This is a genomic window from Comamonas fluminis (assembly GCF_019186805.1).
GTDB lineage: Bacteria > Pseudomonadota > Gammaproteobacteria > Burkholderiales > Burkholderiaceae_C > Comamonas > Comamonas fluminis.
Map to the genome: position 1 here is coordinate 3,157,942 of NZ_CP066783.1, position 57,671 is coordinate 3,215,612.

45 protein-coding genes, 1 pseudogene and 1 CRISPR repeat array (2 of these 47 only partly in view) are annotated in these 57,671 nt (G+C 59.2%); of the genes and pseudogenes, 8 read left to right on the plus strand and 38 right to left on the minus strand.

Translation table 11 applies throughout. The features are described from left to right. Positions 1–1,365, minus strand: partial view of an AMP-dependent synthetase/ligase gene (locus JDW18_RS14745; protein ID WP_218240160.1) — the 5' portion only. The gene continues 474 nt to the left of window position 1, outside the view; only the first 1,365 of its 1,839 coding nucleotides appear in the window; the start codon lies at positions 1,363–1,365; its stop codon lies off the left edge, out of view. A gap of 226 nt (positions 1,366–1,591) precedes the next feature. After that, on the minus strand, positions 1,592–2,812 hold the full coding sequence (locus tag JDW18_RS14750) for a YihY family inner membrane protein (RefSeq protein ID WP_246610556.1): 1,221 nt from the start codon (positions 2,810–2,812) through the stop codon (positions 1,592–1,594). A gap of 683 nt (positions 2,813–3,495) precedes the next feature. On the opposite strand from JDW18_RS14750, the gene JDW18_RS14755 reads away from it, so the two are divergent. Continuing rightward, positions 3,496–3,960, plus strand: coding sequence for a DUF2069 domain-containing protein (locus tag JDW18_RS14755; RefSeq protein WP_246609946.1), 465 nt, complete (start codon positions 3,496–3,498; stop codon positions 3,958–3,960). Here the strand turns inward: JDW18_RS14755 and JDW18_RS14760 are convergent. After that, complete coding sequence (locus JDW18_RS14760) at positions 3,957–4,916, minus strand: LysR family transcriptional regulator (RefSeq protein ID WP_218240163.1); 960 nt, start codon at positions 4,914–4,916, stop codon at positions 3,957–3,959. The genes JDW18_RS14755 and JDW18_RS14760 overlap by 4 nt on opposite strands. Before the next feature lie 143 nt (positions 4,917–5,059). Here JDW18_RS14760 and JDW18_RS14765 point away from each other — a divergent pair, with 143 nt between their 5' ends. After that, positions 5,060–6,493, plus strand: coding sequence for an FAD-binding oxidoreductase (locus JDW18_RS14765; RefSeq protein ID WP_218240164.1), 1,434 nt, complete (start codon positions 5,060–5,062; stop codon positions 6,491–6,493). A gap of 114 nt (positions 6,494–6,607) precedes the next feature. Here the strand turns inward: JDW18_RS14765 and JDW18_RS14770 are convergent, their stop codons facing one another. The 3 genes from JDW18_RS14770 to JDW18_RS14780 form a co-directional block, all read right to left on the minus strand. Further along, positions 6,608–6,955, minus strand: a complete 348-nt coding sequence (locus JDW18_RS14770) for a hypothetical protein (protein WP_218240165.1) — start codon at positions 6,953–6,955, stop codon at positions 6,608–6,610. A gap of 23 nt (positions 6,956–6,978) precedes the next feature. Next, positions 6,979–7,653, minus strand: coding sequence for a hypothetical protein (locus tag JDW18_RS14775; RefSeq protein ID WP_218240166.1), 675 nt, complete (start codon positions 7,651–7,653; stop codon positions 6,979–6,981). Between the two features lie 70 nt (positions 7,654–7,723). After that, a complete protein-coding gene (locus tag JDW18_RS14780; protein ID WP_218240167.1) occupies positions 7,724–8,422 on the minus strand; it encodes a hypothetical protein in 699 nt (232 codons plus the stop codon). 527 nt (positions 8,423–8,949) lie between these two features. Between JDW18_RS14780 and JDW18_RS14785 the strand changes: the two genes are divergently transcribed. After that, the gene (locus tag JDW18_RS14785; protein WP_246609948.1) at positions 8,950–9,714 is read left to right on the plus strand and encodes a response regulator transcription factor; all 765 of its coding nucleotides are present in this window, start codon (positions 8,950–8,952) and stop codon (positions 9,712–9,714) included. 32 nt (positions 9,715–9,746) lie between these two features. Beyond that, positions 9,747–10,613 (plus strand): sensor histidine kinase, encoded by an 867-nt coding sequence (locus JDW18_RS14790; protein WP_218240168.1) that lies wholly within the window; start codon positions 9,747–9,749, stop codon positions 10,611–10,613. Positions 10,614–10,731: 118 nt separating this feature from the next. On the opposite strand, the gene JDW18_RS14795 is transcribed toward JDW18_RS14790, so the two are convergent. Beyond that, on the minus strand, positions 10,732–11,418 hold the full coding sequence (locus tag JDW18_RS14795) for a hypothetical protein (RefSeq protein ID WP_218240169.1): 687 nt from the start codon (positions 11,416–11,418) through the stop codon (positions 10,732–10,734). Between the two features lie 221 nt (positions 11,419–11,639). Here JDW18_RS14795 and JDW18_RS14800 point away from each other — a divergent pair, with 221 nt between their 5' ends. The 3 genes from JDW18_RS14800 to JDW18_RS14810 all read left to right on the plus strand — a co-directional run bounded on the left by JDW18_RS14800 (position 11,640) and on the right by JDW18_RS14810 (position 14,417). After that, the gene (locus tag JDW18_RS14800; RefSeq protein ID WP_218240170.1) at positions 11,640–12,470 is read left to right on the plus strand and encodes a thymidylate synthase; all 831 of its coding nucleotides are present in this window, start codon (positions 11,640–11,642) and stop codon (positions 12,468–12,470) included. A 117-nt stretch (positions 12,471–12,587) separates the two neighbouring features. Beyond that, positions 12,588–13,088, plus strand: a complete 501-nt coding sequence (locus tag JDW18_RS14805; RefSeq protein ID WP_218240171.1) for a dihydrofolate reductase — start codon at positions 12,588–12,590, stop codon at positions 13,086–13,088. 246 nt (positions 13,089–13,334) lie between these two features. Then, entirely contained in the window at positions 13,335–14,417 is a 1,083-nt protein-coding gene (locus tag JDW18_RS14810) for a metallophosphoesterase (protein ID WP_218240172.1), read from the plus strand. A 44-nt stretch (positions 14,418–14,461) separates the two neighbouring features. Here JDW18_RS14810 and JDW18_RS22630 read toward each other — a convergent pair whose 3' ends face one another. From JDW18_RS22630 to cas1f, 10 genes and pseudogenes are all read right to left on the minus strand, one after another. Continuing rightward, positions 14,462–14,881, minus strand: coding sequence for a transposase (locus JDW18_RS22630; protein ID WP_246610558.1), 420 nt, complete (start codon positions 14,879–14,881; stop codon positions 14,462–14,464). Continuing rightward, positions 14,781–15,083, minus strand: coding sequence for a hypothetical protein (locus JDW18_RS22850; protein ID WP_246610560.1), 303 nt, complete (start codon positions 15,081–15,083; stop codon positions 14,781–14,783). Before JDW18_RS22850 ends, JDW18_RS22630 begins: the two co-directional genes overlap by 101 nt. A 580-nt stretch (positions 15,084–15,663) precedes the next feature. Next, a pseudogene (locus tag JDW18_RS14820) lies at positions 15,664–16,569 on the minus strand (IS481 family transposase); the annotation flags it as partial. 29 nt (positions 16,570–16,598) lie between these two features. Next, positions 16,599–17,749 (minus strand): IS3 family transposase gene (locus JDW18_RS14825; protein WP_218239616.1). Its coding sequence is split into 2 segments (ribosomal slippage): positions 16,599–17,503 and positions 17,503–17,749, totalling 1,152 coding nucleotides; the frame shifts between segments, so codons are not numbered across the junction. Between the two features lie 103 nt (positions 17,750–17,852). Then, positions 17,853–26,166: direct repeats of the CRISPR family, unit length 28 nt; unit sequence TTTCTGAGCTGCCTGTGCGGCAGCGAAC. 130 nt (positions 26,167–26,296) lie between these two features. Beyond that, positions 26,297–26,872 (minus strand): type I-F CRISPR-associated endoribonuclease Cas6/Csy4, encoded by a 576-nt coding sequence (cas6f, locus tag JDW18_RS14830; protein WP_218240173.1) that lies wholly within the window; start codon positions 26,870–26,872, stop codon positions 26,297–26,299. Between the two features lie 13 nt (positions 26,873–26,885). Further along, positions 26,886–27,902 (minus strand): type I-F CRISPR-associated protein Csy3, encoded by a 1,017-nt coding sequence (csy3, locus tag JDW18_RS14835; protein WP_218240174.1) that lies wholly within the window; start codon positions 27,900–27,902, stop codon positions 26,886–26,888. Between the two features lie 62 nt (positions 27,903–27,964). Continuing rightward, on the minus strand, positions 27,965–29,038 hold the full coding sequence (gene csy2, locus JDW18_RS14840) for a type I-F CRISPR-associated protein Csy2 (protein ID WP_218240175.1): 1,074 nt from the start codon (positions 29,036–29,038) through the stop codon (positions 27,965–27,967). After that, a complete protein-coding gene (gene csy1 / locus JDW18_RS14845) occupies positions 29,035–30,390 on the minus strand; it encodes a type I-F CRISPR-associated protein Csy1 (RefSeq protein ID WP_218240176.1) in 1,356 nt (451 codons plus the stop codon). Before csy1 ends, csy2 begins: the two co-directional genes overlap by 4 nt. A 38-nt stretch (positions 30,391–30,428) precedes the next feature. Continuing rightward, entirely contained in the window at positions 30,429–34,010 is a 3,582-nt protein-coding gene (gene cas3f, locus JDW18_RS14850) for a type I-F CRISPR-associated helicase Cas3f (protein WP_218240177.1), read from the minus strand. Further along, a complete protein-coding gene (gene cas1f, locus JDW18_RS14855) occupies positions 34,007–35,011 on the minus strand; it encodes a type I-F CRISPR-associated endonuclease Cas1f (protein ID WP_218240178.1) in 1,005 nt (334 codons plus the stop codon). The genes cas3f and cas1f overlap by 4 nt, the downstream gene beginning before the upstream one ends. Positions 35,012–35,181: 170 nt before the next feature. On the opposite strand from cas1f, the gene xth reads away from it, so the two are divergent. Further along, positions 35,182–35,958: an exodeoxyribonuclease III gene (gene xth, locus JDW18_RS14860; RefSeq protein ID WP_218240179.1), complete on the plus strand. Its 777-nt coding sequence runs from the start codon at positions 35,182–35,184 to the stop codon at positions 35,956–35,958. Between the two features lie 8 nt (positions 35,959–35,966). On the opposite strand, the gene JDW18_RS14865 is transcribed toward xth, so the two are convergent. The 21 genes from JDW18_RS14865 to hisS all read right to left on the minus strand — a co-directional run. After that, positions 35,967–36,683 carry a hypothetical protein gene (locus tag JDW18_RS14865; protein WP_218240180.1) on the minus strand — a complete coding sequence of 239 codons (717 nt, stop codon included), beginning with the start codon at positions 36,681–36,683 and terminating at the stop codon, positions 35,967–35,969. A gap of 228 nt (positions 36,684–36,911) precedes the next feature. Continuing rightward, positions 36,912–38,444, minus strand: coding sequence for a nitrogen regulation protein NR(I) (gene ntrC / locus JDW18_RS14870; protein WP_218240181.1), 1,533 nt, complete (start codon positions 38,442–38,444; stop codon positions 36,912–36,914). A gap of 48 nt (positions 38,445–38,492) precedes the next feature. Next, entirely contained in the window at positions 38,493–39,602 is a 1,110-nt protein-coding gene (gene glnL, locus JDW18_RS14875; protein WP_246609951.1) for a nitrogen regulation protein NR(II), read from the minus strand. A 39-nt stretch (positions 39,603–39,641) separates the two neighbouring features. Further along, positions 39,642–40,163 carry a hypothetical protein gene (locus JDW18_RS14880; RefSeq protein ID WP_218240182.1) on the minus strand — a complete coding sequence of 174 codons (522 nt, stop codon included), beginning with the start codon at positions 40,161–40,163 and terminating at the stop codon, positions 39,642–39,644. Positions 40,164–40,341: 178 nt separating this feature from the next. Beyond that, on the minus strand, positions 40,342–41,757 hold the full coding sequence (gene glnA, locus JDW18_RS14885) for a type I glutamate--ammonia ligase (protein WP_218240183.1): 1,416 nt from the start codon (positions 41,755–41,757) through the stop codon (positions 40,342–40,344). A 299-nt stretch (positions 41,758–42,056) separates the two neighbouring features. Beyond that, positions 42,057–42,935 (minus strand): EI24 domain-containing protein, encoded by an 879-nt coding sequence (locus JDW18_RS14890; protein ID WP_218243924.1) that lies wholly within the window; start codon positions 42,933–42,935, stop codon positions 42,057–42,059. Positions 42,936–42,949: 14 nt separating this feature from the next. Next, positions 42,950–43,930, minus strand: coding sequence for a sterol desaturase family protein (locus tag JDW18_RS14895; RefSeq protein WP_218240184.1), 981 nt, complete (start codon positions 43,928–43,930; stop codon positions 42,950–42,952). Positions 43,931–43,951: 21 nt separating this feature from the next. After that, positions 43,952–44,779, minus strand: coding sequence for a polysaccharide deacetylase family protein (locus tag JDW18_RS14900; RefSeq protein ID WP_218240185.1), 828 nt, complete (start codon positions 44,777–44,779; stop codon positions 43,952–43,954). Between the two features lie 74 nt (positions 44,780–44,853). Continuing rightward, positions 44,854–46,047 (minus strand): YncE family protein, encoded by a 1,194-nt coding sequence (locus JDW18_RS14905; protein ID WP_218240186.1) that lies wholly within the window; start codon positions 46,045–46,047, stop codon positions 44,854–44,856. Between the two features lie 292 nt (positions 46,048–46,339). Then, positions 46,340–46,864, minus strand: a complete 525-nt coding sequence (locus tag JDW18_RS14910; RefSeq protein WP_218240187.1) for a phosphoribosyltransferase — start codon at positions 46,862–46,864, stop codon at positions 46,340–46,342. A gap of 40 nt (positions 46,865–46,904) precedes the next feature. After that, entirely contained in the window at positions 46,905–48,281 is a 1,377-nt protein-coding gene (locus tag JDW18_RS14915) for an adenylosuccinate synthase (RefSeq protein WP_218240188.1), read from the minus strand. A gap of 37 nt (positions 48,282–48,318) precedes the next feature. Then, the gene (locus JDW18_RS14920) at positions 48,319–49,467 is read right to left on the minus strand and encodes an ATP phosphoribosyltransferase regulatory subunit (protein ID WP_218240189.1); all 1,149 of its coding nucleotides are present in this window, start codon (positions 49,465–49,467) and stop codon (positions 48,319–48,321) included. 93 nt (positions 49,468–49,560) lie between these two features. Beyond that, positions 49,561–49,749: a DUF2065 domain-containing protein gene (locus tag JDW18_RS14925; protein ID WP_218240190.1), complete on the minus strand. Its 189-nt coding sequence runs from the start codon at positions 49,747–49,749 to the stop codon at positions 49,561–49,563. Between the two features lie 59 nt (positions 49,750–49,808). Further along, the gene (gene hflC / locus JDW18_RS14930) at positions 49,809–50,699 is read right to left on the minus strand and encodes a protease modulator HflC (RefSeq protein ID WP_218240191.1); all 891 of its coding nucleotides are present in this window, start codon (positions 50,697–50,699) and stop codon (positions 49,809–49,811) included. A gap of 11 nt (positions 50,700–50,710) precedes the next feature. After that, positions 50,711–52,114 (minus strand): FtsH protease activity modulator HflK, encoded by a 1,404-nt coding sequence (hflK, locus tag JDW18_RS14935; protein WP_218240192.1) that lies wholly within the window; start codon positions 52,112–52,114, stop codon positions 50,711–50,713. 71 nt (positions 52,115–52,185) lie between these two features. Then, positions 52,186–53,349 carry a GTPase HflX gene (gene hflX, locus JDW18_RS14940; RefSeq protein ID WP_425514806.1) on the minus strand — a complete coding sequence of 388 codons (1,164 nt, stop codon included), beginning with the start codon at positions 53,347–53,349 and terminating at the stop codon, positions 52,186–52,188. A 100-nt stretch (positions 53,350–53,449) separates the two neighbouring features. Beyond that, complete coding sequence (hfq, locus tag JDW18_RS14945) at positions 53,450–53,704, minus strand: RNA chaperone Hfq (RefSeq protein WP_218240194.1); 255 nt, start codon at positions 53,702–53,704, stop codon at positions 53,450–53,452. A 100-nt stretch (positions 53,705–53,804) separates the two neighbouring features. After that, positions 53,805–55,145 (minus strand): ribosome biogenesis GTPase Der, encoded by a 1,341-nt coding sequence (gene der / locus JDW18_RS14950; RefSeq protein WP_218240195.1) that lies wholly within the window; start codon positions 55,143–55,145, stop codon positions 53,805–53,807. Between the two features lie 15 nt (positions 55,146–55,160). Then, positions 55,161–56,318 (minus strand): outer membrane protein assembly factor BamB, encoded by a 1,158-nt coding sequence (bamB, locus tag JDW18_RS14955; protein ID WP_218240196.1) that lies wholly within the window; start codon positions 56,316–56,318, stop codon positions 55,161–55,163. A 2-nt stretch (positions 56,319–56,320) separates the two neighbouring features. Then, positions 56,321–56,998 carry a YfgM family protein gene (locus tag JDW18_RS14960; RefSeq protein WP_218240197.1) on the minus strand — a complete coding sequence of 226 codons (678 nt, stop codon included), beginning with the start codon at positions 56,996–56,998 and terminating at the stop codon, positions 56,321–56,323. A gap of 50 nt (positions 56,999–57,048) precedes the next feature. After that, positions 57,049–57,671, minus strand: the 3' portion of a protein-coding gene (gene hisS / locus JDW18_RS14965; RefSeq protein ID WP_218243925.1) for a histidine--tRNA ligase. 646 nt of this gene lie beyond the right edge of the window; only the last 623 of its 1,269 coding nucleotides appear in the window; its start codon lies off the right edge, out of view; its stop codon occupies positions 57,049–57,051.

Here is a 57,671-nt window from a genome sequence, read left to right on the forward strand (position 1 = left end):
CGTGCGCAACCAGCCATCGGCCGTAAAGGCAGCCGCAGTTTCTTCGGGGCGCTTCCAGTAGCCTTTCATCACAATGGGGCCACGCACCTGCAACTCGTGCTGTTCGCCAATGCGAATCTCCACATCCTGCAAAGGCGCACCCACCGTGGCGGGGTCGTTGCAGTCCAGTGTGACGACCGAAATCACCGGTGTGGTTTCCGTCATGCCATAGCCTTGCAGCAGGGGCACATCCAGCGCCAGAAAATCCTTGGCCGTGCTTTGCGGAATAGCCGCACCACCCGTGATGGCCATGCGCACGCAGCCACCAAAAATATCGGCAATCTGCTGGCTCAGCTGGGCATGGGCCGCAGGCGCGGGCGTGCCAATCAGCGATGCATCGTGCTTGTGCAGATCGGTGATGTCCTGGCGCGCACAGAAATTGGCCCAGCCCCATGCAATGGCTGCGTAGTAAGCCTCGCGCTCGGGCTGCGGGCCAGCCAGAATTTTTTCCAGCATCCTGGCATGCACTCGCTCATAGATGCGGGGCACGCAGACCAAAATGGTGGGCTTTTCGGTCAGCATGTCCTGCATCAGCAGCGCGGCAGATCTTGCATACGAGGTGCAGGCGCCGCTGGCAATGGCCAGGTAGTAGCCCACGGTGCGCTCAAAGGTGTGCGAGAGCGGCAAAAAGGACAGAAAGCGGTCGTCCTCGCGGGGCTGCACACGCTGCGCAAACGCCGAGACATCGGCCATCACATTGGCGTGGGTCAGCATCACGCCCTTGGGGCGGCCCGTGGTGCCCGAGGTGTAGACGATGGCAGCCACATCTTCAGGCTCTGGCAAGGCGGGCGCAGGCTTGCCCGCCATGGCTTGGCCTTCCTTGAGCCAGTCGGCCAGCGCCAGCACACGTGGCTGGCTGGCATCGGCCTGCACAGGCTGCGCCAGATCGGCCACCACCACGGTTTTCAGATGGCTCATCGCGTAGCCGGTGGCACGCAGGCGTTCCCACTGGCCGAGACTAGCCAGCACCAGCAGGCTGATTTCAGCGTTATCAAAAATATAGGCAATGCTGGCCGGGTTGTCAGTGGTGTGCACCGGCACAGAAACCACGCCCATCTGCAGCGCGGCCTGATCGGTGCACATGGCGTTGACGCTGTTGGGCAGCCAGATGCCGATATGGTCGCCGTGCTGCAGCCCGCTTTGCTGCATGGCGGCGCGAAAGCGCATGACGGCAGCGCCAGCCTCGCCCCAGCTCAGCGAACGCCAGGGCTGGTCTTTGTCAACAAATTCACGGTAGGCGGGCAAGTCTGGCGTGGCCACCATGCGTGCCTGAAACATGTGGGCCAGGCTGCGCTGCTGCCGGGGTTGGGAGACAGATTGGCTCATGAGCAATCAAAAAATCAATGCCACAAAGCACAGCCCGGAGCGAGGCTCTGGCTGCACCAGCAGGCATGGGTGAAATCTGGCCGCAGGCAAGCCCTGCGGGGCGGCGAGTATCCAGCGTCTGGATACCTGAATGCCTTTATTGTGCGCTGCCTTACCCAGCAGCGCTTATCTGCTATCAATTATCTAGCTTGAAACCACTGTGTATTCATAGAATTCGGGTGTTTTCTCAAACTCTATGAATATCCGCTGCAGGCGCGGCAATCAGCTCGGCCAGGCTCATGGAATCAATCTGGGCGCGCTGCCACAGCGGCTCTGTGGCGGGCGTAGGGGCTAGCAGCAAGGCCTGAACCAGCGGCTCCACCAACGTTCTGTGCGGGTCCACCAGCAGCACATAGCGCGGCTCGGTGCTCTCCAGCGAGACATAGGCATCCGGCGGCTGCACCGCGCCCACCCAGTCCAGCTTGGCCAGCGCCTGCAGCACGGGCTGAATTTGCGCCGCCTCAATGCGCAGGCGCCGCGATAGCTGGCGCACAAACAGGCCTTTATGTGGCAGCTCACGCTCAGCCGCCAGGCATTGCAGCACTTCCACAGCCAGCTCAAACTGCCAGCCACGATGGCCCGTGAGCCGCTCTACCCCGCTGAGCACGGTGGGCAGATAAGCCGTCACCAACGCACCCAGCAGCACAATGCTCCAGGCCACATACATCCAGATCAGCAAGATGGGCAGCGTGGCAAATGCGCCGTAAATCACCGAGTAGGTGGGCACTGATGACAGGTAAATACCCAGCACCTTCTTAGCCACTTCCATGAACACTGCGACAAAAACGCCACCCACCCAGGCATGGCGCCAGCGCACCGGCGTATTGGGCACATAGTGATAAAGCCCCGCCATGCCAGCGGCCAACACCATGAACTCAATGGAGTCAAAGACAAAGCGCAGGCTCTCCGGCAAGGCATTGACCAGGCCCTTGGATGCAGACATCACATAGGACGACAGCACCAGACTCAAACCCAGCACCAGCGGCCCCAGCGTGATGGCGGCCCAGTAAATCAGCACGCGCTGGCCCAGCGGCCTGAGCTGGCGCACGCGCCAGATGTTGTTGAGCGTGCGGTCAATCGTCAGGATCAAGGCAATGGCCGTGACCATCAGAATCGAAAAACCCACCAGCCCCAGCTGGCTGGCCTTGGACGCAAACTGCGTGAGATAGCCCAGCACCTGGCGCGCAATGGTTTCGGGAATCAGGCTGTCCATCAGCCAGCGCTCCAGCACCTGCTGCACCTTGCCAAAAATCGGGAAGGCCGTGAACAAGGCCAGCGCCACGGTAAAAAACGGCACCAGCGCCAGCAGCGATGTGAAAGTGAGACTGCTGGCTGTCACGCCCAGCCGGTCTTCCTTGAACCGCTCGCGCAGCACCTGTGCGGTATTGCGCCAGGGAAAGGTCTGCATGCGCTGCTGCACGCGCCGGCTCTTGCGATGCAGCTGGTATTTCAGCTCCTCACGGCTGGGCAGCTTGGATTGGGGGACTCGTGCCACCCAGTCCTTGCAGGCGGCGGCCAGATTCTGGGTTTTTCGCAGAGAATTCCGCTTGCGCTTTGCTCCTGAAACAGAAGCTGCCTGCGCTTGTGAATCAATCGCTTGCGGCTGATTTGACTCTGATTCTCTGCCCCAGCCCTGCTCTGGCGCGCTGAAATCGGCATGCGACGCTGCCTCGGCAGCAGGTGCAACAGTCTCCAGCACCGGTTCCTGTCGCGCGTCCAGGTTGTTCAGATGCGGCTCCTGGCGCTGCACAGACTCTTGCAGATGCTCTTGCTGCTGCTCTTGCGGTTGCTCTTGCGGTTGCTCTGGCTGCAGCAGTGATTGCTGCACGGCAGGCTGAATGGAAGATGGTTGCCCCCACCCTGCCGGCTGTGCCGCTGCAGGAGTTGATGCAGGTGCCGGTACTGATACAGGGCGCTGACCTTCCAGCGCTGCCCAGAACCCGGCTCTATCGTTCTTTTTCATGACAGCCTCCCCAGAGGTGCCACACCAGCGAACGCGGGGCGACCAGAGCTGCGCCATATCAAACGCAGAATCGAAAAGAAATGTCCAGATTCAAAGGGAGCTGCCATGGCCGATATGATGCCATTGCTATGACCGACGCCCTCTCGCCCCAAGCCGCCGAAAACACTTCCTCACCAATCCAGCAGCCTGGCTCTGACGTGGCCGCCACCCGCTGGCTGGCCGTGGGAAGCCTGCTGGGGCTGATTGCGCTGTGCGTGGCCTGGGAGCTGTGGCTGGCCCCCGTGCGCAGCGGCGGCACGCTGCTGTATTTGAAAGCCTTGCCACTGGCCTTTGGTGTGATTGGCCTGCTCAAGCGCCGCATGTACACCTACCGCTGGCTAAGCCTGCTGGTGTGGCTGTATTTCACCGAAGGCGTGGTGCGTGCCTGGGGCGACCCGGCCCCCAGCCGCTGGCTGGCGCTGGGCGAAGTGCTGCTGTGCATCGTGCTCTTTGTTGCCTGCACGGCCCATGTGCGCCTGCGCCAGCGCGCCGTCAAAGCCGCAGCAACTACGGCAGCGGCAGCGGCTGCCGCAACGGCTACAACAGCGGCCTAAATTCCGGCATCCATATCCAGAACAATTCCCGGCTGCTGCGCCAGTGCGCGCAACTGCCCGGCCAGTGCATTGAACAGCAACTGCGCCGCTGGCGACATGGCCCTGCGCGGGCGCTGAATCAGCAGCGTGCGGCGCAGAATGCGCGGCTCATCCAGCAGGCGAAAGCGTAAATCGCCCTGCAAACCCAGCGATGGGTGCCGCGCCGTCAGCGCCGGAACAATGCTCACGCCCAGACCCAGACTCACGGCCTCGAACAGCAACTGCGGGTTGGACATGCGCAGCGGCGTCTGCAGCACATTGGGGGGCATGCCCGGTGCACTGGCCAGCAACTGGCTGATGGCGGTATCAGAAGTCAGCCCCACAAAGGGCAGATGCGCCAGATCGGCAACCGCCAGACGCGGTGCGCTCAATAGCGGCTCGCTGGCCAGGGCCACCAGCCCCATGCCGTCGCTGACCAGCGGCTGCATCTGCAAATCACCCGCCGCAGGGTACGCCGCGCCTACGCCAAAGTCCACACTGCCAGCCTGCACCCGCTGGGCAATGCCTTCCGCACTGTCTTCCAGCAAATCCACTTCAATGCCCGGGTACTGCACCCGCAGCGCAGGCAGCACCGGCAGCAGCAACACCGCCAGCACCGATGGCGCAGCAGCAATACGCACCTTGCCCCGGCGCAGCGCCGCCAGGTCGCCCAGGTTTTGAAAGCCCTGCTCCAGCGTTTCAAACGCCTGGCGCACATCCTGCAAAAAGGCCTGCCCGGCAGCCGTCAGCCCCACAGTGCGCGTGGTGCGGTCAAACAGGCGCAGGCCCAGCGCCTCTTCCAGCTGGCGTATGGATTCAGACAGGGCCGACTGCGTCAGGCACAGCTCCCGCGCAGCGGGGGCAAAAGCTCCCTGGCGCGCCACCTCATCAAAGGCGCGTAGCTGGCGCAGGCTGACATTATTCGGAAAAACCGGCATAACCAAGCAATTTATTTCGATTGTTTGCCAGTCTGCCATGTTCTACGCTTGGGGCTTCGCGGTTTTCCATGCCAGCAGCGTGTTTGCGGGCTTAGGATGCCCTCTGCTTTCTCTTTGCGCCGCCTGCGGGCGGCCTGCCAGCCATGACTTCCACCCCTGCTTTGCTTGATTCCCTGCGCCAGATTGTTGGTGCCACCCATGTCCTCGCTGATGGCGACCTGACAGCCTATGAGCAAGACTGGCGCAAGCGCGTACACGGCAAGGCGCTGGCCGTGGTGCGCCCCGGCAACACGGCAGAAGTCGCCGCCGTGGTCAAGGCCTGCGCAGCAGCCCATGTGCAAATCGTTCCCCAGGGCGGCAACACTGGCTTGTCGGTGGGCTCGACCCCCGACAACAGCGGCCAGCAGATCGTGCTGAACCTGACGCGCCTGAATGCCGTGCGTCATATCGACAAGGACAACCTGACCTTCACCGTGGAAGCCGGTTGCATCTTGCAAAACCTGCAGGACGTGGCCGAGAAAGAAGGCCTGCTGTTCCCTCTGTCCCTGGCCGCTGAAGGCAGTTGCACCATTGGCGGCAATCTGGGCACGAACGCAGGCGGGACGCAGGTGGTGCGCTATGGAAATACGCGTGAGCTGTGCCTGGGTCTGGAAGTAGTCACGCCCCAGGGCGAGATCTGGGATGGCCTCAAAGGTCTGCGCAAAGACAACACCGGCTACGACCTGCGCGATCTGTTCATTGGCAGCGAAGGCACGCTGGGCATCATCACCGCTGCCACCATGAAGCTGTTCCCCCAGCCTGCGGCGCAGCTCACCGCCTTTGCCGCCGTGCCCAGCATGGAGGCAGCCGTGCGCCTGCTGGGCCTGGCGCACCAGCATCTGGGTGCGGGCCTGACGGGTTTTGAGGTGATGGGCCAGTTTGCACTGTCTCTGGTCGTCAAGCACATGCCGCAGCTGCGCGTACCGTTTGCCGACATGGGCGACGAGGCGCCCTACTGCGTGCTGCTGGAAAACAGCGACAGCGAATCCGAGCAGCACGCCCGCCTGCGCTTTGAGCATCTGCTGGAGCTGGCGTTTGAAGACGGCTGCGTGGTCAACGCCGTGGTAGCCGAAAGCCTGACACAAGCCCATGAGCTGTGGCATATCCGCGAGAGCATTCCGCTGGCGCAGGCAGAGGAAGGGCTGAACATCAAGCACGATATCTCTGTCGCTGCCTCGCGCATTCCCGCTTTTGTCGAGCATGCAGACGCCGTGCTCAAGCGCGAAATTCCCGGTGTGCGCCTGGTCAACTTCGGCCACCTGGGCGACGGCAATCTGCACTACAACGTGCAAGTGCCCGAAGGCGAAGACGGCAAGCAGTTTCTGCGCGAGAAGGAAGCGCTGGTCAACCACCTCGTCTATGAAGCGGTGGACCAGTTTGGCGGCTCGTTCTCTGCCGAGCATGGCGTGGGTGCGCTCAAGGTCGATAAGCTGGAAAAATACCAGTCACCCGTTGCCATGCATATGATGCGCGCTATCAAAAATGCACTGGATCCGCAGGGCATCATGAACCCCGGCGTGGTTCTGGCGCGCAGCTGATACGCAAGCAGCGAACCGCACAGCAAAACCCTGCAGACTTTCGTTTGCAGGGTTTTGTTTTTGATGCGGCAACTGCATGCAGCTGTTCAAGCTTGCACCCGGGTGGTCTGCCCGCTAATCCTGCGCAGGCACAAAGAACAAATACTCGCCCGGCCCCATTTCAGGGGTGATGAAATAGCCTTCGCACTGCCGGTTTTTGCACTTGACCGTGATGACCCGGGGCCAGATCGTGGCCGCGCTGGGGTAACCAGGCAAGTACTGCGGCACATGCCAAACGCCAAAGTCTCCCACCATCTGTGCCAGCTCCTGCCCCGCCTGGCTTTGCTCGCCACTGCCCAGCAGTTTGCGCTCAATGCTCAGCGGGGCATTGGTCACCACGGGCGCAGCGCCCGCCACAGTGCTGGCCCCGCTCACCGCCATTGCTGCGATTGCTGCAGCCAGGAAAAAGAGTCGCTTATCCATGACAGCCTCCTCGTTGTCTGGCCTCAGTTCGGGTACAGCGCTGCAGGCAGGTTGTTGCTCGCGGCAGAGACCTCAGCCACGGCAGGCTTTGGCGGCGGCGGAATATAAGCGGCCTGCGGTGATGCATCCGGCCCATAGTTGTTTCGGCGCTCATCCGCCGTCATGGACTGCGGGCATTTGGTGCCCGTAATCTCCAGCGCCACCCGTGCGGCAGGGTCCATGCAATCCATGGCCAAAGACGCGGCCTTCATGCCCTTGTTCCACAGCTCACGGCTCATTTTCAGCCGCTGGCAGTGATCGTCGCTCCAGGTGGAGCCTATGCTGATACCAAAGCCCGGCCCGTTGGCACTGCCGCTGGTGCTGCCCATGCAAGTGTCATTGCTGGTGGTCAGATTCGGGCCATTCACGCTGGGCACGTTCTTCATCGTGTACGTGCCTGTGTACTCCACCACGCTCTTGGACGTGCCACTGGTCACGTAATTGATGTTCTGCGTGCTGTTGCCATTGGTCGTGATGGTCTGGTCCGAGCGACTGTCAATGGTCTGGGCAGAGCGGGTTTCAGGGGGCGAGACAAAAGTGATCGATTGCTGATTACCGACCGCAGAAGTGCTGGACGTGCTCTGGGAACTATTGTCGGCAGACTGCGCCATGCTGCTCACGGCGACCACAGCCCCCAGCAAACCGAGTAAGGCTTTCATGATGACCTCCTAGACGCCCGGACTTCACCGCAATGAAGCCCGGGTGGACACTGCTGCGCGGAAATCAGACTCAGTGGGCGTCGGCGCCCGAGCCTGCAATGGCGGAACCCGATGTTCCACCGCCATTACCCCAGCCCGCTGCATTGCCGTACACGATGGCGTTCTGATAGACGCTGCTGCCTGCAGAGCCTGCGCTGGAGCTGGTGCCGGTTGCGGTACCGCCCGGATACGAAACCGCACCCGAAGCAGCGTTGTAGCCAGACTGCGTGCCCGAGGTATTCGTCACCAGCGCGCCGCCACCGCCAGGGCCTGCCGCTGTTGCCGCTGCGTTATTGGTGGACGACTGGGCCTGACCGTAAGACACGCCGCTGACAGAAGCGCCTGGGGCGCTGGCGCCGTAGCCCGAAATGGCGCCGGAGCTTGCGCTGGCACTGGTGCCTGCGCCGCCCACCGCATTACCGTTGCCCGATGTCACCGCCAGGCTCTGCACCGTGCCAGTCGTATTGGCGCTGCCGCTGACCGACGAGCCCCCCGCAGCCAGGCCAGGCACGGCACCTGCAGTACCGCTTCCTGCGGCAGAAGCCGTGGCACCAGCCACCGCACTGTTCATGCTGAGCGCACTGCCGTTGCCCGAGCTGGAAGCTGCGGACAGCGTGCCAGAGGATGAGTTCGTCGACGTTGACGTTGCAGCGATGCTGGAGCCACTCACCGCAGCCGAAGCCACGCCCGCCAAAGCAATCACAGCCATACCAATCAGAGATTTTTTCATGATCGTCCCTTTGAAAGCCAGCTCTCAGACTTCTGAGAAAGTTAAGGCAACAGGCGGTCTGCACGAAGGGTGCAGGCCATCCCATCCGTAACCGTCAGCAGCTTTGGCGCTGATGTAACGCTGCGGCTGCTTTTCGGTCAGCGCCAGTTTCATCAGGGGACTCAAAATCAGAAATACCGCAGCCATCTTGGCGTCGGACTGATTTTCAAACACCTTGAAAAATTACGAAACCTCTTTCCAGCGCTCTGTTTTGCGCTATGAATTTTGCAATTTTTAACAATTAAATGCGTAATGTTTTTAAATGTAAATTTATTTACTTAAAGAAATATAAACAAAAAAATCAAGCACCAGAGAAAGGCTATCAGACTCTTTTTATTCATAGAATTTTTTAACTTTCAAATCCATGAATTTATGTTTAATTTTTAAAAAAGACATTTCTTGACAATTGGAATGGATTTTTTACTACAAGTGGTTCTAAACGATAAACATCAACATTCTCAAAAAACAAATTCCAATGGAGCGTTAGCATGTTTTCCAGCACAGCACCCATCAAATCTGGCAGTCCTTGGGACCATCATGAAATGCCATCATCGGCCCATATGCAAATGTGGCCCGAAAACATGGCTGGTCAAAAAGATAATCCCGTTAAAGCATTTATTGTGGATGACGATATTCATGTGCGCCGCGTCATTGCACAAGACATCATGGGTGACCCAAGAACCTTGCTGGTAGGCCAGTCAGGATGCCTGCGAGAAGCTCTGAAAAACATAGCAAATCAAGCATTCGATGTTTTGCTTCTGGACCTCAATCTGGGTGATGGAGATGGCATTGACCTGCTGGATTTCGTGAATGAAAAGCTTCCGCATGTTTTAACCATTGTCGTTTCATGCACAGAAAGAGAAGACCGTGTTCTTCAGGCTTTCTCACATGGCGCACAAGGTTTTCTATTAAAAGACTCATGGTTTGGCGGTTATGCGCAGGCTGTGCTTCAGGTGGCCAATGGCGGTGCTTCCATTACCCCATCCTTGGCCAAAAAAATACTTCTAAAGATATATAACAAATATTCTCCACATGAGAAATCGCAAAAAATCAATCAAGAAGAAAAATTATCTTACCGTGAAATAGAGATACTTCAATTAATTGCATGCGGTTACAGCAATCCGGAAATTTCTACATCCCTAAAAATAAGTATCTGCACTGTTTCAACACATATCAAGAATATCTATCAGAAACTACAGGTTCATTCCAAAGCGCACGCAGTCAGAGCCGCATCTCTGAAAGGAATACTTTAATGCCCAGCCAATGATTGAATGCAGAGGCCCATATGTACGCGCTACGCGGTATGAAATGGCTGCTGGTTCTGATTTTCATGCAGTCATCAGTGCTGCTGTATGACAGCGTTTCTGACGACAGTCACCTCCAGCCAGCGCTTTTCGCACTCAGTCTGCTGCTGGCCATCACGGGTCTGGTTGTCTCTTTGCATCTGCTGCTGTCGGCCGTGCCGTGGGGCAAGCCGCTGCAGGCGCCTCTGTCCGACGAGATTCAGAACGAGCGCCACCGCATCGCATCCGAGTTGCATGACACCCTGGGCTTTCAGCTGCTGCAGGCGCTGGCCCTGCTGGAAGCCAAGCCACCACAAGAGCGCCACCCCGCGCAGGAGCTGCTGGAGCAATCGCTTTTTGACCTGCGGCTGATTGTGGACACCATCGACGCCCCGGATGACAACCTGGCCATGCAGATGGCCCGCCTCAGGCACCGCCTCGCCCCGGCTCTGGAGCGCAAAGGGCTGATCCTGCACTGGTCGCTGCGCGACCCGGAACTGGAAGCAGCCCCCCTCAGCGCCCCCCCATTGCCCAGAGGCAAAGTGGCCCACCAGATATTGAAGGTATTTCAGGAAAGCATCAGCAATGCCGTGCGGCATTCTGGCACCAGCGAAATATGGGTCACGCTGGAGCCATATGTTTCAGAAAATCCGCTGCAGCGGGTTTGGGACTGGTCTTTGCGCATTGAAGACAATGGCTTCGGCTTCGATCTTCAATCCGTTTTTCAGAGCGAATCATCTTCAGGCCAGGGTATCAAGAATATGTTCTGGCGCATGCGCAATATCGGCGCCGATCTGCGCATACAGCCTCGCCCGCAAGGCGGCACACAGATATGGGTGCGCTGGCGCTCTCAGGGACGCGAAGAATAAAGGCCGCGCCATTTCAGGCGGCAAAATTATCCCGCTTATGAGTGGCCGATTTATTTCAAATAAAAGCTTTACACCAAAGGCCGGCAGAGAAAATTCGCCAGCCGTTGAATCAGTCTGCTCAGGATGCTGGCTGGGCTGCCACGTTCTGGATCAGGCTCTGCACCGATTCCGGCCAGGGAATGTCATCCCCTTGCACATCGGTAAACACGGTCTGCCGCCCAGCGCTCAGCAGCCAGACGCGCAAACCATTGCGCGCCGGGTCGATCACGATGGCCGCCGACTCTTCCCCACCCATGCGCTGGCGGTTGCCAAACACGGCCATTGCACTGCCCTGCGTCTCCAGAGGGCCCACGGCATCCAGATTTTTCAGCACGGTTTCGTACTGAGCTCCGGTCAGCGCCTTCAGGCGCTGCGCCAGCACGCCGGTTTTCAGGTAATCCACCCCATCCCAGCGGTACTTGCCTTCCATGGCTTTCAGGCTGCTCAAGCCCTCCTCGCCATCTTTTGCCACATGGGGAACGCGTACCTGCACGATGGAAGAGGTGGAAACAATCTGAGCCGTGGCTGCAGGCGCTGACTCTGCCGGGGCAGCGGATGCCGTCGTTGCAGAAGGTGCAGCCGGTGGCGCAACAGGGGCGGGATCAGGAGTCGTGGCAGGAACAGCGGCAGGAGCTACGGGAGCCACCGAGGCACTTGGCGCATCTGTCGCTGCAGGCGCAGCCGCAGACTTACTCTGGTCGCAGCCAGCCAGCAAAGCCACACAGGCCAGCGCACCAGCGGCAGCCGTCATCAAAATTCGCGTCATCCAACACCTCCTTGTATCTCAAGGGGGCGATTGTGCAGGCGCAATAAGTCAGCCGCCTGCTTAATGCTCCACATTGGCTAAGCTTTTTGACATGGCGCACGCAGCCCGTCAGGTGCCCGTGGCAAACTCCAACCATTGCTGGCCCAAGCCTGAGTGCCAGCCCCCATTCAAGAGTCGGCCCGCCTCCTGTACGCTGAGCCGTCCCGTCCATCGATAGCACCATGAACGCCACCACATCCCACCTGCGCCCCGTGCGCTGCCAGTACGAAACCTTTATGCGCCATGTGTTCGAGCATGGTGCATCCAAGACCGACCGAACAGGAACGGGTACGCGCAGCGTGTTTGGCTACCAGATGCGCTTTGACCTCAATGAAGGCTTCCCGCTGGTCACCACCAAGAAGGTGCACCTGAAGTCCATCATCAACGAGCTGCTGTGGTTTCTGCGCGGTGACAGCAATGTGAAATGGCTGCAGGAGCGCGGTTGCACCATCTGGGACGAATGGGCCGACAAGGAAACTGGCGACCTGGGCCCCGTGTACGGCGTGCAGTGGCGCAGCTGGCCCAAGGCGGGCGGCGGCCATATCGATCAGATCGCCGAAGTCGTCAAACAGCTCAAGACCAGCCCTGACAGCCGCCGCATCATCGTCAGCGCCTGGAATGTGGCCGATCTGGACCAGATGGCGCTGATGCCCTGCCACGCCTTTTTCCAGTTCTATGTGGCAGACGGGAAATTGAGCTGCCAGCTCTACCAGCGCAGCGCCGACATCTTCCTGGGCGTGCCCTTCAACATCGCCAGCTACGCACTGCTGACCCATATGCTGGCCCAGCAATGCGATCTGGAAGTGGGCGACTTCATCTGGACGGGTGGCGACTGCCACATCTACAACAATCACTTTGAGCAGGTACAAACCCAGCTGGCACGCCAGCCCTTTGCCTACCCGACGCTGAATATCAAGCGCAAGCCTGATTCCATCTTCGACTACGAGTACGAAGACTTCGAGGTTCTGGACTATCAGCACCATGCAGCCATCAAAGCGCCCGTCGCGGTTTAAGCATTACTGCTCACTATAAAAATCAAAGCTGCCTGCGCTTTATTTCATTGGATTTCAATCAGTTTTATTCTTGAAACCAATATTTAACTTGCGCTAGCAGCTTCCACATTGATAGCAATGGCCATTCAACTGATTTACGCCCGTGCCGCCAATGGCGTCATCGGCAAAGACAACACCATGCCCTGGCACCTGCCGGAAGACATGGCCCACTTCAAAGAGCGGACCAAAGGCTGCGCTGTCATCATGGGTCGCAAGACCTGGGACTCGCTGCCCCCACGCTTTCGCCCCCTGCCCGGTCGCACCAATATCGTGGTCACCCGACAGACCGACTGGCAGCCTGAGCCTGCCTCCGACCAGGTCGTTCGCGCCGCCAGCCTGCCCGAAGCACTGAAGCGCGGCCAGCAACTATCGCAAGACATCTGGGTCATCGGCGGTGCACAGATCTACGCCCAGGCCCTGCCACTGGCAGACGCTGTGGAAGTCACCGAAATCGGCCAGGACTTTGAAGGCGATGCCCACGCCCCGAAACTTGGCGCCGAATGGAAGCCCGTACGCAGCAGCGACCATGTCTCTGTCAACGGACTGCCCTACCGCTTTGTGCGCTACGAACGCGGCTGACGACATTCCAGCCGCAGACTTTGTGATCTGCGACCACCGAAAAGCGGCCGAAGCAGAAGATGTCTGTCGCGCCACATGTTGTTCAGGCTGACGTGCATTCAGTCCAGCGGGGGACAGTTTCCCTATTGCACAATGAATGCTGCATTGCAACAATTCACTGAGACTGCGGTATCTGGATTGCTCCACCACCCCAGTCTTTCACTTCTTTCACACTGACGGGCGCCCCCGAAGCCCTTGCCTGCCTATATGAGCCTAGTCCAGCCCCTTCCCCCCGGCGCCCTTGACATCGTGGGAGACATCCACGGCGAATACGACGCGCTGGTGCAGTTGCTGGCGCACCTGGGCTACGACCACGAAGGCAACCACGCCGAAGGGCGGCGCCTGGTGTTTGTGGGCGACTTCTGCGATCGCGGCCCGGACAGCCCCTCCGTGCTGGGGCTGGTGGGCGGCATGCTGCAGTCGGGCAAAGCCCATGGCGTGCTGGGCAATCACGAAATCAATCTGCTGCGCCAGGATGCCAAAGACGGCTCCGGCTGGTTCTTCGACAGCCGCATTGCCTCAGACCAGCCCAAATACGCCCCCTTTGCCCGCATGCCCAAGGCCGATACGCCCCGCATGCTGGAAACGCTCAATCAACTGCCCATCGCACTGGAGCGCGAAGACCTGCGTATCGTTCACGCCGCATGGATTCCCGAATCCATCGCCCAGGCCCGCGAACTGGAAATCGGCAGCGCCTGCACGGCCTACGACGATTTCGAGCATGTTGCGGCAGAACGCTCTGTCATCAACCGCATTGCCCAGCGCATGCGCGAAGAAGACCGCAGCTGGCCGCACAGCCTGGAAGACCACCTGCACGAGCCACCATTCCTGCCCGCACACAGCGAAAACGAACTGGCCAAAGCCATGGTCAACCCGCTGAAAGTCATCACCACCGGCGTAGAACGCGAATGCCGCACCCCTTTCTATGCAGGCGGCAAGTGGCGCTTTGTCGAGCGCGTGGGCTGGTGGAACGAATACACGGAAAAGCCTGCCGTCATCGTCGGCCACTACTGGCGCCGCCTGCGCGCCAGCGATGCGCCAGCACATGGCTCTCAGTTTGAAAACCTGTTCGGCAACACCCCCTCACTGTCGTGGCACGGCCTGCTGGGCAACGTATTCTGCGTTGACTATTCCGTAGGCGCCCGCTGGCTGAACCGCCTGCGCGGAGAAAACCCCAACGAACGCAGCAAACTCGCCGCCATGCGCTGGCCAGAGCGTGTACTGGTGTTTGATGATGGGGTGCAGGCAGTGTCTGAAAATTTTGGCGAAATCAACCATCCGAAAAATTGATGTGCGCCACATGGCGCTTGTGCAGCGCCTAGGGCGTGTTCACATTACCTCAGGTGTTCGCAAATCAAAGCCATTGAGATAAAGGTCGCGTACACAACATCGAGCTTGTCATAGCGCGTGAAGACGCGCCGGTAAGCCTTGATCCGCCGGAACAAGCGCTCGATCTCATTGCGCTGGCGGTATCGTCGTTTGTCCAATTGCCAAGGGTGTTTGCGCAGTGGGTGCGCAGGGACGACAGGTATCAAGTTGCGCTCCAGTGCCTCAGCTCGCAAGTCACCGCCGCCGTAGGCGCTGTCCATCAGCAGATACACAGGTGCGTCTTGGACGCCAATGACTTCAATGAGGTGACGGCCTTCGGGGCCATCACCGGCTTGGCCTGCTGTCAGGCTCCATACCAAAGCATCTCGACAGCTGGCGGCCACCATGTGAATCTTGCTGCTCCAGCCACCCCGGCTCCTGCCTATGGCTTGTGGACCGTTTTTTGCGAGCCCCGCAGCCATCAGGGTGGACTTTGACGATGGTTGAATCCAGACTCAACGCTTGGACACACCACTGGCTAAGTCGGTCCTGCTGTAAATGTGAAAGTACTTCCACCAGGACGCCGCTGTGCGCCCATCGGTACAGACGCATGTAAATCGTATGCCGTGGGCCAAATCGAGTTGGCAGTGCGCGCCATTTACAGCCGTTACGGCCATGTAAGCCAGCGCATTGAGCAAGCGATAGTGGCTGATACGACGACTGCCACGGGGCTTAGGTAACAGATGGCGGATGCGCTTGAATTGAGAGCGAGAGATGTACATGCAGGCGCTGGATTGTCAGCGCCTGCATGAGCAGTCAACTATTAATGTGAACACGCCCTAGGTGTTTAGCCACAAAGCGGTGAGTGATGTGCTGATTTTTCATTCCGTGGGCAGCCTGTTCCATAGCGAGTGCAGGGTCTTTGAGCTGTTTGTGCGGCAGCGAACAAATTCCGCAACAAGCGCGTGGCTCCTGTGCATTTCTGATGCTGCCTGTCCGGCAGCGAACTTGATAGGGTCGGCGGTGATTTCCGCGCAGCTTTTCTGAGCTGCCTGTGCGGAAGCGAACCTGGCCAGAGTTGCTTGAAGTTTCGTGCTCACTTTCTGAGCTGCCTGTGCGGCAGCGAACGGCACAAACTTGGCAGGGTCAGGTGCCTTGGTTTTCTGAGCTGTAGAAGTTCCGATCTGATCTGACAGTTGCTCCCGTTTCGGGCGGTACGGCTGTCAGATTAATTGAGCGCTTTTACCTTCTCATCCCAGACCTCCTTTGCATCAATCAACGTTTGCATCGGCGTCCTGCCACAGCACATCTTGCCTTGATGTGTTCGCTGCCCGTTGTAGTAATTGATCCAATCGTCCAGATCCGTTTGCAGCTCGTCGATGGAGCGGTAGATCTTGCGCCTGAATGCCACTTGGTAAAACTCCTGCAGGATCGTTTTGTGGAACCGCTCACAGATGCCATTGGTTTGCGGGTGACGCACCTTGGTCTTGGTGTGCTCAATGTCGTTGATTGCCAGATATAACTGGTAGTCGTGCGTCTCGGCCTTGCCGCAATACTCCGTGCCTCGATCCGTCAGGATTCGCAGCAGTCCCATGCCTTGCTCCGTCAGGAAAGGCAGGACTCGGTCATTGAGCAAATCAGCTCCCGTGATTGGTGTCTTGGTGGTGTACAACTTGGCGGCAGCCCACTTGGAATAGGTGTCCACGAAGGTTTGCTGGTAGATGCGCCCGACGCCCTTGATCGTGCCCACATAGAAGGTGTCTTGGCTACCAAGATAACCGGGATGAGTGGTTTCGATTTCTCCGCAGGCCAGGTCATCTTCCCGCTTTCTTTCCAAGGCTGTCACCTGGGATTCAGTGAGAACGGCGCCAGTCTTGGCGACCTCGGCTTCCAGGTTGGACAGACGCTGTTTGAAGCTGGCCAGTTGATGACGCATCCAGATGGAGCGCACACCGGAGGGAGACACAAAGATGCCCCGCTGGCGTAGTTCATTACTTGCACGTAACTGTCCATGCGCTGGCTGCTCCAGGGCATAGGCAATGACGGCCGTTTCGACGGCGTCATCAACCCGGTTCTTGGGATTGGGCTTGCGCCGAGATATCTGGATCAGGGCCTCTACGCCACCTTCTTCGTGGGCATGCTGATTGAATCGCCCCGGATTCCCTAGACACTTTTAAGCCGTTGGGAATGGCGTTTCTCGAACTCTATCGGAGAAATATCTCCTGCAGTGCCGTGACGCCTTTTTGGGTTGTAGAACATCTCGATGTAGTTGAAGATATCTGCCCTTGCGTCCTCGCGCGACGTGTAGATCTGGCGACGAATTCGCTCGCGCTTGAGCAACTGGAAGAAGCTCTCGGCCACTGCGTTGTCATGACAGTTACCGCGGCGACTCATGCTGGAGACTAGGTTGTGATCTCGTAGGAAGTCCTGCCAGTCATGCCCGGTGAACTGACTTCCCTGATCCGAATGCACCATGACCGCCTGATCAGGTCGACGACGCCACAGAGCCATCAGTAGTGCATCGAGTACCAAGTCGGTATCGATGCGGCTGCCCATGGACCAGCCCACGACCAGACGGGAGAACAGATCAACCACCACTGCCAGGTACAGCCATCCCTCGTGAGTGCGGATGTACGTGATGTCGGTCACCCACGATTGATTGGGCTCATCCACAGCGAAGCGGCGCTGCAGGTGGTTAGGGGCAACTATGGCGGGCTTGCCTCCGCGCATCCCAGGGCGGCGCCGGTATCCCGTTTGCGAACGCAGCCCTTGGAGCTTGAGCAAACGGGCCACGCGGTGTTTACCGCAGCGCTCTCCCAGATCCCGCATGTCCAGTGTGAGCTTGCGGTAGCCGTACACACCACCACTTTCAAGCCAGGCTTGTTTGAGCAAACCTTGCAGTCGCAGATCATCCCGAGCCCGTGGGCTGACGGGTTCAGCTTTCCAAGCGTAATACCCGCTGGGATGTACCACCATGACTTTGCACATGCTACGAATGCTGTATTCGTGCTCATGTTTCTGAATAAATGCGTACTTCACCCGAGCTGCTTGGCAAAGTACGCTGCGGCCTTTTTTAGGATGTCACGCTCCTCGGTCACACGCTTGAGCTCGGACTTTAGTCTGCGCAACTCTTCTGTCTGCGTAAGTTGAGCTTGTCGCTCTGCGGGAGGCCCTGAATGCGTCTTCAGCCACTGATACAGGCTATGTTGACTAACGCCAAGGCGCTGTGACACGTCAGCGACCTTGTGGCCTCGTTGTGTGATCTGCTTGATGGCTTCGATCTTGAATTCGTCTGGATATTTAGGCTTACTCATGGCACCTCCTATTGGGCCTCGGGATTGAGGCTCAGAAGTGTCTAGAAAACCCGGGGCGATTCACAGCGAACGGCTATTTCCACTGGTTGCATTGGCGGCTTGTTTTCTGAGCTGCCTGTGCGGCAGCGAACTCGCTCCTGAAATGTTCTGTGCGATCGACTTTTTTCTGAGCTGCCTGTGCGGCAGCGAACGGCTTGATATCATCACCCATTTTTTGGCAATATTTCTGAGCTGCCTGTGCGGCAGCGAACCAGCCCCTGCAACTAAACAGCCCGTTATGGCATTTCTGAGCTGCCTGTGCGGCAGCGAACCAGCCCCTGCAACTAAACAGCCCGTTATGGCATTTCTGAGCTGCCTGTGCGGCAGCGAACGTCGCGCTCGGCTTTGGCCTGGTGTTCTTCCTTTTCTGAGCTGCCTGTGCGGCAGCGAACTTGGGCCTTCTGGCCTGATGGCGAGCGCGATGTTTTCTGAGCTGCCTGTGCGGCAGCGAACCAGCAATGGGTGGATCTGGCCTCGGTGCTCTTTTTCTGAGCTGCCTGTGCGGCAGCGAACCTGCACATACGCAGGCCACAGAACCCAGCGACTTTCTGAGCTGCCTGTGCGGCAGCGAACTCAGAGCCCTTTGGAGCGTCTGCATAGTCCTTTTTCTGAGCTGCCTGTGCGGCAGCGAACAATAGATGGCCTGCCTAGTACTGAGTGGCGGATTTCTGAGCTGCCTGTGCGGCAGCGAACGCCAGGCGCAAATCTCTTCAGAATCACTTGCATTTCTGAGCTGCCTGTGCGGCAGCGAACACATCGTTACCCGTTGCGACGAATTTTTTGCTTTTCTGAGCTGCCTGTGCGGCAGCGAACTGGCTCGTGTGCCTGGGGGCGGGGTGGCGGAATTTCTGAGCTGCCTGTGCGGCAACGAACGACTCTGGCTTTGTGCGCGTGCCGCGCTCTTCTTTCTGAGCTGCCTGTGCGGCAGCGAACTTGAACAGGCGTGCGGAACTGCTTTCTATAATTTTCTGAGCTGCCTGTGCGGCAGCGAACGGCGAGAGTGCACAGGCTCTGCTGAAACGATTTTTCTGAGCTGCCTGTGCGGCAGCGAACACGATGACCACGGCCAGGGCGGTGACCTTGGTTTTCTGAGCTGCCTGTGCGGCAGCGAACTTTGAAGCCGCCGTATCAGTTCCCGAAGCCTTTTTCTGAGCTGCCTGTGCGGCAGCGAACGCAGCATGAAAGCAGGGCGATCAGCAAAAACATTTCTGAGCTGCCTGTGCGGCAGCGAACACTACAGATGAATGCTGCATATGGCCTCCTATTTTCTGAGCTGCCTGTGCGGCAGCGAACTGTGCTCCTTCAGAGGATTCCCGGTTCTGCCGTTTCTGAGCTGCCTGTGCGGCAGCGAACTTGAAGCCGGGGTGCGCGCATGAAGCCCGTTTTTTTCTGAGCTGCCTGTGCGGCAGCGAACCTTTCTCCGACACTCGCCCCGGCACCGTAACTTTTCTGAGCTGCCTGTGCGGCAGCGAACCCATGCGCCTTTCAGCTCAGCAGGCACAGGCATTTCTGAGCTGCCTGTGCGGCAGCGAACATGTGGCTGCCGCACTCTTGGCACACATACCAGTTTCTGAGCTGCCTGTGCGGCAGCGAACTTCTGCAACGGGCAGTCAAAGTCGCTGATGACTTTCTGAGCTGCCTGTGCGGCAGCGAACGGTCTGCCGGTTCTGTTGAACCATCAATGCCATTTCTGAGCTGCCTGTGCGGCAGCGAACGCTGCGCTTCATGGCCTACCGCTTCAAGTTCTTTTCTGAGCTGCCTGTGCGGCAGCGAACTTACCACGCTGTAGCCCTGAAACTTCCCGAAATTTCTGAGCTGCCTGTGCGGCAGCGAACATTGAGGTGATCGGCGAAGCTTTCTTCGAGCATTTCTGAGCTGCCTGTGCGGCAGCGAACCTGATTAGTTCTGAGACTTCAGAGAAAACAGATTTCTGAGCTGCCTGTGCGGCAGCGAACTTGGAAAACGGCACTGGCTACGACTCCACCAATTTCTGAGCTGCCTGTGCGGCAGCGAACTTGCTGCGATTGCCATGATGAGCTGCCTTTCTTTTCTGAGCTGCCTGTGCGGCAGCGAACCTGTTAAAGCAAATTGTGTTGTATTTTGTACATTTCTGAGCTGCCTGTGCGGCAGCGAACAATGGGTCGAAGACCTGCCAGATGCAACCGAATTTCTGAGCTGCCTGTGCGGCAGCGAACGGCTGTGGGTCCATCAACATCGGTTTCAGCATTTTCTGAGCTGCCTGTGCGGCAGCGAACAGGCGTGATGCCCAGCGCGGCAAAGTCCTGAACTTTCTGAGCTGCCTGTGCGGCAGCGAACAAGGCCTTGCTGCACACCTATCTCATGTGGAATTTCTGAGCTGCCTGTGCGGCAGCGAACCGCATACGCGGCAACCGGGCTTTGGCCCTGCGTTTCTGAGCTGCCTGTGCGGCAGCGAACGTCGCGCAAGATGCGGAGCACCTTTGTGCGACTTTCTGAGCTGCCTGTGCGGCAGCGAACTTCGTTTGCAGGCAGAACGTGTCAAGTCCGGTTTTCTGAGCTGCCTGTGCGGCAGCGAACTGTCGGCCATGGTGGCCTGCTGCTGAAACTGCTTTCTGAGCTGCCTGTGCGGCAGCGAACGGTGAGCTGTCATCGTGGAAAGCGATTGATTTTTTCTGAGCTGCCTGTGCGGCAGCGAACTGGCATCGTCACCTCAAGCGCATCTGGGGGCATTTCTGAGCTGCCTGTGCGGCAGCGAACCAAAAAAGGACGTGAGGTCGTCGCGTACATTGTTTCTGAGCTGCCTGTGCGGCAGCGAACTTTGTCTCAGGAGGAGTTTGCTGAGCATCTGATTTCTGAGCTGCCTGTGCGGCAGCGAACCCGCTAAAGGCACGGCGAAGAACTCAGGGGAACTTTCTGAGCTGCCTGTGCGGCAGCGAACATCAAGCGTGTTGTGCCAATCTCTGATGCTTTTTTCTGAGCTGCCTGTGCGGCAGCGAACCAGCAGCATGCGACCATGGCCGATATCTCCAATTTCTGAGCTGCCTGTGCGGCAGCGAACCGGTTACTTGCGATGCACCGAACGCACCAGCATTTCTGAGCTGCCTGTGCGGCAGCGAACGCAACCGGGACAGGAGCATTCTTCAGCTCACAGTTTCTGAGCTGCCTGTGCGGCAGCGAACGGGCGCGTGACCACGCCAAGGGTTTTGCCGTTTTTCTGAGCTGCCTGTGCGGCAGCGAACCCTGAGAAACAACGGCAGTACCGCCCCCCAGATTTCTGAGCTGCCTGTGCGGCAGCGAACCCCCATCGACACTGCGCCGCTATCGCGCACAATTTCTGAGCTGCCTGTGCGGCAGCGAACCTGGTAGATCTGGGGAATGGTGCCCTCCACCTTTTCTGAGCTGCCTGTGCGGCAGCGAACTCACGCTTCCAGTCCTGGTAGATCTGGGGAATTTTCTGAGCTGCCTGTGCGGCAGCGAACTGACTTTCAAGGCGACCAAGCTGCACAACATGTTTCTGAGCTGCCTGTGCGGCAGCGAACAGATGTATTTGCAGGTATCCCAGATCCAGCAATTTCTGAGCTGCCTGTGCGGCAGCGAACGGCATCACCCCTCAAAGCATCGGCCAGTCGGTTTTCTGAGCTGCCTGTGCGGCAGCGAACATTGAGTGACGTTGGCATGAGCTGCTCTGCCATTTCTGAGCTGCCTGTGCGGCAGCGAACGTTTCAGTAGTTGCAGCAGCAGCGGCTTTTGATTTCTGAGCTGCCTGTGCGGCAGCGAACATGCGCAATGCCCAGGTTCGGTCGAATCTCATTTTCTGAGCTGCCTGTGCGGCAGCGAACTATCTGGCCATCTCGGGTGTCTACAAAAATGTTTTCTGAGCTGCCTGTGCGGCAGCGAACTGGGATACCTGTAAGTACATTCTGCTTTTGATTTTCTGAGCTGCCTGTGCGGCAGCGAACTTTTATTGCCCCAGACGTCCACATCAGGCTTATTTCTGAGCTGCCTGTGCGGCAGCGAACGTTCGGCACTGTGTGGGACTTCTACAGCGACTTTTCTGAGCTGCCTGTGCGGCAGCGAACATCAAAGACACCGAAATTCGCACTGCCCTTTTTTTCTGAGCTGCCTGTGCGGCAGCGAACGATCTCATAACTGATGTGCCTTGTTGGATTCTTTTCTGAGCTGCCTGTGCGGCAGCGAACAGAAGCAGTGACATTTGCCCCAGTGCCAATAGTTTCTGAGCTGCCTGTGCGGCAGCGAACAAGACATTCTTGATTGGATTGCTGCCCGAGATTTTCTGAGCTGCCTGTGCGGCAGCGAACGGGGTCACTGGAACTTTTGCAGGGCGCTTGACTTTCTGAGCTGCCTGTGCGGCAGCGAACCAGTTTTTCGGGCTCGTCAACGTGCTGCCCGATTTCTGAGCTGCCTGTGCGGCAGCGAACCATGCTGCCTTGAAGACCTCCACAAACATTTTTTTCTGAGCTGCCTGTGCGGCAGCGAACGGCAAGCGTGGTGTGAAGAAGGCGTAAGGGCGTTTCTGAGCTGCCTGTGCGGCAGCGAACTTTGCGTCACCAGCGCCTTGTCTTCAGGCTTCTTTCTGAGCTGCCTGTGCGGCAGCGAACCGCATTCCACGCGAAACCGAAGACCGGGACTTTTTCTGAGCTGCCTGTGCGGCAGCGAACCTTGCGACTTCATGGCCAAACGCGTTTTCGATTTTCTGAGCTGCCTGTGCGGCAGCGAACGAATGCACGTACTGGAACCAAGCGCCGGGCAATTTCTGAGCTGCCTGTGCGGCAGCGAACCTGCCTTCGATGCGTGCCTTCTTGAGCGTGACTTTCTGAGCTGCCTGTGCGGCAGCGAACATCGCAAATTACTGTGATGAGATGGTGCCCGATTTTCTGAGCTGCCTGTGCGGCAGCGAACAAAATTGTCTACCCAGGCGGACACTCCATTGATTTCTGAGCTGCCTGTGCGGCAGCGAACTCTACATCATTACCCTCACCGTCCTTGCCCTTTTTCTGAGCTGCCTGTGCGGCAGCGAACTCACAGGTGGCGTGACAGCTATCTCCGCTATCTTTCTGAGCTGCCTGTGCGGCAGCGAACTTTCTGATTGATGAATGCCACAACGATCTGCCTTTCTGAGCTGCCTGTGCGGCAGCGAACGAGAGAGAAACAGCGCCGCCGGCAATCGTCCTTTTCTGAGCTGCCTGTGCGGCAGCGAACTCGGTTTCAATCGACTCAGTCAGCGACCGGAATTTCTGAGCTGCCTGTGCGGCAGCGAACAAAGCTCTCGAGAAACGCACTGAATAATGCAATTTCTGAGCTGCCTGTGCGGCAGCGAACGATGCTTTGAGGGGTGATGCCCAACCCGGCATTTCTGAGCTGCCTGTGCGGCAGCGAACGAGATACCGCCAGATAAGTGCGGTGAAGGTCATTTCTGAGCTGCCTGTGCGGCAGCGAACGAACCATGCAGCCCATAGTGGGCGACGCATAGTTTCTGAGCTGCCTGTGCGGCAGCGAACGGTGCTGATGTGCTGCTGATGACCCAGCGCATTTTCTGAGCTGCCTGTGCGGCAGCGAACAAGCTGAACTCATTTGCAGGCTGAAACGACGATTTCTGAGCTGCCTGTGCGGCAGCGAACCATGTGCTGCCAGCACTGAAAAAAGGCCGTAATTTCTGAGCTGCCTGTGCGGCAGCGAACGCCCAAGAAATGGGCCTTCATCACCCGAATATTTTCTGAGCTGCCTGTGCGGCAGCGAACAAGGGAAGTTTCCGCATGGCGCTCGCATCAGTTTTCTGAGCTGCCTGTGCGGCAGCGAACGACGAACTGGGTTAGTTCCTCTGTCGCCTTATTTTCTGAGCTGCCTGTGCGGCAGCGAACCATGTAACTGCGGGAGGTGCCGCGTGCAGCCATTTCTGAGCTGCCTGTGCGGCAGCGAACGATGCTGAGGGGCGTGTGTCAGCGCTCTACATTTTCTGAGCTGCCTGTGCGGCAGCGAACTCCGCCTTCCCAGCTCAGCTGGGCGATGCAATTTTCTGAGCTGCCTGTGCGGCAGCGAACATCGGCCAGTCGGTGGCGTTGGGGTTCGGTTTTTTCTGAGCTGCCTGTGCGGCAGCGAACGAAAACCCCTGCCAGCCCGGAAATCAGGTCGCTTTCTGAGCTGCCTGTGCGGCAGCGAACCACCGGAACACAGGCCTTGCGCACTTCAATGATTTCTGAGCTGCCTGTGCGGCAGCGAACCGAATCACCCATCATTGGGCTATTTTTCAACATTTCTGAGCTGCCTGTGCGGCAGCGAACAACGTGTTTGGATGCTAACGCTGACCTATGCATTTCTGAGCTGCCTGTGCGGCAGCGAACGAACGGATAACAAGCCCATCGTGATCGACTCTTTTCTGAGCTGCCTGTGCGGCAGCGAACTTTCAATCTCGGTGGAGTCACCGAACTTGAATTTTCTGAGCTGCCTGTGCGGCAGCGAACGTCGAAGATGTCTGAGCAAGACATTCTTGATTTTTCTGAGCTGCCTGTGCGGCAGCGAACAGCATTTGCGATTAAACATAAGATACATAAACTTTCTGAGCTGCCTGTGCGGCAGCGAACATCTTTCAGGTCTTCGCTGGTGACGTCAAAAATTTCTGAGCTGCCTGTGCGGCAGCGAACCCGATAGCTGAGCGACGTTGACGATTTCCTGATTTCTGAGCTGCCTGTGCGGCAGCGAACACGAGCTGCCAGCTATCGAAAGGAGCCGCAATTTTCTGAGCTGCCTGTGCGGCAGCGAACCGCCAAGCATCGCGCCAGCTGGAATTCGGACTTTTCTGAGCTGCCTGTGCGGCAGCGAACGTGCACGACATTTCGCCACCAAGTTGGATCTGTTTCTGAGCTGCCTGTGCGGCAGCGAACAAGTGCTCCGCTTTAGCAGCGTTTTGCTCAACTTTCTGAGCTGCCTGTGCGGCAGCGAACCTGACCCGCTCAACGTCGAGTTCACACATGAATTTCTGAGCTGCCTGTGCGGCAGCGAACGGCCTTCTGGCCTGATGGTGAGCGCGATGTGTTTTCTGAGCTGCCTGTGCGGCAGCGAACCCTTGATCGTTGCTCGCCGCTTGATCTTTGGATTTCTGAGCTGCCTGTGCGGCAGCGAACGTCTGCAATGCCTTTTAGAGACGATGTATCGATTTCTGAGCTGCCTGTGCGGCAGCGAACAATTTCGGTGTCTTTGATCTTCTCTGCAGCTTTTTCTGAGCTGCCTGTGCGGCAGCGAACGGCAACCAGAGCGCCAGCTGCAGCAGCAGCCTTTTCTGAGCTGCCTGTGCGGCAGCGAACATGTTGATGGACCCACAGCCAAAGCATGTACATTTCTGAGCTGCCTGTGCGGCAGCGAACAAGGCCGTGCTGTCCACTTATCGCATGTGGCATTTCTGAGCTGCCTGTGCGGCAGCGAACCAGGCTTCAAAGCCTTCAAGGGTTTTGTGAATTTTCTGAGCTGCCTGTGCGGCAGCGAACGCTTGTCGACGGGATCGCTTTTTTCTGCGGGTTTTCTGAGCTGCCTGTGCGGCAGCGAACTTGGACTGCTCAGGGTCAGAGTCTGAGCGTTTTTTCTGAGCTGCCTGTGCGGCAGCGAACACATGGGCACCAAGTCCAACGGCAAAACCCTTTTTCTGAGCTGCCTGTGCGGCAGCGAACAAGACCCTCTGGAAGGGCATGGGAACGCTTACTTTCTGAGCTGCCTGTGCGGCAGCGAACCCTGCTGCACCTGGGCAGCCTCCCTGGTTTGATTTCTGAGCTGCCTGTGCGGCAGCGAACAGCAGTCAGACGGGATTCGATTTTCCGGGTCTTTTCTGAGCTGCCTGTGCGGCAGCGAACACTATGAAATAGACATCATGCTCGCAGGGAAATTTCTGAGCTGCCTGTGCGGCAGCGAACGCCGTTCTGACTGTCGGGCAGATCGACGGCCATTTCTGAGCTGCCTGTGCGGCAGCGAACGATCGGGGCGCTTTGCTTTTTCAGCCTTGCGATTTCTGAGCTGCCTGTGCGGCAGCGAACATGCGCGAGCCACCACCCTCCCAGCTCAACTGTTTCTGAGCTGCCTGTGCGGCAGCGAACTAGACCCGCGAGACGACGGCAACTGGACAGGCTTTCTGAGCTGCCTGTGCGGCAGCGAACACCGGCAAACGCTTAGGCACCATTGCCCAATTTTTCTGAGCTGCCTGTGCGGCAGCGAACGTGGCCTGAGCCATTGCCAGAGCTGGACCAGCTTTCTGAGCTGCCTGTGCGGCAGCGAACATGACTCATGAAGACCGCGTTGCTCACATCAATTTCTGAGCTGCCTGTGCGGCAGCGAACAGGGTTGGTTAATGCTCGTTTCGCTTTATCTCTTTCTGAGCTGCCTGTGCGGCAGCGAACTGGATTCTAAATCCTTCAACAAATTGATTTTTAAGGAACTAAAGCCACAACCAGCCACTCACCCCAAATTTTGGAGTGAGGGCTAAGTCATTGATTTTTCTGGGCGCCACGATGGGGTCCAGAAAAAGGGTCAAAACCAGGGCACTGTCGCGCTCAGGCTCAGGCCGTAGGTGTTGAAGTCACCCGCCACAGCTTGCGACTGGAGGGCACCATGCTCTACAAACAGACAAAACGGCTGACCGGTGCTGCTGCTGCGCAGTTGCGCAAACGGCAGGTTGGGTTTGCGTTCCACCGTGTCAGGGATGGCGGCTGTGGCTTGCTCAGCGGTTTCGCCTTTGCGGGCCATGCGGCGGCGGCGCAGGCGGTCGGCGTTGGTTTTGAACTGGCGGCGCTGCACCATGCGGTGTTGCGCATCCGCTGGCACAGCGGCCTGGTCAGAAACCTGCACGTGGTCGCGCATGCCTTTGAGCCAGGGCTCCGCCATCAGCGCCTGCAGTGCCGCTTGCGAGCCATGCAACCGCAGGACAGCCCCCAAAGTGCGCTTGCCCAGCGGGGCATTCACATGCTGCGGAAAGCTCACGCCAATGTCACTGGCTTTGCATTGCACCAGTGCCCGGTGCAGCTTGCTCAGCAGCGCGCCCAGCAGATGAGCGTGGCTGAACTCCGGGTCGGGCAACAAGGTGATGTCGATGTAATGCGTGGTCATGCTTGATCCACCATCAGCTGGCATCACCAAACACGCCGCCGCGGATCAGCACGGCCATCACAAAGTGCTGCTGCTCTGCGGCGGGCACCTGGTCTTTCAGCAACCAGTTGTCCAGCAGCGTGTAGAAGTCCTGCTTTTGCTTGGGCTGGCGATAGGCTTTGCCCTGTGTGGTGACGGAGCCATAGGGCTCGACCGCAATCGGGCCCAGCTCGCCAGCGCCCTCGTACCAGGTATCGATGGTGCGAATGGCGTTACCGATTTTTTGCGAGTGCATGGCCGCCACGCCATCCACGTCATACAGCGTCTTGCTCTTGCCATTGCTGCCCTTGTCCAGAATCAGCTCCTGCGACGGGAACACCTCTTGCCCTGCACCGGCACGCACAAAGGCGGTAACTTGCAGCAGCACATGGCGCTTGCCCGCCAGGCCTTCGGCAATCACTGCACCCAGCGCTTTGACTTCTGGATTGATAGCATCCAGCGTACGCAGATTCAACGCAAGCGCCTCAAAAGACCAGGTTTTTTCGGCCTTTCCGTCTTTTAGCAGCGCAACTTCCACCTGCACGTCTTCCGCCCCCTGACGGTTGCGCCACAAAAAGCGGCCATTGGCCAGGTTGGCGGCATAGCGGTTGGCCAGCTCGCCAAAACCATGCTGCTGCACATAGCCCTGCACGGTTTGAAGCAACTTGGCCTGGTACTCGGCGCTGTTGCAGGCCGATGGTGTACCAGCACCTGCCAGTACGCGCAGGGTGAATTGCACTTTCAGGGTGTCTGCGTCGGCTGGCAGCGCGGCCACATCGACGGTTTGCAGGTTGGGGTTCTCAATGGCGGCGTCCAGCTTGGCCGGGTCTTGGTCCTTGGCCTTCAAGCGGTTGCTGATGGTGCCGCGCACGGATTTGGGCTTGATGGCCACAGGCGCCCAGCTGGCAGATGCGTCGCGCGCCTCCCAACGGCCTGCGCGAAAAATGGCGTCAGACGGGTCCAGCTTGCGTTCAAAAGCCAGGACGGATGCGGTTTTCAGAGTATTCGACATGGTTGGAAATCCTTGATCAATTCGTTGAAATTGGGGTAAGAAGAAGGCACTCGGCACAAGGGCTAGTCATCGACATAGCCGTCGTCTTCCTCATCCCCGTCATCGTCCTGGGTGCCATCTGCAGCCAGCGCTGCCTGCGGCTGGTAGTCGTTACGGCAGCGGTACAAGCCTTTGGCTTCATCCACTTCCGCGCGCCATAGAAGCTCACTCACATCACGCAGACGGTGTGGGCTGATCCATTCGCCCATGGAGTACACCGACTCCACAAAGCGCAGCGGCGTCGCCATATCGCGGGCATTGGCCACGGCTCCGGCCTCATGGCGCGGGGTCAGCGCGACGTAGCCCACGGGGATGGGCACGGTCCAGCCGCTGCCCTTGGGCCGCAGCAGGTCGCCCCAGCGCACGCGGCCGTCCGCCGCTGGCTTGCCATCCGGCTCTGGCAACACCTGGTGGTTAAAGCGCGATGCATGCAGCCAGGCATCCAGCAAGGTGGCAGATGCATCCGCCTTTTGCAGATGCTGCAGTCGATCGGCCAGCAAATCGTCTCGCCCGACCAAGGCAAAGCCTGGCAGCCAGCTACGGCGCCACTGACGAAACGCATCCGCCCGTGCCGTCGCATCTTCTGGCAGCAAGGCCATCCAGGGCCTGACCTTCTTGCCCGGCATGGGCCGCGATGGCAGCAAGCTGCCGCCTGCCACACGCATGGTGGCCGCAATATCGCCCACCTGCGCCGCCCAATCAGCCATGCGATCTTCTGCGCCCTGCACCATGGCGCTGGGCGTGCCCGGTGCCAGCTGTTCTGCCACGGCAAACACCAGCGACAGCTGCAAATGCATGCGCCCTTCTTCCACAATCGCAGCCGTGCTGCCGTCCTTGTCCACGGGGTTGCGCGTCAGGTTGAAGGTACGCACAAAGCCCTGGCTCACCTGCTCTTGGTGGTGGTGGCAAACCACGCCCACACTCAGCAATTGCAGCGGAATCTGCGCCTGTGCCAGTTTGCGCTGCAGCGCCCACATCAGCCCGGTGATGGCTGTGATAGACGGGAAGCCATGCGTGAGCGGGCTGGAAATGGCATTGGCGTTTTGCACACGCAATTGCGGCAGCACCAAAATAGCTTGAGGTTGGAGCTGGCTCATGCGGCACCTCCATTGAGACCATCCAGCTTGTCGCGCAAATCACGCAGTTGCTGCTTGAAGCCGTCTTCGTCGGTCAACAGCTCCTTGCGCCACTCCCGTGCTTCCACATCGCCAAACTGCTCGCCCAGCGCCTTGTTCAGCCAAGCGCCAAAGCTCTTGCCCACCTCGGCAGGCCAGTCCATATACAGCCAGTCGCTTGCAAACCGCGCCTCTTCTGGCAGCTCGGCACGCAATGGGTCGAGCCACAGTTTTTGCATGTAGTTCAGGCCCTGAAAGCGCTCATCGTCTTTGCTCCAGCCCGGTTGCACCAGCTGCTGCAGTTCATTGGCAAACGCCACCAGTTCGTCCAGCAAGGCATCGGTGTAGGCTTTTCGTGTATCGCGGGTGGCCTTGTTCTGGGCATCCGCCTCGGCCAAGAACTTGCGCAATGCCCGCACTGTGCGGTGCACCTCAGGCCGGGCGATGAACATGCGGTCAAACACCGATTCCGCATGTACCGGCAGGCGCACGGCGCTGGGTGTCCAAGCCGGCGGCAAGGACGACAGCAAATAATTCACCCCACCCCGCTCGCTATTCAACTGACTGATGTTTTGGGGTTTCGTCCCACCCATCTTTTGCGCAGCCAGACCCGGATAGTCATGGAACACACCATCGTGAGCTTTGCGCTCACGGCGAGCCGTACGCGCAGCCTTGTTGGCCTCACCAAAGCGGTGCTCCTGAATCTCGCCATAGACGGCATGGGCCAATGATGTCGCATAGAGCGGCGCCAGTAATTCGTACTGGCCATCGTCGGTCGCATCGTTTCCCGCCAGCCAATACATCTGCTTGGCGCGGCCATGGCTGCTGGGGCCTCCAGCGCGTGGCTCGGTCAGCGACACAAACGCATCACGCAAGACCTTGGCTTGCACCGGATCGTCATGCAAAGCCTGCAGTGCAGCAACGTCGTTGGCCAGCAAGGCCGAGAGCAGGCTTTGCCCACCCACCTGCAGCTTGAGGAATTTGTACACATCCAGCGCAGCGGCATTGCCCACCACATCGCCAGCAAAGTCGGCTCCTAGTGCATGGCTGCCCAGTTCTGCAAGCGGGGGCTGCTGCGCTGGCTCCACATACAGGTTGGTGCCGCGTGCATCCGGGTGAATGGGTTTGAGGGAATGCGTGACGGCCTGAATTTGCTGCACACGTCGGGCTGCGTCTTCGAGCCACACCGCGGGTTCATGCTGCGCCAACAACTCCTGCCGCTTGGGATCTTCGTCACTCACCTTGTCCAGCTTGGCTTGCAAGCGAGACTGAATAAAGGCACGAGCAGCAGCTTTGAAGCTGTCATACGTCGCGTTCTCTTCGGCTTCTGCCATGGCGGTCTCCTCCTTTCTCATTCAAAAAAACAGTCCATTCATCCGACAGCTTTGGCAAACCCCAAAGCCTCATGCCACAACCAGCCTCCGGTACTCTCCGGCAGGCTGGCTGTGGCGTAGCGCTTGGCGCAGTCTTGCAAAGACAGGTCTCGTGCCTCGGCCAACTGCTGCAACGCTTGCAGCAAATCCACCTGCACCCAAGGCTGCACGCCGTGCTGCGGGCTGGGGCGCAATTGCGCATCGGGGATGGTGGTGCGCAGGGATTCGTCGATGCAGACATAGAGCTGCTCACCGCGCCGCTCGCCATCCACCACACGGTGCAGCCGCAGCTGCGTTTCGTCTTCATCAGGCAGCAGCACCACATCCACACGCGGTTGCGGGTCGTCGCGAAAGCGCTGGTATTGGGGCAGCACACCGGTCAGCCACAGGCTCTGCGTTGTTCCCTCGGTGCCTTCTTCATCGCCTTCGTACCAAGACAGGCAGGCAGCGCGTTTGACGGCCGTCGTCACGGTGCTGTCGGCTTCGCGGGGCAACATGGTGTCGCGCATGCGGGCGTGCTCCAAGTCCACCCAGTTGCGGCTGGGGCTGAGCTTTCCGGTGGTACGTGCCACGCGGGGGCGTGCGTCAACGGGCCACTGCGCACCACCCCATTCTTTGAGCTGGCGCGCCAGCAGTTTGCCCAGGCTATGGGATTCCAGATGGAAATGCGTGGCCGCATCGGTGCCACCTGCCGCCATGCGTTCCATCTCAAAACCTGGCTGGCAATAAGCGGCCTTACCCGGCTGATCCAGCGCGCGCAGGTTGGTGTCCAGCACTTCCACGTTGACGACTTGAACCTCAGCCACGCGATGCCGCCGCACGCGCCCGGCCAGCTGAATCAGCGAGCGCATGGAAGACGGCTCGACCACTGCCCAGTCGTAGTCATGGTCCCGGCCCACCTCGGTGACGGGAGAGCCGAGCACGATGAACAATTGGTCTGGCTCGGGGTGCGCATCCATCAGCGCACGAATGCTGGGCTGCTGAAACACTGGGTCAGCGCCATCGTCTGCACCACGGCGGTTGAGCACGGTATCGAGCTGCTGCTCGATCACCGAGCGCGCCAGCAGCGGGAACTGCGAGTGGTAGACGCACAGGTGGATGCGCACATCGGGCGCAGGTGCGCCCTGCGCATACATGGCGCGTGCCACGTCAAACAGCGGCGCGATATTGGCCATGCGGATCAGGCCAAAGCTCACGCGCTTGCCGCTGACCGGATCAATGCTATGGTTTTGAGATGCTTGATGCAGACCCCATGCGCGCTGGAGCATGAATTGCGCCAAACCATTGCGGCGCTGTGCCTTGTCCAAGCCCACGGCCTGTAACGCTTCGGGCAAGGGGACGATGGTGGCCAGCCGCCGGGCCTGTGCCTTGCTCAGTTCTGTATTGCGCTGCGCCACAAAGTTCTGGTGGGTAGCGGCAAAGTCGCTGGCCTTGGCGCAGTCCACTGCGGTGCGGTTGAACTCATCCACCCACAGGCAGCAGACTTGAATGGGCTCGTGCGGCCTGTCGCTGCGGTGTTTTTGAAACACCGCACGCCCCGCCCGGTAGGCACGAAACAGTCCCTCCACCAACGCCGGCGGCAAGGTGGCCGATGACAGCAGCACACGGCTGCCCAGCAAGCCGGCCCAGTGCACCAGGCGGGTGAGTGCAGGCAGGTCAGCCATGTCAAAGTCATCGGGCTCGTCCAGCACCAGGTCGCCCGTCAGCAGGCGCAGCATGGGCGCAATCTGGCGGCCGCCGCGCAGGCTTTCGGTGGCGGGGGTCAGGTGGTCCACGGTGCAGACCAGCAGCGGCGCAGCGATCAGGCTGCGCACCTGGACGTCGTCGGTCAGGCGCTCCAGCAAGGGGTGGTGGTCATTGCCTTCAAACAGCACCTGGCCGCCCTCGTCCAGCAAGGCCTGGGTAGAGGCGGAGCCTGTGGCCTCGGCCTGCTGCTCCCAGTATTCAAACAAGGCGCGGCTGGCGGCACCGCCCACTTTGATGGCCAGTTGCTCGTCGTTCAGCCCCAGGTCGTGCTGAAAGCTGCGCCCGGTCTGCAAGGTGAGCGTGCGCAGGCCAATGGCAAAGGCGCAGCGCATGCCCAGCGCCGGGTCGGCCAGAGCGTTCATGATGCGGGCATTGCCCAGCGTTTTGCCGCAACCGGTGGACGCCATGTTGACGATGAACGCACCCTGGCTGGCAGCACGGCTGCGCACGCTGGCCGCCAGGTCGGCCGCTTTGTCTTGCCACTGAAAGCGCGGGTTGCTGTTGCGCTTTTTGAGCCCCTTGTGGTTTTGCAGCGCAGGCAGGCTGCGCGCCAGCGTGGGCAGCGAGTGCGTGATGAGGCTGGCGTGGGCTTGCACGCCCAGCAGGTGCTCGTCCAGTGTTTGATTGAAAAATGGCGGCTTGCGCCCGTCCATCAAGCGCTGCCTGCTATCTTTTTTGGCAGTATTGGCATGCAGCGGATACGCGGCATTGCGATAGGGCTTGCGCCGCGCCTCGTCTTCGATGCTGGAGTAATGGTGGTCGGCCAGCATCAGGCACATGCGGCTGATGTGCATGGCGAAGGGGTCGTGCAGCGCGGCCCCCTGCGGGTAATGCGGCGCCAGATCGAGCAGCTTGCGCGCATAGCGGGCGGCTTGTTTGCGCCACGGCAGCTCTTGCACGGGCAGGCCGTGGGGAAACTGCCAGTACGCCCACTTTTGCGCATCACTCGCCGCCTCACGCGGTTCATTCCAGTCGGCATTGATGCGCGCCAGCAAGCCGTGGAGCAGGCGCGCAGACACATCGGCTGGGCGCGAACCAAAGCGCTTGAAGATGTGCCGCCCGTCTTCCGTCTCGTCGCCCTCTGGTGCGGTGGCGTCCTGCCGATTGGGTAAACAAGGCAAGCGGTGGTGCGTCAGCACCAGCCAGACCACGGCCTGCGCCAAGGGCGGCAGGCAGACAAAGGGGTTGGCAGCGTCTTTTTGCGCGGCGCTCCAGCCCGCATCACTCAAGCCGTCTTGCAGCAAGCGCCCGTTGGCGTGGTCCAGCCACAGGGCTTCAAAGGCCTTGCCGTCCGCGCCCACATCAGCGCAAGCCGCCAGGCGCTGCAACCAACCCGCATCGTCATCCGTGCCCACAAATGCCTGAAACACGCGCACCGACACCCATTCATGCCGATAGTGGTTGCGTTCTTTCAAGCCAGGGTTGCGCAGCCGGTCTTGAAACGCCTGCGTGGCCTTGCCCAGGTCGTGCAGCAGCGCGGCGAGGGCCGCCAAGGCAGTGATCAGCGGCAGATGGTGCCAGGTGGCTTCATCCTCGGCCCGCAGCACATTGCTGGCCGTGGTGTTGGTGGGCACCGCACCTTCGGCATTGAACTGGCGGCCATCGCCCACCACCCACAGCAGCTCGCTATGGTCGCGCCCGCGAATCCAGTGGCAGGCCACGGCGGTGTTCTTGCGGGCGCTGGCGCGCAGCAGTTTGCGCACCGTGTCCAGCCCGGCCTGGGTGATGGGCGTTTGCCAGGTGCGCTCGCCCCGGCGCTCGGCAAACTGGTCGAGGATGCGCCGGGTTTCTGTCAACGCGCGCTTGCTGCATTGGGAGACAAACAGCACGTTCATGCCGTGCCTGCCTTGTCCGCACTGGCTTGCTGCGCCAGCCGTGAGGTGTCGGTCGCAATGGCCTTGAGGCTGTCGATGATGAAGTCCAGCGATTCGCTGCGCGTGAGTGCCGCAATACAGTTGCGCCGAAACGCCTGCTCATCATCACCCCGCATCGCCGACAAAAATGCCTGCGGCAAGATGGCGGCGTCTTTGACCAAATCCGCCGCATCAAACACCAGGCCACCGCGCCGCGTCTTGCCATGCAGCACCGCCAGCCCATGCGGCAGGCCCAGCACCCAGGTGGCCGTGGCGCCCAGCCCGTAGGCCAGGTAGTTGCCATGATCGAGAAAGCGATTGGCGCTGTCCGTGCCCGAGCCGCGCTTGGCGCGGGTGAAGTCGCCATAGCCCGTGGCATCCACCGCCAGCTTGAACAGCGCCTTGGTCAAGCGTGCTTCATCGGTCAGCAAGGCCGTGACATCGGGTGCTTGCGCCACCAGGGTTTTGAACTGCGTGACCAGCGCCTGCAGCCGCGCCGCATCCACGTTAAAGCCCGCTTCACGCAGCGCCCGGGTGCTCCATTCTTTGAGCAATCGATCCAGACGCAGGCTTTGCAACTGCTTGGCGGCCTCTAATCGAAGCTCATCGTCAAACCAGAACTTCACCCAGGCTTGCAGATATTCGGTGGGCCGGTACTCGCTTTGCGGCGTGAGCCACGCGACCTCCACATCCACCTCATTGGCGCTGAACAAGGGCGTGCCGCCGCCACCGCAAAAGCCGACCAGTACACCCGCCTTGGCCAGCTCACGCATGGCCGCCTGCGTGATGGAAGTGCCCGTGCCCAGCAAAATGCTGGTGGTGTTGGCGATGGGGATGTTCCAGTACAGGCTGCGCTTGCCGGCATCGGTCACATATTCAACGCGGCCACCGTTGACGAGTACGCGGCAGTGCTCCAAGTAGTACAGGTTTGCACGTGCTGAATGAAGGATGGTTTTGAGATCCTGACTTTTGATGTCTTGCAAGCTGCCTCCCATCAGCACTTGTAACAAGACAATGCAAACACAGCAAGCACTAGCGTCAAGATGCGCATGCCTCGGTCAGCCCTCATTGCCTAGAGACACGCCAGAGTTGCTACGATTGCGCGTTAGAAATGGCCTGCCGATGCAAGCCTGAAACTGGAAAGAATCAAAAAATGAAGATAGCCACCTGGAACGTAAATTCCCTGTCCGTGCGCCTGCCGCAGGTGCTGGACTGGCTTCAGGCCAATCCCGTTGATGCGCTGGGCTTGCAAGAACTCAAACTGACGGACGATAAGTTTCCACACATGGCTTTTGAGGAAGCGGGCTACACCGCCGTTAGCCATGGCCAGAAGACCTATAACGGCGTGGCTTGGATTACACGCACTGCGGCGCGCGATGTGGTGCGCAATATTCCCGGTTTTGAAGATGAGCAGGCACGCATTATTGCCAGCACGATTGACAGCCCTTCGGGCGAGATTCGTCTCATCAATGGCTATTTCGTCAATGGCCAAGAACCCGGCTCTGAAAAATTTGCCTACAAGATGCGCTGGCTGGATGCCCTGCACGACTGGGTCCAGCAGGAGATGGCAAAGCACCCCCGGCTGGTGCTGGTCGGCGACTTCAATGTGGCCCCGGAAGACCGAGATTCCTATGACCCAGCAGGCCTGAAAGACACGATCCATCACACGGTTGAGGAGCGCGAACATTTTCGGGGGCTGCTGCAGCTGGGGCTGACGGATGCTTTTCGCATGTTCGAGCAGCCCGAGAAAAGCTTTTCCTGGTGGGATTACCGCATGCTGGGTTTTCAGAAAAATCGAGGTCTGCGCATTGACCACATTCTGGTCAGCGATGCATTAAAGCCTGCTGTCAGTGCATGCGTGGTTGATCGTCAGCCCCGTAAAAACAAGCAGCCCAGCGATCACACACCGGTCGTGGTCACGCTAGGCTGACAGGCCAGTCAGGCTTGGCCGGTGCTGAGCCACTGCACTGATTGCAGCTGGCCGCGCAGAACAAGCATGTGATGGCGAACCAGCTTCTGCACCTGGGCTGGCAGAATTTCCTGATAGAGCGCCTCCGCGGCGCTCAGCCACTTCTGCAGTTTAGCCAACACGTCTTGGATGCTGACTGCTGGCGCGAACAAGGCAGAGTCTCGCCAGGCCTGGCGGGTACGCTCCAGCACCAGTAAAGCGCCTTTGGCGGTCTGCGGCTGGCTGGTCGGGTTGACTGGCAGGGCTTCAAGTTCATTGAGCAGCTTTTGTGAAACCTGGGCAAAGCGCTGCAGCGCTTCCGAGTGCATGCCGCCATGCCCGGTTGAGAGGTAGTTGCCGCAGCACTCTCGGAACTGACGCCCGGCCTCACGGGTCAGCGCCAGCTTTTTGCCTGCAGTCTGGCTCAGAAGATCCTGAAGATGAGGCTCAATCGCGCGCTCCCAGGCGGCTTTGACAGCGAGCTTGACCTGATTCCAGTCCAGCAGGCTGCTGCCGTGCTGCGCCAGCCATTGCTGATTCAGCTCGGGCTCGATGAGGTCAAAGTCAGCGTTCTGTGCTTGACGGATCTGCGCTGTGTTCCAGCCCAGTTGATAGGCAGGGCTGTACTGATCGAAGCTTCGCCCCACCACGAAATAGGGCTCAAACCGGTATTGACGATGCCAGAATGCCTTTTCAGACTCAGGCATCGCCACACCGCTGTTCAGCACAGGCGTATATGCACCGGGCTGAGTGAGCAGCCGGTTCAAGCCGAATGGAGAGTGAAATGAGGATAAGAGAGGCACGGGGGACAACTGCAAATCATGGAAGCATTTGCAAATTATTGTCCTCCGGTGCTTTTTCGGGTCCTCAAAAACTGATGGTGCAGGTGTAGGAAAGTCTGATGGTCGCTTGTATGTAACGACTGACTTTTCTGCTCAATCAAACTCTTCGTTATCCAGCCCCAGCTCCTGCAATTTGCGCGTGATGGTGTTGCGGCCAATGCCCAGACGATTTGCAGCCTCCACACGCCGGCCATGCGTAGCCGCCAGCGCAGCGCGCAGAAGTTGCGCTTCAAATTTCTGCGACAGCTGATCCCAGACATCGTTATGCCCCTGTGCCAGCAGTTCCTGCGCTTGCTTGCCCAAGCCCTCAAGCCAGCCGCAGGGAATAGCGCTCTGCCCAGCCTCTGCAGACTCATGAGCCATAGCGCTGAAATCCTCTTCCAGCCGGGGAGCGGCACTGGCCACGGGCAGCGCCGCAGCAGGAGGCAGTTGCGCAGTCCCCGGCGGCGCAGCGCCCAGCACCTCTGGAGGCAAGTCTTTGAGTGCAATTTGCTGCGCTGGCGCCATGACGGTGAGCCAGTGGCAGATATTCTCCAGCTGGCGCACATTGCCCGGGAAGCTGAACGTCTGCAGCCTGTGCATGGCCTGACTGCTCATGCGCTTTGGCTCAACGCCCAGTTGCCGCGCACTTTGCTGCAGGAAATGCTGCGTGAGCATGGGCACGTCTTCCTTGCGTTCACGCAAGGCGGGCAAGCGCAGACGAATGACGTTCAGACGGTGAAACAAGTCTTCACGGAAAGCCCCGTCTTTAACGCGCTGCTCAAGATCCTGGTGCGTGGCGGCAATAACGCGCACATGGGCTTTGACGGCCTGATGGCCGCCCACCCGATAGAAATGCCCGTCGGAGAGCACACGCAGCAAACGCGTCTGCAACTCAAAAGGCATGTCGCCAATTTCATCCAGAAACAGCGTTCCGCCTTCGGCCTGTTCAAAGCGACCGCGTCGCTGCGTCTGGGCACCGGTGAAGGCGCCACGCTCGTGACCGAACAGCTCCGACTCCAGCAAGTCTTTGGGGATTGCTGCAGTATTGATAGCTACAAACGGCCCACCTGCAACGGGAGAGTGCTTATGCAATGCTCGGGCCACCAATTCTTTGCCTGCCCCCGATTCACCGGTAATCAGCACAGTGACCTGGCTCTGACTCAGGCGGCCAATCGCCCGAAACACATCCTGCATGGCGGGCGCCTGACCCAGCATTTCGGCCTGAACGGGGGTCTGGATATCGGCAACTTCCTCGCGCTGGCTTTCTTCCACCGCGCGGCGAATTAACTCCACCGCCTTCGGGACGTCAAACGGCTTGGGCAGATACTCAAAAGCTCCACGCTGGAAGGCAGAAACCGCGCTGTCCAGGTCGGAGTAGGCCGTCATGATGATCATGGGCAGGCCGGGCTGCTGCGCCCTCACCTGCTCCAGCAGCTCAAGGCCTGAGCCGCCGGGCATGCGAATATCGCTGACCAGCACCTGAGGCGCCTGACGCTGAGGATCCGTGCTGTCCACATCAGCCAGGGCCTTGAGAACATCGCGAGCCTGGGTAAAGCTGCGAATAGGCCAGCCCTCACGCCCCAGTGCTTTTTCCAGCACAAAGCGGATGGAAGGGTCGTCGTCCACAATCCAGATTGGCTTCATTGCTGTTGCATCCTTCCCTTCTTCGTCTGATAAATGATGTCAGGCGGCTTATGGCAGGGGAATCAGAATTCGAAAATCTGTTCTGCCGGGTTGGCTGTCGCACTCGATCAGACCATGGTGGCGCTGAACAAAGGTCTGCGCCAGAGTCAGCCCCAAACCGGAGCCCCCGTCCCTGCCGGACACCAAGGGATAGAAGATTCTTTCCTTGATGGCATCGGGCACGCCTGGACCGTTGTCAATGACATGCAATTCCAATGCCAGTCTGTAACGCTGGCGTCCCAGGGTGACTTGTCGCGCCACCCGTGTGCGCAAAATGATCTCGGCATCGCCCGCCGCAATTCGCAGGTTCATGGCCTGAGCTGCGTTCTGCACGATATTGAGCAAGGCCTGAATGAGCTGCGCGCCATCGCCGCGAAACTCAGGAATCGAGATGTCGTAGTCACGCGTGATCTTCAGTCCCTGCGGATACTCGATCAGCACCAGCGAACGCACGCGCTCGCAGACTTCATGAATATTGACGTCGCCCACTTCGTGGGGGTGACGATGGGGTGCCAGCAGGCGATCAACCAGTGCCTGCAGGCGATCGGCCTCATGAACAATGACAGTGGTGTATTCGCGCAGCTCTGGCGTTGCCAGATCCATCTGCAGCAGCTGAGCCGCACCACGAATGCCCCCCAGAGGGTTCTTGATTTCATGGGCAAGATTACGAATCAGCTCTTTATTGGCCTGTGCCTGCTCGCGAATGCGCTCCTCACGGTCCTGGCGGGCCTGCTGCTCCAGCGGCCACATCTCCACCATCACATGGCCCAGTTGCTCTACCAGCGAGACGGTGACATGCACGGGCAAGGATTCCTGCCCCAGCCGAAGCAAGGCAGCCTCAAAGCGCAAGGCAGCAAAGTCATTGGAGCGGGCACCGCTCAAGGCCTTGTCCAGCAAGGCTGGCTCTGAGAAGCACACCGCAAACTCTGTGGCCTCCATGGTGCGGCGCGACTGACCCAGCGCGTTTTCCAGCGCGGCATTGACAAAGCACACCACGCCCTGGGTATCAAGCACGGCAATCAGCGTGCACAGCCAGTCAAGAGACTGAAAACTCTGACTTTGACTGGTGTTTCTGGTAGCCGGGAAGTCCTCGGATAAAGGGGCTGCAAATGCGTTCATGAGACAAAAAACCGGTGAAGCAGCCCCTGCACGACTGCGTTAATTGGCAGGCAGACGATCCAGCTCCCGGCGAATACCAGCCACATCGCTTTCCTGGCGGGCGATATCGGCCTTGAGCTTTTCTACGCGCTCTGGGTAGCCCTGCGGGTTACGCAGCTCCAGCGCCGTGCGCACGGGATTGCCATCGTTGTATTCGGCACGCAAGGTGTTGAGCCGGCTTTGCGCCTTGTTCAGCTCGGACTGCAAAATCGCCCGGGCATCAGAGTCACGGGCTTTCTGGGCAGGATTGTCGCTGCGCACTGGCGCGGGACTTGAGGACGCAGGCGCAGCTGGCTTGGCCTTGGGCGCTGTTGCAGCCGCGCTGCCACCCGTGCTGCTGCCCCCAGATGGACGGGTGCCGTGAATCACGGTTACCCCACCGCCATCTACCGGCTTGCAACCTTTTGCCTTGGCTTGTGAAACATTGTTGGTGTATTCATTTCCGCAACGGTAGATCACATCCTGCGACCAAGCAGCAGCACCCACGGTCATCAGCAATGGCAACACTAAAAACTTCTTCATTGGCTCCTCTCAGGCAGACTGCGACTGCTTGACTGCAATGGAGTGAGTATCGCTCCAAGCGCATTGCGTTGTCGTCATTTCTTGGTATCACCTGAGACCGATAGGTTCCCTGACCCAGCCAGGTCAACCGCTGGTGCAATAAAAAAGGCGGCCAGGCCGCCTTTTTGAGTCTTTCGCCTTACAGCGAGAAGTACATGTCGTATTCGACAGGGTGCACCGACTGGCGGTAGCGAGTGACTTCGCCCATCTTCAGTTCGATGTAGGCGTCGATCATCGCATCGGAGAACACACCACCCTTGGTCAGGAAGGCGCGGTCGGCATCCAGAGCTTCCAGGGCCTGATCCAGGCTGTGGCAGACGGTAGGCACCAGCTTGTCTTCTTCGGGAGGCAGGTGGTACAGATCCTTGGTGGCAGCTTCGCCAGGATGGATCTTGTTTTCCACACCGTCCAGACCCGCCATCAACAGAGCCGCAAAGCCCAGGTAAGGGTTCATCAGTGGATCGGGGAAGCGAGCTTCCACACGACGAGCCTTGGGGTTGCTCACGTAAGGAATACGGATGGAAGCGGAGCGATTCTTGGCCGAGTAAGCCAGCTTCACAGGCGCTTCAAAGCCGGGAACCAGACGCTTGTAGCTGTTGGTGCCAGGGTTGGTGATGGCGTTCAGGGCACGGGCGTGCTTGATGATGCCGCCGATGTAGTACAGCGCGAAGTCAGACAGGCCAGCATAGCCGTCGCCTGCGAACAGGTTCTTGCCATCCTTCCACACGGACTGGTGCACGTGCATGCCGGAGCCGTTGTCACCAGCGTAGGGCTTGGGCATGAAGGTTGCCGTCTTGCCGTACGTGTTGGCCACGTTCCAGATGATGTATTTTTGCAGCTGGGTCCAGTCAGCGCGCTCGACCAGTGTCGAGAAGCGTGTGCCGATTTCGTTCTGGCCAGCGCCCGCCACTTCGTGATGGAACACTTCGACAGGAATGCCAACGGCTTCCAGCAGCAGGGACATTTCAGCGCGCATGTCTTGCGTGCTGTCGACGGGAGGCACGGGGAAGTAGCCGCCCTTGTTACGGGGACGGTGGCCACGGTTGCCCGTTTCAAACTTGGTGCCGGTGTTCCAGGGCGCTTCGTATTCTTCGATTTCGAAGAAGGGGTTCTGAGGCTCGGTACCCCAGCGCACGCCGTCGAAGATGAAGAATTCGGGTTCTGGTCCGAAGTAAGCGGTATCGCCCAGGCCGGAAGCCTTCAGATAGGCTTCTGCGCGCTTGGCGATAGAGCGGGGATCGCGGTCATAGGCCTTGCCATCGCTGGGCTCGATCACATCGCACTGCAGAATCAGTGTGGTCTCTTCAAAGAAGGGATCGATATTGGCTGTATTGGGATCAGGAACCAGCTGCATGTCCGAGGCTTCGATGCCCTTCCAGCCTGCCACGGAAGAACCGTCGAAAGCATGGCCCGAGGTGAACTTGTCCTCGTCGAAGTGCGACACAGGCACTGTCACGTGCTGTTCCTTGCCGCGGGTATCGGTAAAGCGCAGGTCCACGAACTTGACCTCGTTGTCCTGCACCATCTGCATCACGTCTGCAACGGTCTTCGCCATCAGATCTCTCCTGCCAAATTTGGCTGATCAAAAAAGGATAAATAGTACTAAGCAGTTTGCGTGCCAACTTGCCAACACGCTGCATCAAGATGCCTGAGTTCAAGGCAAAGCCATGAATCCATAAGCATATTCAGGGCAAGCATATAAGACAGCCACGCAATTTGGGGCGCCTGAGAAGGCTCCAAAGCGGTGCATATTGTCGCACCGCAAGATGGCTTTGCCAAAACGCACTATTTTGGTGAATTCTTATGCACCAAAATAGTGCCAATAAATAAAAGCGCCTGTTTGGTGCATGCTGGCTACAGCGCAGAAGAAGCACTACCGGCCATGCCCGGGGCAAAGGGAACTTGTGCAGAGGGCTCCCCCGGCCCCTGCTGGCCACGCTGCTGCGCCAGTGCTGCCAGACAGAAGTGGGCAAACCACAATGCCGAGAACGCGAACACCAGCGCATAAATCCAGATGGCAATGGGAATCAGAATCCAGAATGCCGCCAGGAACACCAGCCCCGAGACCCAGACAATGCCCGGGGCCATGCCCAGATAGCCGCAGATGACGCCCATCAGAATCAGCGACAGTCGGTGGCGTACAAACAGGCTGCGTCGCTCTTCCTTGCTGGCGTGATCTGCCAGCGCATCGAAGGCCATGACACGGTATGTGAGCCAGCCCCAGATCAGCGGCGTCACCACCAGCATCAGGGGCGGAAAGACCCACAGAGGCAGGGTGACGATCAAGGCCAGCAGCGCAATGGCCGTGGAGCCACCGGACCAGAGTACGCTGGCCACGAAAGAACCGCCATGCTTTTTCTCCATCTGGGGAAAACGCTTCTGCGCCACCAGATCAGTCAGCACAGGCGCCATGAACAGCCCCACCAGCATGAGCACCAGCACCACCAGCACTGGCGTAGCCCCAAGCACGACCAGAATGGATGCAACAACCTCTGAAGCATAGCCAACGCCATGGGACTGGAACCACAGCCAGACGGTGTGCAGCCACCCCACGCCATCCAGCAGGCTTTGAACCTTGAGCACGGCATCGGCCCAGAACAAGTAACCCAGCCCCCAGGACAGAAGCGCCATCAGGAGCAAGGGGAACAGGGACCACGCAATCACCCGCTTATGCAGGCAATACGCCAGTGCACGCCAGAAAGAGTCGAGTAGCAAGCTCATGCTGGCAAGCATACTCAAGGATTGATTTATGCGCGACCCATCAATCGTAGGACGGCTCGCCATTGTTGCGCCCAGAACCCACGGCCGTAATCCCGCAATTGACCTTGTGCGTTGGGCTGCACCTGATCGCGAATCCCTGTGGGGTCGTAGCGCAGATCAAAGTTGGCCGTGCCAAACAACATATCCCACCAGGGCAGCAGCACGCCAAAGTTGTTGCCATGCACTTTCTTGTTGCGCACTGGCGCCAGAGGTTCATGACCAATGCCAATGGCATGGTGACGACGGTGAAAGCGCGGGCTGATCCACAGGCGCTCGCCCAGTTTGCCAAACCAGATGCGGACATTGGCGTGCTGAAAGCTCTCGCTGAGCTGGGTCAATGCCACGATGGCCACAAACTGCCCGGGTGCCACACCAATTGCCTGCGCCACCAGCACGATGATGGCGTCGTGAATCACGCTGTCGAGCAAGTGGTTGCGGTTATCGCTCCACACCGTCATCTGGCGCTGCGAGTGGTGCACGGCATGCAGCTTCCACCACCAGGTCAAGCCATGCTGACCGCGGTGAATCCAGTACTCCACCAGATCGAAAACGATCAGATAGAGCACCAGGCTGACCCAGGCGTTGTCCGTCACACCCGGCCAGATATCGTCCAGGTGAAAACCGGGCAGACCCCAGACATGGAGCTGGCCCATGAGGGCATCCCACATCGGATCCACAGTGAAAAACAGGGCCAGCCGGAACAGGCCCAGCCGGTGAATCAGGGTGTAGAGAATGTCCACACGAATGGCCTGACGGTCCACCACGGGCTCCACCGGCTTCCAGCGCTGCAGGGGCACGATGACAGCGATCATGACTGCAATCTCCAGCAGCCCCACCAGCAGCCAGCCTGTGGCTGTATAGCCGTCTTCAAGCAGATTGGCCATACCGAAATGGAACAAGAAAGGCTGCACCACGCCTTCAAACAGGCGCTGCTGCGCATCCGCAAAAGTCTGAACCAACCACTCCACAACTCACTCCTCGTGCCGCACTCAGCGGTGCTGTGCAATCCAGCCCTGATAGGCCGGGTGCTCGGCCAGCGTACGGAAACAGAAACCCTGATCCAGCAGACCCACAATCAAAGGCTCAAGCACCGCCGGTGCCCAGGGGTCCTGACGTGACCAGATGCCTAGATGGGCCAGCAAGATATCGCCGCTGCGGATATTTTTCAGCGCCTGACTCAGCAGCCGCGCATTGGGATATTTATCGCTGGGCAGTTCATCGCCCAAAAAGCCCGCAGGCGCCCAGCCCACGTACTGATAACCGCCCTGCTGGGCTGCTGCGATCAATGCTGGTGATGTCTTGCCACCCGGGGCACGGTACAGCGGCAAAGGCTTGTGCCCGGTTATTTGCTGCAGGCGACGCGCAGAGCGTGCAACTTCCTCACGGTACTCATCGGCAGACACCACAAAGCTCTGGCCCTCACGCGGCCCGGCCGATGGCTTGACCTTGAAATGCGTGACCTGCCCTGTGTCCTTGTCCCGGATATCGGCCTGCCAGTACATATGGTCGTAGGTGTGAGAAGCCAACTGGTGCCCCTCGTCCGCCCGGGCCTTCCACCAGGGCGCCCAGAAATCACCCAGACTGGTGCCGCCCTCTTTCGCCGCCTCATTGGCGGCAAAAAAGGTTACCGGCACTTTGTGCTTTTGCAGCACCTGAGCCACCAGTTGGGCAATGCCCATGTGCCCGGTGTCAAAAGTCAGGTAAACCAGCTTGGAGCAAGCGCCTGCAGCTATGGTTTTAGAAGTACCCACCGCAGCCGCTGCAAGGCCTGGCAATGCGGCTGCAGTACCAGCCAGCATGAATTGACGTCTTAGCATCCACCCTCCTTGAGGTGGTCAATACACAGTCTGAAAGACTCTTGCTCACGGCAATGGTTCCGTGAGCAGGCAGGTCAACGTGCGGCGTGAGACAGTGTCCAGACTCCGTGCGGAGACTTGCCCACATTGACCTGGTTGATGACTTTTTTCTCGACCGTATCAATCACCGACAGCTTGCGCGCCCAGCGCGAGGCCACATAGATGTAGCGACCGTCTGCCGAGACATCCATGCAGTCCGGGCCACCCGGCGCGGGGTAGTTGGCCACGACCTGATTGGTCACCATGTCAATCTTGCTGATGGTGTTGGCCACGCGGTTGCTGACGTACAGGTGGCGGTCATCACCAGCCGCACGGAAGGCGTGCGCGCCTGCAGCGGTCTTGATCTGGCCTGTGCTGCGTGGCGTGGGGCCGGTAATGTCGAAGACTTCCACGCCGTCACCGCCCGTCAGGCCAACGAACAGCTTCTTGCCATCAGGGCTGCCGTACACGTCAGCAGGCATGGGGCCGGTGGGCACGCGTGCCTTGATGGTCTGTGTGGCGATATCGATGGCTACCAGCGCATCGCTGTCCTGCATGGTCGAGTACAGCGTCTTGCTTTGCGCATCGATAAACAAATGGCTAGGCGTTTTGCCGGTCGAGACACGCTTGACCAGTGTGGGGGTCTGCGTGGCTGCATCCCAGCGGTAGAAGTCGATATGGTTCAGGCGGTTGGCCGCCGTGATGAACCACTTCATATCAGGCGAAAAGCGCAGGTGATAGGGGTCCACGATGTCGCGAATCACGCGCTGCACGGCTCCCGTGCGGGGGTCCACCAGCGTCAGCGAATCACCGAGCGCATTGGCTACAACGAGAGACTTTTCGTCAGGTGTCAGATACAGGTGGTGCGGCTCTTTGCCCGTGGGGATGCGCGACTGCTCTTTCCAGGTCTGAGAGTCAACCACGCTGATGCTGGCATCCAGAGAGTTCAGCACGAACACGGGCGTAGGCCCTTGAACCTTGCTGGCTGCAGCCGCTGGCATCACGCGCGCAGGGGCTGGCGCAGCAGCAGGTGCCGCAGCCCCGGCTGCTGCGGTTGAAGACGCGGCCACCGCAGGCTTTGCCACAGCAGGCGCTGCAACCGGAGCACCTGCTGCCGTTGCCGATTTAACCCCAGGTAATGCCGATGCACCCAACCAGACGGCCAAACCGCCACCGACCAACAAAGCTACAGCAGCGCCAGTGCGCCCAATGGTAAGACGTCCCACAACCACCACCTTCTCAGAATCCACGCAGTGTAGCCGCGCCTGTGCAGCCACACCATCACTAGCCCAATTCCACGCGGGGCTTAGCGCGTCAACGTTTTGAGTCTTCCTGGCCTTGGCTTCCTCTCGGGGAAGTGCATCAAAAACAGGAGCATTCAGCGCAGGATTCTCCTATGTTTCAAAGGAAAAAAGCTGCAAAACCGTTGTAACAATGCCGCAAGGCGCTCACAAAATGATGAATGTCAATCACAAACGCGGTGCTATATAAAAAAGGAGCCCTCTGCGGGGCTCCTTTTCAGGCAAGGCCAGAGCGCAAGGCTTAAACCTTCCACTTCTCCACGAGCTTTTCAGGGCTCAGCGTGTCGTAGCCTTCAAAGGGCTGGTGAATCCAGGGGTTGGTGCCCAGATAGTCCACCGAGTAGTCGGCTTCGAAAGTCGAGATACCCTTGGTCCAGATCACGGCGCTGCGCAGCTCAGTGATGGGGGCGTAGTTGGTCTTGAGCATGGCGATCACGGCCTTGAGCGTGGCGCCGGAGTCTGCCAGGTCATCGACCAGCAGCACGCGACCTGCAATCTCACCCTTGGGGGTGGCGATGAAGCGACCAATATCCAGGTGACCCTGCACGGTGCCGGCTTCGGCACGGTAAGAGCTGGTGGACATGATGGCCAGAGGCTTGTCGAAAATACGGCTCAGAATATCGCCGGGACGCAGACCACCGCGTGCCAGGCACAGGATGGTGTCGAATTCCCAGCCAGACTGGTGAATCTTGATGGCCAGCTTTTCGATGAGACCGTGGTACTCGTCGTAGCTCACATACAGGTGCTTACCGTCTTCTGTCAGCATCGGTACAGTTCCTTTGAAAGTTCAGTAAAACCCAGCGCTATCAAGCGGCGCTGTAGGGGTTGTGCATCAGGATGGTGTGATCGCGGTCAGGGCTGGTGGACACCATGGCGATAGGCACACCCGTCACTTCCTGGATACGGTCCAGATAGCGGCGAGCATTCACGGGCAGCTTGTCGTACTCGGTCACACCCACGGTGGATTCTGTCCAGCCGGGAATGGATTCGTAAATAGGCTTGCAGCGCTCGATGTCGTCAGCGCCCAGGGGCAGCAGGTCGATCTTTTCGCCGTCCAGCTCGTAGCCCACGCACAGTTGCAGCTCTTCAATGCCGTCCAGCACGTCCAGCTTGGTAATGCACAGGCCGGACAGACCGTTGATCTGGGCCGAGCGCTTGAGCAGCGCAGCATCAAACCAGCCGCAGCGGCGCGAACGGCCGGTGGTCACACCCTTTTCGGCGCCCACGGTGCTCATCACATAGCCGGGAGTACCGGGCTTTTCCCATTCCAGCTCGGTGGGGAAAGGACCGCCGCCCACGCGTGTGCAGTAGGCCTTGGTGATACCCAAGATGTAGTGCAGCAGGCCAGGACCCACGCCAGCGCCTGCAGCGGCATTGCCAGCCACGCAGTTGGACGAGGTCACATAGGGGTAGGTGCCGTGGTCCACGTCCAGCAGCGTGCCTTGTGCGCCTTCAAACAGCAGGTTGCCGCCTTCGGCGTGCACAGCATTCAGCTCGCGCGAGACGTCAGCAATCATCGGCTTGAGCAGCTCGGCATGACGCATGGCTTCTTCGTACACAGCGTCGAACTGAATCTCGCCGTCCTTCATGTAAGGAGCCAGGCCGGCGCCGAAGTCGAAGTTCTTGGAGCCCAGCACGTTCACCAGAATGTGGTTGTGCAGGTTCAGCAGTTCACGCAGCTTGGTCGCGAAGCGCTCGGGGTGCTTCAGATCCTGCACGCGCAGCGCGCGGCGGGCAATCTTGTCTTCGTACGAAGGGCCAATACCCTTGCCGGTGGTGCCGATCTTTTGCACGCCGCCCTTTTCACGGGCTGCTTCGCGGCCGATGTCCAGTGCTACGTGGAAGGGCAGGATCAGCGGGCAGGCTTCGGACACGCGCAGACGGTCACGCACTTGCACGCCAGCCTTTTCCAGGCCTTCGATTTCTTCAAACAGCTTGCCCACGGAAAGCACCACACCGTTGCCGATGTAGCACTTCACGCCGGGGCGCATGATGCCGCTGGGAATCAGGTGCAGAGCAGTCTTTACGCCGTTGATGACCAGAGTGTGGCCAGCGTTGTGACCACCTTGGAAACGCACGACGCCATTGGCGCTTTCAGTCAGCCAGTCAACCAGCTTACCTTTGCCCTCGTCACCCCATTGGGTGCCGACTACGACGACGTTGCGACCTTTGGATGTATTCATATGCCAATCCGATAAATCGAAGAATTAGTCAAAAGCCTTAAATGGCTTGCACGACCCATTGCCCGCCAACATTGGCAAGCTCACGGTCGCAGTGGAACTCGTCCACTTCACTTTCGTGCCCTGGCAGCACACAGACCACCGTTTCGCCCTTCTGGCGCAATGCGGCAATGGCCGCAGCCACTTGCACATCATCGCCCCAGGGAGCGCGAATGGCAGCCTTGAGCGGACGCTCGGGCACGACAGCCACCAGTTGTTTGATATCCAGACTGAAGCCAGCGGCGGGGCGATTGCGCCCGAACACCGCACCGACTTCGTCGTAGCGGCCACCGCGCACCAGGGCATCGCTGCCACCGGGCACATAAATCGCAAAGCGCGTACCGCTGTAGTAAGAGTAGCCGCGCAGGTCGGCCAGGTCAAAGCTGACCTTGACGCCGTCCAGACGCTGCACCAGCCAGCGCAAATGTGATAGCACATCACGCACACCAGCTGTGCGCTCCAGCACTTTTTCAGCCTTATCCAGCACTTCCATGCCGCCATACAGCTGCAGCAGTGCCATCAGGCCTTCGCGTGAGGCTTCGGGGAAATTGGCGGTCAGTGCGGACAACCCGGTGGCGTCCTTGGAGGCCAGCGCTGCATGCACGCCGCGCAGCACCTGCTCATCGACCATCACGCCAGCCAGCAGGCTGCGCACAATGCGCACATCTGCCAGGTCCACGATCACGTCCTTGACGCCAGCACCCTTGAGGCAGTCCAGTGCCAGATGCAGCGCTTCGAGGTCGGCTTCCAAGCCTTCGTGGCCATAGATTTCAGCACCGAACTGGAAAGGCTCACGCGTGGCGCGGGGGCGATCTGGCAGCGCATGAACCACGGGGCCGCAATAGCACAGACGTGTCACGCCGCTGCGATTGAGCAGGTGTGCATCAATGCGCGCCACTTGCTGCGTCATGTCTGCACGCAGGCCCATGGTGCGACCAGAGAGCTGGTCAATCAGTTTGGAAGTCTGAAGGGCGAGAGCTTCGCCTGTACCCGTCAGCAAGGACTCCAGATACTCCAGCATGGGTGGCATGACAAGCTCATAGCCATAGCTGCGTGCAGTATCGAGCAATCCTCGACGCAATTCTTCGATGTGCCGTGCCTCGGAGGGCAAAACATCGGCAATGTGATCCGGCAGGACCCAAGCAGACATGGAGAAATGGGGAGGCTGTTAAAAATGCGATTCTACCGGCTTTGCCAGCTCTGCCTAATTTGACCTACAAGGCCTAGCCAGTATCGGCGGTATTTAGAGCAAGGCCAGCGTGATGGCGCCCGCTGCGATACACAGCAATCCGCAAAAGCGCAGTTGCCCGTCTTTGAGTGCCAGCAGCTGGGTAAAAAGGCGCCGCCACTGCTGCGGAGCCAGCAAAGGCAGCAGCCCTTCCATCACCAGCACCATCCCCATGGCCAGCCCCAAGGTTTCCATCCAGTTCATACCTGTCTCCGAAATAAACAATGGCCCACAAGGGGCCATTGTTTTGATAGCAATGAAGCTTATTTGCCAGCCGATCCGCCGCTGCGGTAAGCCTTGAAGAAATCGGTCTGCGAGGGGTCCAGCACCAGCACATCGCTCTTCTTGGAGAAGCTCTCCTTGTAAGCATCGAGGCTGCGGTAGAACTGCGCAAACTGCGGATCCTTACCAAAGGATTCAGCGTAGATGCGCGCAGCTTCTGCATCGCCTTCGCCCTTGATCTTCTGAGCATCGCGGTAAGCGTTGGCAATGGTGATGTCACGCTGGCGGTCCGCTTCAGCGCGAATCTTTTCACCTTCTGCCGCACCGGTAGAACGCAGTTCATTGGCCACGCGCTTGCGCTCGGCTTCCATACGGCGATAGACGGACTCGGTAATGGTCTCAGCGTAGTCCACGCGAGTAATACGCACGTCCACAATGTCCACGCCCCAGGGCTTGGCGCCGCGAACGGTTTCCAGCACTTCACGCTTGACATCGGCCATCAGCGCTTCACGCTTGGAAGACAGCAGCTCGCGCACGGTGCGGCGGTTGATCTCTTCCTGGAAAGCATTGCGCACCACGCGATTAAGCTGCATGGCACCTGCGGATTCGTCCAGGCCCACGTTACGGATGTATTCCGAGGGCTCGGAAATGCGCCAGCGCACATACCAGTCAATCACCACGCGCTGCTTTTCAGCAGTCAGCATGGGTTCGGTGTCAGTGCTGTCCAGCGTCAGCAGACGCTTGTCGATATAGCGCACGTTCTGGAAGGGCGGAGGCATCTTCCAGTTCAGACCCGGCTCGGTAATCACTTCCTTGATCTGACCCAGCGCATAGACCACGCCAAACTGGCGCTGATCCACCACAAACAGGGTGGAGCTCAACAAGGCCAGCACCACAAGAATGCTGGTGACAAAAAATCCAATTCGATTCACTGCATTCTCTCCTAGCGTGCGTCACGATCACGGCTGCGCGCATCGCGGCTGCGTGCATCGCCAGCGGGGTTGGGCACTACGCGAACAGTGGCCGCAGGTGTGGTTGAGCTTGCCGGGGCAGCTGCATCGCCTGTGGCGGCTGCATTGGCAGCACTGCCAACACCGCTCATGATCTTGTCCAGCGGCAGGTACAGCAGGTTGGAGCCCTGGCGGGACTCGACCAGCACCTTGGTCACGTTGCTGTAGATCTGCTGCATGGTGTCCAGATACAGGCGGTCACGCGTAACCTGAGGCGCTTTCTGGTACTCGCTGTACAAGGAGCTGAAGCGGCCCGCATCACCCTGCGCCTGCGCCACGATCTTGGACTTGTAAGCCTGCGCTTCTTCACCCAGACGAGCCGCCGAGCCGGTAGCACGAGGCACCACATCGTTGGCATATGCCTGGGCTTCGTTCTTGGCGCGCTCGCGTTCCTGACCGGCCTTGAGCACATCGTCAAACGATGCCTGCACCTGCTCGGGCGGACGCACACCACCTTGCTGCAGATTGATGCCCACCACTTCAACGCCCACTTTGTAGCGATCCAGAATGGTTTGCATCAGGTCACGCACACGCGGGGCAATCTGGTCACGCTCTTCAGCCAGAGCGGTATCCATCTTCATCTTGCCAACCACTTCGCGCACTGCAGATTCGGCCACCTGCACCACCGCTTCGGAGGGGCTGCGGCTTTCAAACAGCCAGGCACGGGCATCACTCAGGCGGTACTGCACGGCGAATTTGATCTCGACGATGTTTTCGTCTTCGGTCAGCATGGCCGATTCACGCAGACCGGTGCTGCGCACGATGTTGTCGCTGCCCACATCCGCAGAGCGAATCTGCGAGACATAGACCAGCTCATGCTTTTGCAGCGGGTAAGGCAGGCGCCAGTTGAAGCCCGCCCCCACCGTGCTCTTGTACTTGCCAAACTGGGTGATAACCGCCTGCTGGCCTTCCTGCACGATGAAAAAGCCAGTACCCAGCCAAATCAGCACAGCCACGCCAGCAATCAGAAACACGCCCTTGCCCGGATTAAAGGGCTCGGCAGGCTGACCGCCGCCATTGCGACCGGGAGGCAGGCCACGGCCGCCGCCGGGTTTGCCGCCAAACAGACCCGAGAGCTTACGATTGAGATCGCGCCACAGCTCATCCAGATCAGGTGGCTGACCTTGCTGGGACGAGGATGGACGAGGACGGGGTGGCTGCTCAGGCGCTGGCGCAGGAGAAGATGGCCGATCGTTGTCCGAAGGCGAATTGCTGGACTGCGAGGCATCTTCGTTGTTGTTGTCGCCACGACCCCAGCGCGGGTCGTTCAAGTTGAACATCCCGCGAATGCGTTGCGGTAGCACCGCCAAGCGATGAACGCGTTGTGAAAAATTCATGCGAGAAGTCTCTGTGTTTTCAAAAAGACATGAACCATGGCAGGCATTGTGCCCAATAGGGGCACAAATCCCTAGTATTGCGCCTCATCATCCGGGGACATCCAGTACGTATCGTCCGCCCCCTTCTGCTCTTCGCGCTCAACTTCCTGACGCGCCTGCAAGACCCGGTCTGCCAGCAATTGCCGCAACTGTGCCAGCCCTTGCCCGGACCGGGCACTGACAAACACACGCGGCACAGGAATGCCGTCAAGCTCGTACTCATCCTGCAGTTGCGCAGGCTGACGCTCGGGCTCTATGGCATCCAGCTTGTTGAAGACCAGGACCTGAGGCACATCGTCTGCCCCGATTTCCGCCAGAACTTTCTGCACTTGTTGTATTTGTTCCGGGAAGCCGGGGTTGGATGCATCCACCACATGCAGCAGCAGGTCGGCGTCAATCGCCTCCTGCAAAGTAGCCTGGAAAGCATCCACCAGACCGTGCGGCAAGTCACGGATGAAACCCACCGTGTCTGACAGGGAAACCGACTCCTCGGCCTCTGCCAGATACATCTGCCGGGTGGTCGTATCCAGCGTGGCAAACAACTGATCGGCCGCATAGGCTCGCGCCTTGACCATGGCATTGAACAGTGTGGATTTGCCCGCGTTGGTATAGCCCACCAGCGAGATATTGAAAACGTCACGACGCGAACGCTGGCGGCGCTGGGTCGAGCGCTGCTTTTTGACCTTCTTCAAGCGCTCCTTGGTGCGCTTGATGGACTCGTCGATCATCCGGCGGTCCAGCTCGATCTGCTTTTCACCAGGGCCACCACGGCCACCGATACCGCCGGCCTGACGCTCCAGGTGGCTCCAGCGACGCACCAGGCGTGTGCTGATGTATTGCAGACGGGCCAGTTCCACCTGCAGCTTGCCTTCGTGGCTGCGTGCGCGCTGGGCAAAGATTTCCAGAATCAGCATGGTCCGGTCATTGACCGGCATCTGGATGTGACGCTCCAGATTGCGCTGCTGCGCCGGGCTCAGAGCCTGGTCAAACCAGACTTCCTTGGCGCCGTGCATCTGGGCCAGCATGCGGATTTCGTCCGCCTTGCCACTGCCCACGAACAGGGCGGGGTCGGGGGCCTTGCGTTTGCAAGTCAGACGGGCAACGGGAAGCAAGCCAGCAGTCTGTGCCAGCAGGCCCAGCTCTTCCAGCTCGTCGTCAAAATGGGGAACGCCAAAATCCACGCCTACCAGCAGCACTGGCGCCGACGCGGATCGCTCAAAGGATTCAGAACTCAAATACCTGTCCCGTAGGGTAAGAGCCGCGCCGGCAGGACCGGCGGGCAGGAAAGCGCAAAGCTTAGGATGCGGCGACTTCGCCGTCAGCCGCTGCTGCAGCCGAGAAGTTCACGGCGCGGCCGGGAACGATGGTGGAGATGGCGTGCTTGTAAACCATCTGTGTCACGGTGTTGCGCAGCAACACCACGTACTGGTCAAACGACTCGATTTGGCCTTGCAGCTTGATGCCGTTGACCAGATAGATGGAGACTGGCACATGTTCACGACGCAGTGCGTTCAGGAACGGATCTTGGAGGAGTTGACCTTTATTGCTCACGATATTCTCCGTGTTCGAAGAGTGTTGTTGTAAACCGACACGTTACCACAGCCCCAGCGAAGACCCTTCGAGAGGGTTTTCCCTTGGGCTGTAGCAAGTATTAATCCTTGTCGGCGTAAGGATTATGGGAGGTTTTCATATCGATGCGCAACGGTGTGCCCACCAGATTGAATTCCTTGCGGAAGCGTCCTTCCAGAAAACGCTTGTAGGCGTCTGTCACCAGATCCAGCGAGTTGCCGTGAATCACAATGATGGGCGGGTTCATGCCACCCTGGTGGGCGTATCGCATCTTGGGGCGATAGGCACCAACCTTCTTGGGTGTCTGGAACTGCAGCGCTTCCATCAGGATGCGGGTCAGCACCGGAGTCGGCATCTTGCAGGTTGCCGAGCGATGCGCCTGGATGATGGACTTCCACAGCGGCTCAAGACCCTGGCGCTTTTGCGCCGAGATGAAGTGCAGCGGTGCGAACTTCAGAAAGGACAGGCGGGTTTCGATAGAGCGCTCCAGCATCTGGCGCTGATAGTCGTCCACCGCATCCCATTTGTTGATGGCCAGCACCACCGAGCGGCCGCTTTCCAGGATGTAGCCCGCAATGTGGGCATCCTGATCGGTCACACCCGCCGTGGCATCAATCAGCAGCAGCACCACATTGGCGCCTTCAATGGCCTGCAGTGTCTTGACCACAGAGAACTTCTCGATGGCCTCGAACACTTTACCCTTGCGGCGCAGGCCGGCGGTGTCGATCAGTTCGAACTTCTGGCCGTTGCGCTCAAAAGGCACGGTGATGGCATCACGTGTGGTGCCAGGCATGTCAAAAGCCACCAGTCGCTCTTCACCCAGCCAGGTGTTGATGAGCGTGGACTTGCCTGCGTTGGGGCGCCCCGCCACGGCCAGACGCACAGGCTTTTGGTCTTCCTCACCGAAGATTTCTTCTTCAGGCTCAGGCAGATTCAGCAGACCCAGCGCAGCGTCCACCAGGGTTCGCACGCCCTGGCCATGCGCGGCCGAGACGGGCATGACTTCACCCAGACCCAGTTCATAGAACTCGGACAGTTGTGCGCCATCCTTCATGCCTTCGGCCTTGTTGGCTACCAGCAGCGTTGGCTTGCTCAAACGACGCAGGTAGTTGGCAATCTCGTGATCCTGGCCGGACAGGCCTGCGCGCGCATCCAGCACAAAGATCACCACATCGGCTTCGGCCACGGCCTGCTGCGTCTGCTTGGCCATCTCCTTGAAGATGCCGCGTGACGCGTCGGGCTCAAAACCGCCGGTGTCAATGACGATGTATTCATGCTTGCCCTGACGACCTTGGCCGTAGTGGCGATCACGCGTCAGACCAGCAAAGTCGGCGACGATGGCATCCCTCGACTTCGTGAGCCGATTAAACAGCGTCGACTTGCCCACATTGGGGCGCCCTACCAGGGCAATAACTGGCTTCATTCCAAAAACAATCTATCAATCAGGCTTGAAGCCGTACACCGTCCCGCTACGGCTGACGACCACCAGAGTATTGGCGGCCACAACCGGCGCAGTGGCGACTCCCGCCTTATCAGTTTGCAAACGGGTCAGTGCAGAGCCGTCTTCACGCGACAGCATGTGCACAGTCCCCAAATCATCAGCCAGCACCACAGAACGGCCCAGCACCAAGGGTGCGGTCAGCTTGCGGTACTGCAGCTTGTCCACGGACCACAGGCGCTCGCCGTCCGTACGACGCCAAGCCTGCACCGTGCCATTACTTTCGGCACCAAAGACGGATTGTTCATCACCGTCAATACCATCGCTGCCCTTGGAGTTCTGTGTCCAGCGCACATTGGCGTTGCTGACATCCACACAGCCCACGGTGGCCTGGAAAGCACGGGCGCACAGGCTGTTGCCTACGCGGCTGACAGGTCCGACCAGATCCACCAGTCGCTCCACATCGTTGGTGCCGCGAGGTGCCGCCAGAGGCGCCATCCAGCGCACAGAACCGTTGTCGGGGTCCACACCCGCCAGACGGCCAGAAACGCCTACCACCAGCGTATTGCCAGCAGGCAGCAGCACACCGGGCTGACGCAGAATCAGCGGCTCATTCGATGGGCCTTCTGCCGACCACAGTTCACGGCCGCTGTTGGCGTCATAAGCGGCCAGCGAGCGATCTGCCAGCATCACAAAGACACGGCCACCCGCCACCAGCGGAGGCGTGTACACCGCGGCGCCAAGGCGCTGCTTCCACAGTTGCTTGCCTTCGGCAAACACCTTCAGTTCATTGCTGCGCGTGACCACGGCAGTACGCTGGCCATCGCTGCCCACGCCTGTGGTCAGCGGCTCACCGGCGCTGAATTTACCCAGCTGGCTGCCGCTGTTGGCGTCCAGCGTCGTGACACTGCCATCCTTGGTCACCACCGTCACCGTGTTGCCATGTACCCATGCTGGCATGGCCAGAGGCACTTCGCTGCCCAGCTTGGCAGTCCAGGCCTGGTGCACGGCGATCTTGGCGGGATTAGCACCCAGGTCCAGAGGCTTTGGCGCATCCTTGCTACCAAACATGGAGCAAGCGCTCAGTGCGCCAGCCAATACAGTCAGCGCCAGTACGCGTGTAGCCGTGCGAGTCACAGTGTGGGCAGAAGTCTTCAAGATTATTTCTCCGACGCAGTTGTCTTCACCAGGGCCGCCGTTTCAGGAGCTGCACCCAGCGCATTGAGCTTGAATTCCACCAGGTGGCGGTAGTCCAGATCCTTGTCCAGCGCCTTGTAGGCTGCCTGATACTGAGTCACGGCATCCTGAGGCTTGCCCAGCGCAGAATACAGGTCGCCACGGCGATCCGCCTGCAGGCCGACAAAGGCTTCGGGCATGGAAGCTTCCAGCACCTTGAGGCCTTCGTCAAAATTCTTCTTCTGCTCCAGCACGGCAGACAGACGCAGGCGCGCCAGGGCCTTGGAGCCTTCGTCGCCCTTTTCCATCACCCAGCTCAGCACAGCCTTGGCATCGTCGATCTTGCCTGCATCCACATGGGCCTTGGCCAGCAGCAGCCCTGTCTGGCTGGCCTGTGCAGTGCCAGCATACTTTTCCTTGAGTTCAGCGAACGCCTGATCGGCACGCGCCTGATCCTTGGTGGTCAGCGCCTGATCGACAGCAAACTCCAGGCCTGCCGCCTGCACAGACTGGCGCTTTTGCCAGTATTGCCAGCCATTCCAGCTGGCGATGCACGCAAACACCACCACCAGCACGCCAGTGATCAAGGTACCCCAGGAATTCCAGAAATGCTTGAGCTGATCGAGTTGCTCTTGTTCTTCAAGGTCGAAATGATTTGCCATGGCTTCTTTGGATGAATGGAATACCCGTCAGGAAACGAAAAAAGTACGCGTCAGGCCGCCGATTTTAGGCTGCCCGCCCATTGAGCGACTTCTGCCAGGGATTGCTGAACTTGCTGACCTTCACCATCGCGCAGCGATTTGACGGTGACCTTGCCTTGCGCCAGCTCGTCGGCGCCAAAGATCAGCGCAAAGCGTGCACCCGAGCCATCGGCCTTCTTGAACTGCGACTTCATCGAGCCCATGCCCTCAGCCGAGCCCCCTGCAGCGGCGTGCATTTGCACAGCCACGCCAGCAGAGCGCAGTTGCTGCACCGTCTTGAAAACTTGTGGCAGCGCCGATGCATCGGGAATGATGGCATAGGCATCTGCGGCAGGCTGAGGAATCTCGGCACCGATTTCCTTGAGCACTTCCAGCACGCGCTCAATGCCCATACCCCAGCCCACAGCGGGAGCAGGCTTTCCGCCCACTTCCTCAATCAGATAGTCATAGCGACCACCGCCGCAGATAGTGCCCTGCGAGCCCAGCTTGTCGGTAATGAACTCGAACACCGTGAGGTTGTAATAGTCCATGCCGCGCACCAGACGCGGATTCAGCGTCCATGCGACGCCGTTGGCATCCAGAATATCCTGCACGGCCTTCAGGTGAGCCTTGGAGGCATCGCCCAGATAGTCCA

Bases quoted from the DNA above. Each gene is read 5' to 3' on its own strand.
- JDW18_RS14755 (WP_246609946.1), top strand. From the start codon at position 3,496: ATGACCGACGCCCTCTCGCCCCAAGCCGCCGAAAACACTTCCTCACCA.
- JDW18_RS14910 (WP_218240187.1), bottom strand. From the start codon at position 46,864: ATGCTGACAGAAGACGGTAAGCACCTGTATGTGAGCTACGACGAGTAC.
- JDW18_RS14890 (WP_218243924.1), bottom strand. From the start codon at position 42,935: ATGCTTGCCAGCATGAGCTTGCTACTCGACTCTTTCTGGCGTGCACTG.
- glnL (WP_246609951.1), bottom strand. From the start codon at position 39,602: ATGAACGCATTTGCAGCCCCTTTATCCGAGGACTTCCCGGCTACCAGA.
- glnA (WP_218240183.1), bottom strand. From the start codon at position 41,757: ATGGCGAAGACCGTTGCAGACGTGATGCAGATGGTGCAGGACAACGAG.
- csy2 (WP_218240175.1), bottom strand. From the start codon at position 29,038: ATGAGCCAGCTCCAACCTCAAGCTATTTTGGTGCTGCCGCAATTGCGT.
- JDW18_RS14915 (WP_218240188.1), bottom strand. From the start codon at position 48,281: ATGAATACATCCAAAGGTCGCAACGTCGTCGTAGTCGGCACCCAATGG.
- csy1 (WP_218240176.1), bottom strand. From the start codon at position 30,390: ATGGCAGAAGCCGAAGAGAACGCGACGTATGACAGCTTCAAAGCTGCT.
- JDW18_RS14960 (WP_218240197.1), bottom strand. From the start codon at position 56,998: ATGGCAAATCATTTCGACCTTGAAGAACAAGAGCAACTCGATCAGCTC.
- JDW18_RS14810 (WP_218240172.1), top strand. From the start codon at position 13,335: ATGAGCCTAGTCCAGCCCCTTCCCCCCGGCGCCCTTGACATCGTGGGA.
- cas3f (WP_218240177.1), bottom strand. From the start codon at position 34,010: ATGAACGTGCTGTTTGTCTCCCAATGCAGCAAGCGCGCGTTGACAGAA.
- csy3 (WP_218240174.1), bottom strand. From the start codon at position 27,902: ATGTCGAATACTCTGAAAACCGCATCCGTCCTGGCTTTTGAACGCAAG.
- JDW18_RS14775 (WP_218240166.1), bottom strand. From the start codon at position 7,653: ATGAAAGCCTTACTCGGTTTGCTGGGGGCTGTGGTCGCCGTGAGCAGC.
- JDW18_RS14805 (WP_218240171.1), top strand. From the start codon at position 12,588: ATGGCCATTCAACTGATTTACGCCCGTGCCGCCAATGGCGTCATCGGC.
- ntrC (WP_218240181.1), bottom strand. From the start codon at position 38,444: ATGAAGCCAATCTGGATTGTGGACGACGACCCTTCCATCCGCTTTGTG.
- JDW18_RS14800 (WP_218240170.1), top strand. From the start codon at position 11,640: ATGAACGCCACCACATCCCACCTGCGCCCCGTGCGCTGCCAGTACGAA.
- xth (WP_218240179.1), top strand. From the start codon at position 35,182: ATGAAGATAGCCACCTGGAACGTAAATTCCCTGTCCGTGCGCCTGCCG.
- JDW18_RS14865 (WP_218240180.1), bottom strand. From the start codon at position 36,683: ATGCCTGAGTCTGAAAAGGCATTCTGGCATCGTCAATACCGGTTTGAG.
- cas6f (WP_218240173.1), bottom strand. From the start codon at position 26,872: ATGACCACGCATTACATCGACATCACCTTGTTGCCCGACCCGGAGTTC.
- JDW18_RS14785 (WP_246609948.1), top strand. From the start codon at position 8,950: ATGTTTTCCAGCACAGCACCCATCAAATCTGGCAGTCCTTGGGACCAT.
- der (WP_218240195.1), bottom strand. From the start codon at position 55,145: ATGAAGCCAGTTATTGCCCTGGTAGGGCGCCCCAATGTGGGCAAGTCG.
- JDW18_RS14750 (WP_246610556.1), bottom strand. From the start codon at position 2,812: ATGCAGACCTTTCCCTGGCGCAATACCGCACAGGTGCTGCGCGAGCGG.
- hflK (WP_218240192.1), bottom strand. From the start codon at position 52,114: ATGAATTTTTCACAACGCGTTCATCGCTTGGCGGTGCTACCGCAACGC.
- JDW18_RS14920 (WP_218240189.1), bottom strand. From the start codon at position 49,467: ATGTCTGCTTGGGTCCTGCCGGATCACATTGCCGATGTTTTGCCCTCC.
- JDW18_RS14770 (WP_218240165.1), bottom strand. From the start codon at position 6,955: ATGGATAAGCGACTCTTTTTCCTGGCTGCAGCAATCGCAGCAATGGCG.
- JDW18_RS14760 (WP_218240163.1), bottom strand. From the start codon at position 4,916: ATGCCGGTTTTTCCGAATAATGTCAGCCTGCGCCAGCTACGCGCCTTT.
- JDW18_RS14765 (WP_218240164.1), top strand. From the start codon at position 5,060: ATGACTTCCACCCCTGCTTTGCTTGATTCCCTGCGCCAGATTGTTGGT.
- JDW18_RS14795 (WP_218240169.1), bottom strand. From the start codon at position 11,418: ATGACGCGAATTTTGATGACGGCTGCCGCTGGTGCGCTGGCCTGTGTG.
- JDW18_RS14780 (WP_218240167.1), bottom strand. From the start codon at position 8,422: ATGAAAAAATCTCTGATTGGTATGGCTGTGATTGCTTTGGCGGGCGTG.
- JDW18_RS14880 (WP_218240182.1), bottom strand. From the start codon at position 40,163: ATGAAGAAGTTTTTAGTGTTGCCATTGCTGATGACCGTGGGTGCTGCT.
- JDW18_RS14900 (WP_218240185.1), bottom strand. From the start codon at position 44,779: ATGCTAAGACGTCAATTCATGCTGGCTGGTACTGCAGCCGCATTGCCA.
- JDW18_RS14790 (WP_218240168.1), top strand. From the start codon at position 9,747: ATGTACGCGCTACGCGGTATGAAATGGCTGCTGGTTCTGATTTTCATG.
- JDW18_RS14925 (WP_218240190.1), bottom strand. From the start codon at position 49,749: ATGAACTGGATGGAAACCTTGGGGCTGGCCATGGGGATGGTGCTGGTG.